The organism is Allorhizobium sp. nf9_anc, assembly GCF_056323085.1.
In genome coordinates, this window is sequence record NZ_CM150481.1 from 1,148,348 (window position 1) to 1,206,018 (window position 57,671).

The following is a 57,671-nucleotide window of genomic DNA, read 5'->3' on the forward strand; positions in this document are numbered from 1 at the left end:
ATCCGGTCGGCTCGCAATGTTGTGGTCGTCTGCGCCCCGATTAGGGATTGGTACAGTACCACCTATAAGCTCAGGAACCTCCACGTTGTCCGCAATGTTCCGGAAAGGGAAGCGGTAGCGAGCCGTCCAATCCCCAATGGCGGCTTTAGGCAGCGATTCGAGATACCCGATAGCGCCAGGATTTTTATCTACCAAGGCTTGTTCAGTGCTGGGCGGGGTGTCGAGATTTTGCTTGAGGTCTTTGCAACCCTTAATCCGGAGCGTTGTCATCTGGTGTTGATGGGGTACGGCGAAGATGGCTATGAATCACTGATTCAGCAGGCGACGATACGCCATACGAATATTCACCATCAACCTGCAGTCCCGCGTGAATGGATCGTATCCTATTCAGCGAGTGCTGATGTTGGTGTGTTTGTTTCGGAAAGCGCTTCGGTGAGCTACCGCTACTCACTGCCGAACAAGTTTTTTGAGTGGGCTCATGCGGGTCTACCTATTATCGTTAGCGACAATCTCGGGTATCAGGCCCAGCTGTTGCATGACGGTGGCTTTGGTTGGGCTGTACCGCTTAGCGATTTAACTGCGGCAATAGAACGGATTTCGGAGGCCGACTTGGCCCCCGCTGTGGCAAATGCCCGGAGATACGCCCTTGACGCCGTTTGGGACGAAGAAGCAAAAATATTCGCGAAAATTTACCGGCCGCGGACGGCAAAAGGTAGCACCGTATGAACAACGCAGAAATTATGCCTACGAAGGAGGCGTGTTCGTCGGGTCGCAACGTACGTATGTGCTCAATTACACTTTACGACGAGACGATCCCAGGGCTGACCTTCGACGAGGAGGGTGTCTCAAGTTTAGCACGTGATGGACTTTGGCGTCTTGATAATGAGGTGTACCGCGGCGGCGATGGTCGCTGTCGGCTCAACGCTTGGGCTGAACGAATTAAGGCTGATGGAAAGGGCCGAGACTATGACTGCGTCATAGGCGTTTCGGGTGGCGTCGATAGCTCCATTGTAGCGGTCCGAGTCAAGGAATTGGGCCTTAGGCCACTAGCCCTTCATCTCGACAACGGGTGGAACATCGATTTGGCTGTGTCCAATATCGAGCGCCTAATTAAGACGCTAAACATTGATCTTATCACTCATGTTGTCGATTGGCGCGAAATTCAAGACTTGCAGCGCGCATACATCAAAGCGTCGGTAATGGACTTGGAGTGCGTGAGTGATCATGCGATCAACACACTGCTCTATCGAACTGCACACAAAATGGGCATTAAGTATGTGATTCACGGGGGCAACGTCGCGACCGAGTCTACGATGCCCACGAGTTGGGGCTACGATAAAAGGGATGGCAAAAACCTTCTTGCAATCCACAAGGCCTACGGTGAAATTCCGCTGAGGACATACCCATTTATGAAGCCGTACCAGCTTTTCTGGTATCTTTTTGTCGGTAGGATTAAATCGTTCCCCATTCTCAATTATGTCGATTACGATAAAAAGGCGGCCATAGCGGAGCTTCAGGAGCGGTTTGGTTATCGCCCTTATGCGCGCAAGCATGGTGAAAACCGGTTTACGCGGTTCTACCAAGAGATCTACCTTCCGCAAAAATTCGGGATCGATAAGCGTGTAAACCACCTTTCCAGCTTGATCCTCGCTGGTGAAATCACGCGGGACGAGGCGCTTCTTGAGATTCGGGAGCCACTTTACGAACCGGACGAGGAGCTCCAAGAACTGGAGTTCATTGGCAAAAAACTCGGTTTTACGATGGATGAACTCCGCGCGTACATTGCAGCACCCCCACGACAACATACTGACTTCGCGAACGCGAGCGGCTTGTTCGACCATAACCGTCCGATCGTCCAGATTGCTCGCCGTGTCGCCAAGGGAGAGTTCAGCTTTTCGGACATCCGACTATTGCGCGAAAGATCAGCCCATTGACTCGGCATCTGCACTATTACTTCAGCGCGTGGACGAATGAATCGCGTGCTTGGCGTTCCGGCTCATTGGCCCTTGATAACGGATATGCGACCGACATTGATTATATAGGATACAAGAGCTCGGGGCTGCCGGCCACTGAAACTCATGCTGCGCGGCAGCAGATCTATAGGCTAGGACCAGAACCAGCAGCGCCAGGAAGTTCGCGCCTTGTGCGCGCCTCGTCGCTCCCGCGTTGGTCGCTGGCTTGCCTCCGCCAGTCTCGCTTAGGAGATGCTTCACTCATCATAGCGCATAGCCTTGCAGCACTGCCTGTCTCAGTTCGCTTGGCTCGCCAACACCGATTGCCATTGCTGTATGACGCGCACGAGCTTGAGACGGAACGCGCAGGGTGGTCAAGACCTATCTGCAAGATGGCCAAAATGATCGAATCACATCTGATCCGAAAAGCTGATCACGTGACATTGGTAAACGAGTCTATCCGCGACTGGTATCTTGCCGCGTATCCGGGTATTGACACCAGCGTCGTCCGAAATGTGCCATTGCTTCCCGCCACAATAGGGAAGAGCGCGTTACGTAAAACGTTGAATCTGCAATCTGATGCCTTAATTTATGTATATTGTGGTGCCCTTGCTGCCGACAGGGGTTTGTCCGAGTTGATCGAGGTTTTTCGTGACCTGGGACGGGACCGGCATCTGGTCCTGATCGGATACGGCCACGCCAGAGAAGCTCTGGCTCACCAGGCGCGGGGACTATGCAATGTTCATTTCCACGACGCTGTGCCACAGTCGGAGTTGATTACTTTGTTGGAGGGTGCAGATGTTGGTATAATCGTTCCCAAGGCAGTTTCTTTGAGTTATGAATTTAGCCTTCCAAATAAACTATTTGAATATGCGGCCGCCGGGCTCGCTGTGATCACGGGAGGTGGGCCGGAGCTTGAGCGCTTCGCTAGAGAATATCCAGCTGCCAAGCGCGCTATCCTTTCCATGGACAGTCTGCGCGGCGCAATAATCGCTTGGTCACGTGAAGAGTTGGACCGTGTGAAGCCTGCAATCAAAGCGTATCAGATCCCGTCCTGGCAAACCGAACAACAGAAGTTAATCACTGCATTCGACAAGGCCATTGAGAGTGGGCGGCGGCGCTGGGCGTGAATCCACTTTGCACTTTGATCGGGTAGAGAGTATCGCTTCGATGAAGATCTGGATCATAAATCAGTACGCGACACTGCCTTCAAGCGGCCTTGGCGTGAGGCATCGTCATCTAGCACGTGAGCTTGCGGCGCTTGGGCATGACACATCGGTAATTGCTGCGCGCTGGTCCCATCTTACGCTGGATGAAGCGGCGGCTGATGCTGCGCCACAGGTGGACCATTTCGAAGGATTTCGATTTCTCAGTCTGGATCTGCTCCGCTATAGGGATGCGCACGACAAGAAGCGCGCCCTCAATTGGTTCCTCTTCGCCTACAAATTGCTGCGCGCGCAGCGCGTTTTGGGCGAGAAGCCTGACGCTGTTGTTTATTCTTCGCCCTCCCTCGTTGGGTATCTGGCCGCAGAGTGGATCGCTAGACGGTGTCGCGCGCGGCTGATATTCGAGGTTCGCGACATTTGGCCGTTAAGCTTGACGCACATTGGCGGCTACTCGAAACATCACCCCTTTATACGCTTGTTCCAATGGATTGAAGATCGCGCTTATCGTAATTCCGATCTAGTAGTCTCTAACTTGCGCGGTGCGGTGGATCATATGGAGCAGCGAGGTCTGCCGGGGGATCGCTTCGTATGGTTACCCAATGGTGTTTCGTTAAGCAAACTAGACCAAAAAGAATCGGCCCCTGCGGAGTTACACGCGAAGATCCCCAGTGGTAAGTTCGTGGTTGGGTACGCGGGCACTTTGGGAAGTGCCAATTCTATTAACACCCTGATCGACGCTGCGCGGATTTTGCGCCATGATCCTGAGATCCTCTTTGTATTGCTCGGTGGAGGGAGGGAGAAATCTGCCTTAGAAGAACGTGTGCGCAGCGAAGAACTTAGTAATGTTATCTTTATTGAATCTGTTCCAAAAGCGCAGGTGCAAGATATTCTAAAACGTTTTGATGCCTGCTGGATCGGCTGGAAATCGAGCCCCCTTTACAATTACGGCATCGCGGCGAATAAAATCTTCGATTACCTGTATTCCGCGCGCCCAATCATACATTCTTACAGTGGCAGACATGATCCGGTGATGGACTACAATGCTGGCTTATCTGTTCCTGCTGAAGACCCCGCGGCGCTGGCAGCTGCCATTGCCACGATGCGATCACTTCCGAACAAGCGGCGGCGACAACTTGGGAAAAATGGTCGCGTTGCAGTGTTAGAACGGCATGACTATCAAAATCTAGCTCGACAACTTGAAAAGTCTATCACCGAAATCCGTTGCATCCAATGCTGACTCTTGGCGCACTGACCCTGCGTGGTTCAATAAGCCACCGTTATGCATGCGGGACCAGTGAATGCATACCCCTAATTTGATATGCTTCGTGCCAGAGCGCTCTAGCCCGCGCCGGATCCACTCGAACACTCTCTGCAAAACATGGTCGAATGAAGAGATTTCTTGATATCGTTATAGCAGCGTCGGGGCTTATCGTATTCTCCCCCCTAATGCTCGCTTTGGTGCTTTTGATTTGGCTGCGATTGGGCGCGCCGGCTTTCTTTCGCCAAACTCGTCCGGGGCGTCACGGCAAACCTTTTGAGATGATCAAGTTTCGCACTATGCGTAATGCGCTTGACGAAGACGGAAACCAGCTTCCCGACGCAGAGCGGCTGCCTCCATTTGGGCGCTATCTCCGTTCAACGTCGCTTGATGAACTCCCCGAACTATGGAATGTCCTGAAGGGCGATATGAGCCTCGTCGGCCCTCGCCCGCTACTCATGGAGTATCTGCCCCTTTATTCTCATCAGCAGAGCCGCCGCCACGATGTGCGCCCCGGCGTTACCGGCTGGGCGCAGGTTAACGGGCGAAACGCAATTTCTTGGGAGACTAAACTCGAGTTGGATGTCTGGTATGTCGACAACTTAAGCCTGTGGCTTGATCTTAAGATTATCTGTTTGACTTTCCTCAAGGTTGTCAAACGCGAGGGGATTTCGGCCGCTGGCAATGCTACCGCCACAAAGTTTACGGGGAGCGGTTCGTGAGAAAGCTGATTGGCGTGTACGGCGCATCGGGGTGTGGGCGAGGTATCATGCCTCTATTGCGTGAACAATACGGGCAAGCGGATCTCGTATTCGTCGACGATGCGCAAGCGCCTGGACGTGTTAACGGACATGACATCTTGAATTGGCAAGATTTTGTTAGGTGCGATGTAAAAGAAAAGTCTGTCAGTATCGCTATTGCAGCGTCGCAAACCCGCCAAGTCTTGGCTCGAAGGTGTGCCGCCGCACAAATTCCGCTAGTCGAGGCGCGCGCTGCTTCTGTCGTGCAGATGGATGATGTCATCATAGGGTATGGCGCCTGCCTGTCTCCCTTTGTGACTTTGACATCCAATATACGTATTGGATGTTGTTTCCACGCCAATATATATTCGTACGTGGAGCATGATTGTATTATCGGAGATTTCGTCACTTTCGCTCCGGGAGCGAAGGTCAATGGAAATGTTGTTATTGGTGACCATGTCTACATCGGTTCAGGTGCAATACTCCGCCAAGGCATTGAAATCGGTATGGGCGCGACCGTTGGTATGGGCGCAGTAGTAACCCGGAATGTGCCGCCGAATGTAACGGTTGTCGGAAATCCCGCGAAGCCCTTGGTTTAGGACTTACATATGCGCATCTACCTTTCCCGCCCCCATATGTGCGGCCGCGAGATGGACTACGTTAGTGAGGCTTTTGCCTCGAACTTTGTAGCTCCGCTAGGCCCACAGCTCAACGCTTTTGAAGTATCGGTTCGGGAGTACCTCAAAGCAGATGTACACTGCGTCGGCCTATCTTCCGGCTCCGCGGCCCTCCATCTCGCCCTTCGCATCGCGGGTGTTCAGTCCGGTGATGAGGTATGGATCTCCTCGATGACTTTCGCCGGTGGTATCTTCCCGGTAAACTACCTCGGCGGCTATCCAAGATTCTTCGACGTTTCGCCCGAAAGTTGGACCATTGACGCAGGGCTGCTTGCTGAAGAGTTGGCCAGAGCGGCGCGCGAAAACCGCCTACCTAAGGCAATCGTGCCCACTGAACTTTATGGTCAACCCGCCGATCTTCAGGCTTTGGAGGCTCTTGCGGCTCATTATGGCGTCCGCATAATCGTCGACAGCGCTGAAAGCTTCGGCGCGGCATATACTAATGGGCGGAAAGCCGGAACAGGTGGTGACGCCGCTATCCTCTCGTTCAACGGCAACAAGATTATCACCACCTCCGGCGGTGGTATGTTAGTGACGCGTCACAAGAGCTGGGCTGATGAGGCGCGCTTCCTTGCGACTCAGGCACGCGACCCGGCACCACATTATGAGCACTCGACATATGGCTACAACTACCGTCTATCAAACATTTGCGCCGCCATAGGGCTAGGCCAAATGGAGGTACTCGACTCTCGGGTTGTGCGTCGTCGCGCGATTTTCGCACGTTACGAGGCGGCATTAACCCGGCCAGGCATAGACTTCATGCCGCAGCCGGAATGGTCCCATTCTACCCGCTGGCTCACGGCCTTGACCATTGATCCAAAGATAACGGGCGTAACGCGTGAAGACATTCGCCTAATGCTGCTAGAATATCAGATTGAGTCGCGTCCACTCTGGAAGCCTATGCACCTACAGCCGCTCTACAAGGGTGCGCCCTACCACGGAAGCGCTTTCGACGAGCGCTTGTTCCGCAACGGCCTCTGCCTACCTTCCGGAAGTGACTTGAGTGACTATCAGCTGGACGAAGTGATAGGAAGGATCATCGCTCGTCTTGAGGTCAAACGCTAAAGCAAGTCCAGTAAGGGGAAATCTTGATCCAGGTTCCGATATAGTTCAACGTGTAGGCGACAATCCGACATTACAAGATGGATGCGGGGGTGTAGGGACGCAACCAGCGAAGGAAGCACGGATTTTGTGAAGACTAGTTGAGTGGATGGGACGCAGCGTCGTCGAGATTGCAATGCGCCATTTGATTTCATAGAGGACGTGATCCTCCGCCAGTACCTTTCGCCACTGGAAACCGCGTCACACGCGTCAAGCATAAGGCCGAGTTATCGCGTAAATATTGGATAACGCCATCCTAGTTGGTATTCCAATTTTAGCCGTTGGGGGACTTCTTGACATCTTGATGATGTCAAGAGCGGTGAGGGCAACCATGCCAATCTTCATTCTAATTTCATTACTGCTCTGGAGCTTGCCGAGCGATGGGCTGAAGGCGATGCCTTTTTCTGATCAGCCTTGGGATCAGCGGGAGCTTGATCGGCGTCTAAATGAGAACCTTGTACTGAATGGTGATCTTTCCCAGTCTTTCTCTCACACAGCGCGGCGCCTCCCGGAGGATGTGGCCCCTTGTTGGTATCATTATCATATTCCCGAAACGTATCGCGTCGGTGAAGATAATCTCCTCATCAATCATAGAGCGCCAGCCTTAATCAGTGTGCGGGCAATCCAGTACTATTTTCGAGGAGACGAGCCTTCATACAATGTATCACTGCGCGGAGACTTTACGCCTTCGGCGCAAGTGAGCATATCAGCGGAGCTTTGTGGGGCCAATTGCAGGCTCCAATCCATTCAGATGAACAAGGTGGGCCCCAATCTGTTTGAGGGCCGGATGCTGCCCGGTAGAGAAGGCGAGTATGTCGAAAGGTTCCACTTGGCCGCAAGCGTGGGCTCCATCTCGATAGACAGCTTTGTTGTATCGAACGCTGACGAACCAAATGCAGCTTCTATACAAGAGCGCGACGCTTCTATCATGGGGATGTGCTATGAGGAGGTGTCGCCAATGATAGGTGATGTCCGCGCAATTCATCTCGCGGGGATTGCATTGGCAAACATAACAGCGTTCGGCGTCATTTTCTGGCTGCTCCGGAGGAAAAGTTTCTTTCCCGCATTTCTTGTGTGTTCCTTCTTCCTAACAAATGTGTTGGGGCTTCTTCCTTTGTACTTCGGTTGGAGCGAGGTCCGGGTCACTCAGCATGTCTTGGATAGAGCCATCGTGGCGACGCTGGCGTGGGCAGGATTAGCTATGCTATGCTTGGCTGTTTGCGGATACTGCGCCGCCAGTTGGATTTGGTCCAAATTTTGGTGTGATAGGTGCTGCCGAATTGAGGTCAACTTCTGGACCGTTCTTAGTATCTTCGTAATGATCGCGTGCGTCGTTTTGGCTTCGTCTCTCCCTAAGGCGATTGAGTATTATCAAGCAGCAGGCGGCGGAGGTATCGGAGCATCTGCTAGAGCGGCGTTTCTGCGTTCCTTGATAAATCAAGAGACGTTCGGTCTCAAATCGCACTACTTCAGGTTATTTTTCTTACTACTTCCTTTGGTGCTCAATTTCATCATTTTGTCCAAGGCGATTGACCGGAATGTCTTTTTGATTGTTCCCATATTGATTGGAATTCAGGTAGCGATATTGTTATACAATGGAGAAAAAGCACCCGTGGCTTGGTATCTATTCGCGCTGGGGTATCTTGCGCTTGCAAAGGGCTTATTTAGGAAGGAATTTATTTGGCCCGCATTCGGAGTAGGTGCAGCGCTGCTAATTGTTGTGTTGGCCGGGCCACAGTCGATGCGTCTGATGGCCGATCGTATGATTCTTGGCGGCCTGACGGTTGGATACTATGTGATTAAGATCTTTCCTGAGGAGAGCCCTTTTTTGGCTGGTTCAAGCCTGAGACTACTGGGTATGGGCTCCGACGTCAGGTTTAACTTGGACCTGTTCATGTGGAGGAACATCTTTTCTGACAGCTATTTCTCTCACCTTTCTGGCACGGCTACTGGCGCCGTTTGGGTGCAAGGATACGCCAATTTCGGTTGGATTGGAGCCGGGGTATTCGCAGCGGCGTTTGGGGCAATTGTGGCGAGCGCTCAAGCGCTTGTGACACGGCTTTTCGTGCCGAGCGTTGCTGCTGGAGTGGGTTCTTTGTTGATTTTTCACTACTCGAGTTTGGGAGAGAGCAATCTCGATCGGTTCTTGACCGATTTCTATCTAGTTGGGGTGGTGACAATAGTTCTGTTGATTGCGGTCGCTTCTTATGTGCTGGAAAGTGTTTCCAGACACGTCTACGTCAGCCGCTAATATGAATCGATTTTTTATCAGTGAATCGCCGGACATCTATTAACGCCTGGTTTCCTGATATTGAAAATCTTAAACTGGATATCGCTATGGTGGTAAGGAGAATCCGGTTTGACGGCTGGTTCAATCAAAAAACGGAGGAGTGCCTGAATTTATAGGTAAAAGGTTGCTTTTGCCCGCGTTGGTGCTGATAGGGTGACAGGTTTCGATGCGCTATTCGGCAGGTTCGTTTCAGATAGGTAGAACTGCTCGATCTAGCTAGGAAATTTGAGCTGTGATAGACGCAGCAGATGCAGAATCGAATTAGTCCGCGGTCCCAGTTTCGTCTGGATCATAGCACTGAGTTGCAGGGCGTGCGAGCAGTCGCTGTCTCCTCAGTCCTCCTGTATCACGTCAATCACTCAGCTCTTCCGGGTGGGTTCCTGGGCGTTGATGTATTTTTCGTTGTGTCTGGCTTCTTGATCGGCCGAAAGCTACTCGCAGAAATGGAGGAAACTGGCTCGATTAACGTTTTAGAGTTCGCTGTCGGAAGGGCTAAGCGACTTCTTCCGAATGCTATTCTTACTCTCTTCCTGACTGCGATTGCTAGCTTTATCTTCCTGCCGTCTTACCGTCTGCCCCAGATCGCCGCAGACATCTGGGCTGCAGTTTTGATTTACTCAAACTTCCACTTCGCTCAAAACGCAGTCGATTACCTTCGGATAGGGGAGCCGCCAAGTCCAGTACTACACTTCTGGTCGTTATCGATAGAAGAGCAGTTCTATCTGGGTTTGCCAGCGCTAATGTTCCTAGTTGCAGCATTCGGTCGTAAACATCGGATGGTGATCTCGCTGTATCTGATCGCCGCGCTCACCATACTCTCTTTTGTGCTGGGCCTAGTGGCGTTGCAGTCGTCACAGCCAGACGCATTTTTTCTTACCTATAATAGAATTTGGCAGCTCGCAGGTGGAATTTTAGCTGGTTGGCTTGCCGCAACATTCCAACATCGATTGTGTGAGACGTTTTCGCGAGCAGTCCTTTTTGTCTCTTTAGCCACGCTATTAGCTTGCTTCTTTTTCATAACGCATAAAGACAGTTATCCGGGCTATCTGGGGCTCGTCCCGACTGCCGCTACAGCTGCGTTTCTCGTCGTGTTGCGACCGGCAAAGGAGACTTTTGTCCATCGTGCTCTATCGTTAAGATTATGCCAATGGATAGGGGATCGCTCTTACAGCATATATCTTTGGCACTGGCCCTTCATCGCAATAGTCGCTGAACGGTCATCAAGTGACGCTAATGCAAAATGGCTCGCTGCTTCTATCTCTGTAGCCGTCGCTTCGATTGCCTACGCCTATGTCGAAGCACCCCTTCGCCGCCTCCGCTTGCAGCGCCCCTGGAGAGTTGTCCCTATGGTGGCGTGTGCTGTGGTCCCTGTGCTTGCAGCATCTCTTGTGTTGACGGATTTGCCGCAGCCAGCCGATGCCGCAGCTCGGGCAAAACGGATCAGCGCCGCTAGAAGCGACCTCGGCGGTGCTTATGGTAGCGGGTGTCACCGTGATTTCGTCGATATAGTCTCGGCTGGATGTGAGTTTGGCGACGTAGATAGCGAAAAGAGCATTATGCTCTTCGGTGATAGTCACGCTGCGCAATGGTTTAATCCGATCCACGACGCCGCGGTTGATATGGGCATAAAGTTCATCGCTCGGACTAAAACGTCATGTCCGTCACTGCCTGTTTCAATCTGGTACCCTCCCACCGCTTCGATCTATGAGGAATGTACTGTTTGGCGCACCAGTGTTATGGACGAAATCAAGATGAAACCACCGTCCGTCGTCGTACTTGCGAATTTCGCTGACTATAGAGGATGGATCGCTGAACAAGGAAAGCCACTTTCTGAGACCCGATCTGCTCAGGTGTGGCAGTCCGCTTTTGCGCAACTGATGGAAGAACTGCCCGACGAAACTGAAGTGTGGTTAATTCGAGATAATCCGAGGATGTTTAGCAACTTTCTTAATTGTCTAAGCTATTCAGATGACTGCAGCCGGCCTAGAAAGGAAGCACTAGTAGCCATGGTCGATGAGGCAGCGCTTGTTGGTGCCTCTGGACGAACCGTCAACGTTCTCGACTTCACCGATCAGTTCTGTAATGATATTTTTTGTCCGGCAGTAATTGCCGGGGAAATAGTTTACAGAGATTACCACCACATTACCGGGAGCTTTGCAAAACGGTTTGGAGAAGCCTTCGTGAAACGACTTTCCGAGTGACCCTCTTAACCTGGGGATCGCGATCAGGGGCCGGGGAACCCGATCATTCAAGCTCACGGTTCAACATAAGCCGACTACGCTCCCAATGCATTCCCAGCGGTCTAGAGTTTGGTCCCAGAGCAAAACCCCGGGAAATTCTAGCTCGCGCTGGCCCAAGAATATTGAGCACCTCAAAAAAGCACCGGAGCGAACTGAACGCTGGATAGAACTTGGAGGCAAGGTCATGTGCCTTATGGCAACCACGTTCGGCTAATCAGTCTTGGGTTGCGAGTGGCAACTACGAACAGCCTGCATTCACTCCTAAGCGCTTCAGCCGCGAAGCCGCTCGATGGGTAATCCTCCCCGGGAATAAGGGGCTTCAAAAGTAGAATTTTCTCGGCAAGATGCTCGAGGAGATTTTGATGAAGAAGAGCCGATTTACCGAAGCCCAGATCATGGCTGTTTTGCGCCAAGCCGAAGGCGGTGTCCCCGTCCCTGAGCTTTGCCGGGAGCACGGCATCAGCAGCGCCAGTTTCTACAAATGGCGAGCAAAATATGGGGGCATGGATGCCTCAATGATGAGCCAGATGAAGGCTCTTGAGGACGAGAACCGCCGATTGAAGCGGATGTATGCCGATTTGAGCATGCAGGCCGATCTGCTGAAGGAGGCTCTCGGAAAAAAATGAGGCGGCCATCTCAGCGCCGAGAGCTGGCCGAGAAAGCAGTGGCGCAACACGGTGTGAGCATCGCGCTGGCATGCAGAACATTTGGCGTCAGTGAGACCTGTTTTCGGTATAGCCCAAAGCGCAATGCCGATAACGATGAGATCGCCGATCTGCTGCTTGGGCTCGTGAAGATGAAGAAGACCTGGGGCTTCGGTCTATGCTTCCTGCATATGCGCAACGTCCAAGGCTATCGCTGGAACCACAAACGAGTCTACCGTATCTACCGGGAGCTTGAGCTGAACCTGAGGATCAAGCCTCGGCGGCGGCTGAAGCGCGAGAAGCCCGAGGAACTGGCGGTGCCCGATGCGCCGAACGTGGTCTGGTCGATGGACTTCATGGCGGATCGCCTGGCGGACGGTCGCCAGTTCAGGCTTCTGAACGTTTTGGACGACTTCAACCGAGAGGGACTGGGGATCGAGGTTGACTTCTCACTGCCTGCCGAACGGGTCGTGCGCAGCCTCAACCAGATCATCGAATGGCGGGGCAAGCCGCTGGCGATCAGGGTCGATAACGGCCCCGAATACGTCAGTTCGAAGCTGGTCGAGTGGGCAGAGAAGCAAGGGATCGCATTGAACTACATCCAGCCCGGCAAGCCTCAGCAGAACGCCTATGTCGAGCGCTACAACCGAACTGTTCGGCATGAATGGCTCGATCTGTATATTTTTGACAGCATAACGGAGGTGCAAGAGATCGCCACGGAATGGCTTTGGACATATAACCACGAACGGCCCAACATGGGCATTGGCGGCATCACACCCGCTCAGAAAATGAAAATGGCTGCGTGAATTCTACCGCTGAACCCCGTTAAAACGGGGAGGATTACCGATGCAGTTTTTCAGAATAGTGGTAGGAGGCTATTGGAGGTAACGGTCCGCTTCCTGGCGAGAACACCTGATGATGCCAAAGCACGATAAATTTTTTGGTTGCTCGAGGCAGGCTGCTTCTTATCCTGATGGAGCTGAATATCGCTCCTACCTTCATCGGAACAGAGGTTGGTACAGCCGAGATTGAGTGTGCGACTGGCTCCGTCGCCAGATATGATAATTTCTAACATGGATAAAGCTGGTGGCAATTTTTCGAGTAGGCGTAGCCATTTATCTGTCTGCAATGCTAGTTATTGCCACGAGGGTGAGCGTTAATGGTGACAACAGCTTCCTCTGGATCGCCCACTCGTGGCTGGTCATTGTTCTGGCTATTTCAGCGTACCAGCTATTAGCAACGGGAGAGGTCCTTCGAACGCTGCGTGACCCGGCTGCCTGGCTCATTTTGCTTTTCTTCGGCTATTTCATATTGATGGCGGCGACCTACCCAGACCCTGAGATAGCAAGGCAATACCTGAAGGATGCAGTCCGCAACTGCTTGGTTTCCTTTCTGTGCGGGTATCTGTTCGCGGTCGCCCCGCGAGCCAGCGCGGAGAAGGACTGGGCTATTCTCATTGGTATGGGCGCTTGCGTGATCGCCGTATTCTTTCTTGCTGCTCCGCAAATGAGAGGGGATATCTTTCTCGTTTTACAGCCTGGCTGGACGCCTCAATACCAATATTTCGGAGACCAACTTACGGTCGTCCTAATAGGCGGGGTAATGCTGTTATCGGCTCACTCTGGACCGTGGGCCAGCGGTGACTACCTCCCTTGGTCGATTGTGCCCTTCGTTTTTGTAGCGGGGTTCTTTGCCGCTCAATTGGTAGGGTCGAACAATGCAACAGTTCTCATGGGGATGCTCGCTGTTGCGCTCGGCGCAGCGACCGTCATGACCTACTGGCAAAAGGGTATGACAGCTGCCGCATGTCATTTTTTCTTGGCCGTGGGAATAGCCACAGCCATTTGGGTCGCTGTAATAGCCGCAATGCCCCCAATGAGAATTTTCAACTTTGGTGATGGCGAGTTCGCCGCGAAGGTTCCAGGATACGCCTCAATAGTATCCCGCGCTGATCTTAGTGGCGATAGTCTTGCTCAGTTCAAACTTGCCCCCCTGCTTGGGGACTTGGCGGCGGACAAGATAGTGGGAAACCCTGGTGGGTACCTCCACTCCATCCTTGCCGTCCAATCCCATTTAGGTCTGGTAGGCAGCGCTTTGCTGTTCTTGTTTTTAGCGGTCAAACTGCGATGTCTCTATTCTTCAGGGCCAGACATCAGGAAATGGATCACTCCTCCGATATTAACCGTCGCATTTTTGGCCACATTTTTCACTTGGCAACCGCTATGGTTTCTGATTGGCATGCTGATGCCCATCAGAAACCGTAAATCGAAAAAGAATCCATAAGGCACTACAGTAGGCGCTGCACCCATTAGCATTGAGACGCGGGTCTGAACTGCCGCCCATTTCGACCGGATAGCCGGCATAAATCTCGATGAGGAACTCGCGGCTAACGCTGTCCCATCTCCTGATGTCGGCGAGTAGACTTTGAAGTTCTTCGACGCCATTCTGGGTCAGACCCTTCGGGCCATCTTCACTCCATCACTTACGTAAACCAGTTCGCCTTCGGAGATGTTGACCTGAGCTGTGAACTTCCTCCAGAAATCGGGGATCAGAGCAATCAGAGCACTTGCATGATAGCCAGTGTCTCGCGGGCAACGGCATTCCATGTTCTCAGTTTCGGCCTCGCCTCGTTGATGCGCTTCCGAAGCTCATGCTGGAATTCGATATTGGTCTCTAGCTTCTCTATGATCTGCGCAAGACGAGATGCATCGTCAGGCTCAAAGCAAAGCGCCAGGTTCCCGCAGACCTCTTGTAACGCTTTCGCTGTTGAGCATATCACCGGAGTGCCGCACCAGAGGGCCTCGCCCGCCGGCAGGCCCCAGCCTTCCAGCTTGCTCGGCATCACCAGAGCGAGAGCACCCTTGTAGAGCTTTACAAGATCGGTCTGATTGGGATTGTCGATGAAGATCAGCTTGTCCTGAATGCCCCGAAAGACAGGCTTCGATGCATAGCGACGCAGGCGCTTTCTGTGCGAGCCGGCTATCACGAGCTGCGGTACGGGCTTGCCGTCAGCATGCATCTGCCTGAGGGCGTCCAGGACGACCTCGATGTTCTTGCGGCCCAGATTGAGGGCGACTGTAAGCAGGTATGGCTCCGATGGCACCGAAATTTCCGATTCTTCAGTGCCTTCAGGACAATGGTGGACGAGTTGCACCACATTGACCGGCCCGTGCGGTTCGGGAAGCATGCCATTTTCAACAAAGCTCCCAAGCTCTTTCGCGGTGAAGTTCGAATTCGTGAGAATTCGGTCAGCATTCTCGATCAGATACTGGTTGTCGGCAAGAAAGTTGCGGTCGAATTTGCGGAATCGCTTCGTCGCTCGGTCATGCAGGGGCATGAAATCGTGGAGCAAGGGCACGATGGCCGCCTTCGATCCTCTCTCATGGAGTACCCTCACCATGTCGACGATCAGTTTCGGCCGTGCTGCGGAGAAGAAGGTGCCGCTTTCGATTGTGACGGGCTTCAGATGTCTGGCGTGTTTTAGCCAGTTATCCCTGTTTTTCTTTGGCGTCGTTCGGTTCAAAAGCCGGAAGATTAGCGGCAGGATGGGGTTCTTGCCGAAATACGACCTGACCCATTTCTGGCCCACGTCCTTTGGCAGATCGAACTCCGCGCTCCCGTCCTCTCGCTTCTGCCAAGTGACTTCATAGAATTCCTGCATGCCAAAGGAAAAGACAACGAAGCGGATATCGTCGTTGAGCAACGCAGCTGCTCGGCCGATTTCGTGGACCGTGCGGGCGATCCCGTAGTACTGCGTGCGCTTTCCCGATGTCGAGAGCAGCGCCTCGGTGAGATCAAAATAGAGAGGTCCGCTCATGTGGACGCCTCATCCTGCATACTGTTTGACAGGGCATAGAGTACACCGCAGAGCAGGCAGAAATAGTGCGTGTAGAATTTCAGGTTCAGGAATGAATCGAACATCATCGCTATACCCCAGAAGAGCGATACTCCTATTGTCAGGAGTAGTCTGTCAGCAGTCGACAGACCCTTTGATACAAACCAAGGGATCGCAAGGAAGATCAGACCGAGTGTAAGCTGCAGCACTCCGCCGGTTACGAGCCAGGTGAGATACTGATTGTGATTGTGCTCGAAGCCATAGGTCGCGTGTATCAGCTTCTGTAGATAGAGGGAGCCATGACCGAAGACGGGGCTCTCCTTGATCGCCGCGATCGAAGTTTCCCACATGGCGAGCCGAAGTCCGATCGATTCATCCTTGGTGATTTCTGTCGGTTGGTTTGGCTTGGACGGCGTTGCTGCTGCTGACTCGGAGTTATCCGGAAGCTGCACCGCTTCTGGTGTCGGAGCCACCTGTCTTGGGGAGGTGGCTTCCTCATTAGCTGCGATGAGCTGCGAGGTCATCCTCCCCAGTGTCTCAACAGTCGAAGAGAAGCGGCTGGCTGGGCCGCAGTCCGTTGCTAGGCCGATTAGGACGGAAACCACCGCCCCGGCGATTGCCGCTGTGGCCAGATGAAAGAAGCGTGGTGTGCTCTCCCTCAAGGAAGGCAGGAGGCTCAGGAGCATAAGTACGCCAAAAATGCCAACCTGCGCCACGGCCACGCCGCGGGAGCCTGTATAGGTCGTGGAGACGATGATACTGAGTGCGAGCAGGCCGACCCGAAGCCAGCGCTCGCGATTGCCAAGCTTTTCCCACCCGACCAGACAGATAAACGTCAGTGTCGAGAACAGGAGAGCAGGTATGAAAGGCCAGGGCGCCAGTCCTCTTACACGACAGGCGTCCCTGATACCGGCAAACATCATATAGGACAAAACGGCGAAGCAGGCGACGAGCAGCCAAGGCATCAGTCTGCGAAACTTTAAGGCCAGGTCTTTGATCTGCAGGCTCCGCACCAAGCCGACGGCCAGCATGGCGATCGCGATGGAATAGGATTCAAGGCTGGGATTGACTGGGCGGGGATCCGAAGCCTCGAGCCCTGTGAAGAAGAAGAGTGCGATAAGACTGTAGGCGAAGTAGACGCCGAACGAGGCCAGCAGCGTCCAGATCGATACGTGATAGTACCTGTTCTTGAGCGCGTGCAACAAGAAAGGGATGGGTAAGACGCCGGCGACGACGAGAAGAGGCGTCACCTTGCTGCCGAGAAACAATGCGACGGCAAGCCCAGTGAGAAACAGGAAGTCTGAGGCTTGCCACAAGCGGTCGATATGGGTCTTCATGTTTCCGTTCCAGGTTTCTAAAGGCTCTAGGACGAGAAGATCAGCTGTTGTGCCGGCTCGAAACGTCCTGTCACGCTTGCTCAAGCGCGAAGTGCATAGGCCAGTCTTACAAAATCATCCCGTAGCCTGCGGACATAGGTCCCGAGTCGTTTCCACTTCGGGAATTTGACGGAGCGGTAGATGTCGCGTGTAGCAATCGTTGTGCCTCCACGCGCTATGTTCGCCACGTTCTTTCGCGTCGTGTAAACATTGCCACCATGGTCCCAGCCCCGTTCGAGGGCCGCATCCCAAGGGTAGCGCATGACCGTCAGGTGTTCGATCAAGAGCGCTGCGCCCCGCCGAGAAACGGCATAACAGGCCGATGAACCGAGGGGGCCGTGAATGGCGCGACCGATCTCGTCACCTCGGCTTGATGTGTTGGTCTTTCGGAAGCCGACGACACGGTGATTGAAGAACTTGATCACGTCGGCGTCCGGAACCGCTTCGAACGCGGCTTGTACGTGATCCTTGAGGTCGGCACTCAGTTCGACGTCGTCTTCGATGATAAGGGCGATATCGTTGGTCGTTGTGAGGAATGCGTTGAGCGCCTTGATATGGCTCCTATAGCAGCCATACTCGCCGGCGAGCATCAGGCGACCCGTGTTGCGGCGGAATGCGGCATCGTCCACTGCCTCTCGCTTTGCTTCGGGCGTCAACTTGCCGTCGACTGCCGAAACACGGGTGAGGGACAAGCCTAGTGCGCTGGCGCGATCTGCCAGGATTTCCCAGCGGTCGGTTGATCGATCCAGATTGATCGCAAAGATTTCGAGCTTCATCCGATTTCGTTCCGCTGGCGGTTAACCCGCTCACTTAAGGGTGCAGGTTTGTCGCTCGGTAGCATCTGAGCGCCGATGCAGCAACAGGCTGCGTTGACCAAGATCGGGCCTCATTTGATCAACGAGTCGGCGAACGGAAAATACGTCAAATCCAGGCGAGTGCCGCCAGTGTTTCGCCGGCCGCTATCGAGGCAGAGGCTGCGTTTGCTCGACCCCCAATTTGCGCATTTCCACCTGGCGGAGAGTGGGTCGGTATCGCGCGCGGTACACCTTCGTGTACACCTCGGTGTAGCGCTACTCTCCCTTTTGATATAAGAACTTAGCCAAGCGCCTGAAAACGCTGGTAGCGCTTGGTCACCTGGCGGAGAGTCCCACCCTCATTTCAATCGCGATGCTTCGTCGCGAAGCGCTACGAGTGCGGCACCAAGATAAGATGTCAATGGTTGGGACTCCTTATTTCTCAGCAAATGGATGTGTTCGATTCCAATGTATTGCCACGTGGCCTTGCTCAGTGGGCGCTGATAGGCGCAGTGCAGATAACTCTTCAAGCTCTCCAGGCAGGAGTTTGGCGTGAGACATCTCAAGTCCAGCCGCTGATGCAATCATTGGATCTGGTCTAGTGTAATCGCACTGCTTGTTATGCGAGCGGTTTGCTGCAGAGGTGTTAGAACGATGTGGTATGCAGGCGGTCTTAATCGCGACGGGCAGGCCGAATGGGTCGGCAGCCATGGCTGATTTGGCGGGACGCCCAACTGATTTTTGAGTGTTATGCCCACATGGGGGTTCGAAGGCACAGTTTCGCTTGCACCCTTGATAGCGCGCGCTAGTGAGACTGGCCCCAGTCTTCAGTGCTCTCTTTGCCAGCTCCTTGGGGCCATCTTCAGATCCCGCCAGTTCAGCCGCCTTCGTGATCCTTTCAGCTTTACCCATTCATCGCTTGCTGCTTTATGGACAGGGGCATGGAACTGTTATGCTCGGGACATAGCGAATCATCAGCATGGGTGCCGTGGCGGACAGATCGAACTTCGAAACGCTCAACCTCTATGTCATCGCGGTCGCCGTTGCGTCCGTGCTCTACAACAGCGTGCTCGCGATCATCAACGCGCATGTGGTACCCCTGGGCTTCTCGCATGTTGTGGTTGCAGAAATCCTGATCCTACTTTTCGCCTTGGTCTTCATCCTGCGCAAAGGGCTCGGTGAAAACGACCTTGGAGCGCTTTTCTTGCTGGTCTTCACGCTTGCGATGGCGGTCTATATGTCCGCGATCAACCGGATGGTCTTTGTCGACTATCTCAGGAACATCCTGATCATCTTCTGCTTCGCGACATTGGGCAGTTGGGCCGATCGCAAGACGGTTGAAGCCGCTTTCATGGTGTCGCTGGCAGTGGTGATGCTGGTGCTATTCTGCGAGATATTTGCGCTCAAACTTTATGCCGACATTTTCGAGCCAGGCTATTACTTTCTTACCACACGTGGGCTGCAGCCGCCGGAATGGGATACCACCGGCCTGTTCGGAAATGCGCTGGGTTTCGAAGGGCGCCTCAGCTTCGGGTTGATTGACCACCGCGCGTCCTCGCTTTTTCTGGAGCAGGTCTCCCTGTCGAACTTTGCCGGCGTGATGATGATGTACGCGCTTTACTTCTGGGATGAGATGAAGCGGGGGAGGCGGGTGCTACTCGTTGCCTGCATCGCCTTGATTCTACTGACGACAGCGTCCCGTACGATGTTGACGTTTTCCACGATCTGTTTTGTGGGCTATTTTGTCTTTCCACTTCTGCCAAAACTCGTCAGTCTGATGACGATGCCGCTGATCCTGTTTGCCGGGACAATGATGTATGTGTTGAACCCGGATGCGCGAGGGGATAATCTCAGCGGACGCATCGTGCTCACTATGCGACACATCTCGGACATGGATATTTATGGATTTCTCGGCTTCTACGCCGATGCAGCGGCATCTTTTGCCGATAGTGGTTATGTCTATATCGTCTATGCCGGGACAGTCTTCGGAATGCTGGCCTTCTGGTTGTTCGTGTCGCTCTATCCGGCAGGGAAGACGCCAGCGCAGCGGCGATTGGCGCAGGCGCTACCAATCTTCATGTTCTTCAATCTGATGATCGGTGCAACGCCCGTCTTCACTGCTAAGATCGCCGGCTTATTGTGGTTGCTACTCGGACATGCACGTCACGAGATTTCCCCAAGATTACCGGCGGAGCGGCTTCCGGTTCCGTCCGCTGTGTCACCGCAGGCCTGACGAGTCGGCTACTTGATCTGTGCCTCGTGATCTTTTCGTTGCGAAATCCGCGCGCGCCGAGGTTAACCCTTCTTTCATAATTCCCTGCAAACGGCTCGACGCTTCAATAGTCTGCTTTCGATGACGATTATCAACTGAAAGCAGATCCTGGATATGTTTTGTTTCTTCACACGGGGCTCCGTGGTTTTGGCGCTGTCCGCCCTTGGGGTTAGCCTGTTAGTCGTGCTGGAGCGTGACTATGCGAGTGTCCCGTTTGCTCTAGCTGTCGTGGCCGCACTGACCGTTCTGCTATTCAGTTTCACCCGTCGTGTTCATGCGTCTCTACTGATGTCTTGGGGCATTGTCTTCCTCGTGGCTGGCATCTCGCTGACAAAGCAGCGGTTGATGGGGTTCAATGCGCATGTTTTCGATCTGCTGACATTCGCGGCTGACAGAGAAAGCCTGCTTTTCGTATTGTCGAATTATTGGAAAACGCTTCTCCCGCTGCCCATCGTGCTCCTGGTGGTCGCGTGGTTGGTTCGTGGCCTCTTCAGCGCTGAAAGACCCCAGCTAATTTCCCCCCGTTGGCGCTTCGCCGCGTTCGTCCCTGCTTTAGCCCTGCTTCTGGCTACATACCCCAGGGACCCCGGTGACCACGGCTATTACATGGGTGGACATTTCGCCTCCGCGTTCTTTGTGTCTCTTGCAGATGCTTCGTTTCTCTTCGAGGGTATCGACCTAGCGGGGGAGGTTGCGGCCCGTGAGATGCCTTCCCATTTCGACGATGTCCAGACCTGCGGGGACATGTCATCGGCCCCTGATGTCTATGTCGTCCATATGGAATCGATGTTTCCCCCATCGCTCTATACCGACTGGAAATATGGAGGATCTGATGGCTATCTGGCGCACGAAACGGCGGATTGGAAGCCTTTGCGAGTGGAGACTTTTGCCGGTGCCTCGTGGACAACGACGTTTGCACTGATGACGGGACTGCCCGCGATCGATTTTGGCTGGATGCGGCCCTATCTTCCCATCTTCATGGCGGGGAAGGTGAAGAATTCACTGCCATTGATTATGACGGCATGCGGCTACCGGACCCTGGCTGTCATGCCCACACGCTATGAAATGGTCAATGAAGGGCCATTTCTCAAATCCATCGGCTTCCAAGAGGTGTATGACCGCGACGATGTCGGGGCAAATTCATCGCATGCGCGCGACAAGATTTTTTACGACTTCACAACGAAGCTTATCTCCGAGCATCGCGCGGCCAACGACCCTCGTCCCCTTTTCGTTTTCCTGCAAACCATGACCACCCACGGCCCCTACGATGAAACGCTCGAGCCTGGCGAAGAGGTCGCGGGCATGCCATTCGGAAACGCCCCCGATGTTGACGAGTTTCTGAGGCGGATGACACTTGCACGGCAGGACTATGCACCCTTTCTGGCATCCGTGGATGAAAACAAGGGGAAGGGCGGCGCAGTGGTTCTCGAGTATGGAGATCACCAGCCGAGCGTTTCGCAAGCTTCAGCAGACCTCGCAACTGACAGCCCTGCCGCGGCTGACTGGAACTCCGTTTTGTATGAGACGTATTACGACGTTCACACGTTCGGCAGGAAAATCAAAACCCTACCAAGCATGACGATGGATATCGGGTTTCTGGGGGCTACGCTGGCGGAGGCTGCCGGATTGCCGAATAATGACGCTCAGCGTGCTCTTTTGATGCTGCGGGACCAGTGTACCGGATCTTACCATTCCTGTCCCTACAAGAAGCTGGTCTGGAATCACCTAAGCAGGCTTGTGGCGTCCGACCTATTGACACTCCCTTGACCTTGGTTCTCGCCCGCTGGTGTCAGATGGCTCTCGTGCCGGTCTTTCCGCGCCGGCGACATCACCACAGTCGCCCAAACTAGGTTCATTCTGTGAGGACAAACAAACCATGAATGCCAAACCCCAGGTTCTCAGCTGCAAACGGGCGGTACTCTTGGGGCTTGCGTTGTCCCTAGCGGTCAACTCTGCCGATGCAGGCCCCGCTGATCTCTGTTTTCGCGGGCTGAACATTTCCGGTGCCGAGTATGGTGAGGCTGATGGTGTTGAAGGTGTGGATTACACCTACCCTTCTACTGCAACCGTCTCCTATTTCTCTGCAAAGGGGTTCGATACCGTGCGTCTGCCGTTCCGATGGGAGCGGCTCCAGCCAATACTCGGGGAGCGGTTGGAGCCGAACGAACTGGAGCGGCTGAAGGTGAGCGTTGCTGGCTTGCGAGCCAAGGGGCTTATGGTCATTCTTGACCCGCACAATTATGGCTATCATTCCGGCCTCCAGATTGGATCTTCTGAAGTTTCCTCGCGACAGTTCGCGCAGTTCTGGATCCGGCTCGCTGCCGAATTCGCAAATCAAGATGGCATCGCCTTTGGCCTGATGAATGAACCCCACGATATCGCTCCCTCAGTCTGGCTTGATGCTGCCAATCAGTCGATTGCTGGAATTCGGGCTGTCGGCGCCCGCAATCTTATACTTGTGCCAGGCACTCATTGGACAGGCGTCGTGAGTTGGCCCGAAGATTTCGGCCAAGGTTCCAATGCCGATGTGATGATCAACGTCGTCGATCCCGTCGACAATTTCGCCTTCGAAGTACATCAGTACATGGACGAGGATTTCTCTGGCACAAACGAGGCTTGCGTCAAGGCGGATGTGGCCGTGGACGGTTTGCGCAAGCTCTCGGAATGGCTGCGGACACACGGCAAGCGCGCCTTTCTCGGCGAGTTCGGTGGATCGAAGGAGCCGGAATGCCTGGCCGGGCTGACGCGCATGTTGGATCAGATGGCGAAAGAGCCCGATGTCTGGCTCGGCTGGACCTATTGGGCCGGTGGGGACTGGTGGTCGCCTGAAGAGGGCAACAACATCCAGCCGGATGCTCAAGGGGACCGCGCCCAGCTCTCCGTCCTTCTTCCGGCGCTCAAGCCTGCTGCCGCAGATCCGGGTTCCTGCGTGCGTATTCCGCCCGCGGGATAAGACTTAATTAACCGTAAATACTCATAGTTCGGCAAGAATCGGGCGTCTCGCAGACGCCTGCTGGACCTCTACATGCATGGGCAAGCCAATCGTGAAAGATCTAACCCGAGGGATGGGCGAATTTCATTCTCGCGGCCGTGACGCTGACGCTCAATCGACGTCGCCGGCGGGTGGTGCGAATGTCAGCTTGCGCCGCTATCTCGGCGCGTCGGTCGACGAACGCGACGTCCAGAAGCCGCGGTCCGGTCGGCCGCTGACGATGGATGACATCGAGCAGCGGGCCCGGGAGCGATTCGGCTGGGATCTTTCCGGTGGTAATGACGCGTCCGAGGAAGGGCAGGGTGGTGCAGTGCACGAGCCCATGCCGGAGGAGCGCTCGGCCCCAATGCAGCCAGCCCCCGCGGTCGCTGCACCATCGGTCATCGACCTGAAGTTTGTCGCACTTGCTGCCTGGCGGTATCGGACGGCAGTGCTGGCCGGTGCCATCGTCTGCGCGCTCGTGGGTGGTGCCATGACCACGCTGCTTGCGAAGAAGTACAGCGCCACCGCGACGCTCTATTTCGATCCGCAGAAGCTCGCGGTGGAACTCGTTGAAAACGACCGGGCGACGTCGCCGGAAGTGTTGAACGCAACCATCGACAGTCAGACGCAGATCATCACATCCCGCACCGTGCTCGAGACCGTCGCCAGCAATCTGAAGCTGACGACGGATCCCGAATTTCTGGGTCGCCCCTCGGACAATGCGGCGTCTGACTTGAACCGCGTAATCTCCGCCTTGCAGAAGCAGATCCTGGTGTCGCGCCAGGAAGGCACGTTCATCTTCCAGGTGAAGGTGACGACCGGAGAGGCCGAAAAGTCGGCCGCGATCGCCAATTCTCTGGTCGCAGCCTATCTCAAGGACAGCCGCGTCAATGCCGAAGACAGTTTTGGCAGCGTCAATACGAGCCTGGTCAACCAGTTGACGGCACTCAGCAAGGCGGTGATTGCGGCGGAAGCCGAGGTGCGCGCGTTTACCGCGCAGAATGATCTTTTCGCCGTGGGCGGTGACCAGATTGCCGACAAGCGGCTGCAGTCTCTCGACGACCTGCTGGTTGCCGCACAGCAGAAGATCATCGAGGCCAAGGCGCAGCTCGATACCGTGTCGAGGCTCGACATCAACGACGTTCTCGTCGGCGATGCGGCGGCCTCGCGGACGCTCGGTGATCTCCGCAACCAGTATGCAAGCCTTTCGGCCAATGTGAGCAGCCTGACCGAGCGTCTTGGCCCGCGCCACCCGCAATTGCAGTCGGCCAAAGCGTCGCTCGGCGACATCGAACGGCAGATCCGTCTCGAACTCGAACGCATGGTGGTTGCGGCCCGCAGCGCCTACGAATCGGCGCAGAAGGAAGAAGCTGACCTGCTCAAGGAACTGAACGTTCAAAAGGCATCCCAGACCACCAATTCGACGGCGCTGATCGAACTCAGCGAGCTGGAGCGTAAGGCAAAGGCTGCACGCGACGTTTACGAGGCGGTACTCAAGCGCAGCGAAGAAACGGCAGCCGAGATGAGCCTCTATTCGAGCAATGTCCGCGTTGTCGCCGAAGCCTTCCCGGCCCACGCACCCGATGGTCCGGGCCGCAAGGTGCTGCTGATCGCCGGCATCTTCGGCGGCGGCCTTTTCGGCCTCGGTTTGGGAATCGTTCTTGCTGCCGGCTTTGCCCTGTATCGGCAGATGACAAGATCAAATGGTAGGCCCGGAGGGACTCGAACCCCCAACCAAGCGGTTATGAGCCGCCGGCTCTAACCATTGAGCTACGGGCCCAGCCCGGCGGATCGCCGACGGGCGGGTTATGGTCACCCCGCACCGTGCAGCGGCTCTAACGCAATTTCAGGTATGCGACAAGTCTCTGCCGCAATGGCTTCACAATCACGCGTCATCACAGATGCCGGAAGGGCATGGTGCCGGGTGAGACGAAGAGGTCCGCCGGCACTGCGGGACACAAGGAAAGATTTCATGCTGAAAATCACACGGGCTCTCGTCATGGCGACGGCACTCTCCGGTTCGGTTCTCTCGGTCGGATTTGTCGCGCCGGTGTTTGCTGCCGAGACGGAGCGTCGCGAGGCGACGATCATGGTGTCGGGCGAGGGGGAGGCTGCGATCGCGCCTGACATGGCGGTCATTTCGCTGGCGGTCATGCGCGATGCAGAGACGGCAGGCGAGGCGCTTTCGGCCAATAGTGCCGCCATGGCCGAGGTGCTGGCCGACCTCAAGGCTCAGGGTATTGCGGACAAGGACCTTCAGACCACGGATTTTTCGATCCAGCCAAAATACAAGCAGGAAACCCGCACTGACGGCACCTATGAGGCGCCTGTAATCGTCGGTTATACGGTCAGCAACGGCTTGACCGTTCGGGTGCGTGACCTTGCCAAGCTTGGAGAGATCATCGATCGGTCGGTGAAACTGGGCGTCAACCAAGGTGGCGGTATCTCGTTCACCAATGACGATCCGGAAGCAGCTGTCGAAGCGGCCCGCAAGCAGGCGGTCGAAAAGGCTGCCGCCAAGGCGAAGACGCTGACGGAAGCCGCAGGCGTCAAGCTCGGCCGCGTCGTCGAGATTTCCGAGAATTTCGCCCGGCCGATGCCGCAGGTCTATGCGGCAGCACCCATGGCGAAGATGGCGGATGAATCCGTGCCGATCGCGTCCGGTGAGAACCTCTATACGGTGACCGTCAACATCACCTATGCGATCGAGCAGTAAGCTTCGAATGGAGTGCTAGAATGAAGAAAGGGCCGGTTTTCCGGCCCTTTTGCATGTCTAGCTTGTGCTTACATCAAACATCGAGCGGATGCTCTGCTATCATGCTGGTCAGGCTTCCCTCTGCGGGGAAGAGCGGAATGAGGCAGGCCTGGAGGGCGTGGTAGATATCGCCCTTGCCGGGGAAAAGGCCGTTTGAAGGCTTGCCGTCCTCGGTCAGTTCCTCGTGCCAGCCGCCGTGCTCCCGGTCGAGATTGTTGGCCGCGATGTAGTTCCAGATCTTTCGGTAGCTCTCCTCGTGGAAGTCGCTTTCCTGGTGCTGATTGAGGAAGTGCGCTGCGGCCGCGCCTTCGCAGAGCGGCCACCAGAGTTTGGCGCGCTTGTCGGGGGCGTTTTCCCAGTCGAGCGTGTAGAAGAAGCCGCCTTTGTCCTTGTCCCAGCCGAGCGCCATGGACTGGAAGAAGAGGCCGCGGGCGGCTTCCGGCATCCAGTCGTGGCTCTTGCCGCCGAGAACCCAGAGCTGGAGGATCAGGCGGGCCCATTCGAGCCAATGGCCGGGCGTGGTGCCGGCCGGGCGGAACATCTCGTTCGAATGGTAGTAGTTGCGGTCGACCACCCAGTTTTCATCGAAATGCTCGGCGACGCGGAAGGCTTCCTCGCGGGCGCGGCGGTTGATGATGAGGTCGGCGATCTTCTCCGCCTTGGTGAGGTAGTGCCGCTCGCCGGTGGCCTCAAAGGCGGCCATCAGGCTTTCGGTCAGATGCATATTGGAGTTCTGGCCGCGATAGCCGGGCACCGGCTGCCAGTCGTCAGAGAATTCCTCCGCGATCGCGCCGTGGCTCTCTTCCCAGAATTTCTCGTCGATCACTTCAGTAATGTCGGCGAGCATGGCGTCCGCAAGCGGATGGCCGATGCATTTGGCTGAGGAGGCTGCCAGCAGGACGAAGGCGTGGCCGTAGCCCTGTTTGCTGTCGTCGGCGGCACCGGTGTCGTTTGCCTGCCAGAAGTATCCGCCGTTCTTCTGGTCACGGTGGCGGTCCCAGAGGTAACGCATGCCGTGGTCGACGATGTCGGCCGAGCCCGGGCGGCCAAGCAGGTGGCCGATCGCAAAGCAATGGACCATGCGGGCGCTGGCATGAATGCCGCGGGCGGGATTGTCGGTCGCTAGCGGCTTGCCATCGCGCGCCAGGTCGTAGAAGCCGCCCTTCGGGTTGATGGCCGAACTTGAGAAGAAATCGAAGAGGTCGTCGGCGCGGTTCAGCAGCCATTTGCGGTGGTAGGGCCGGGCGCTCCAGGGGGTGGATGGCGATGGCTGCGACTGATTTTCCGACATTTCTTCCTCCCGGGCTACATCGTTGCAGGTTCTATAGCCGATCACCGGTGCGCCTGCCACCGGTTGACCAAGGTCACGCACAGCAGGATCGCATGTTGACATAAAGATGTCTTTATGTGATTTGGCTCGTGTCGCATACGCAATAGGAGAGTTCGCAGATGCTCGATCAACTGTTCGGCCGCGAGGGCGCAAACCGTGACGGCGCGGAGATCCTGAAGGCGCTGCAACAGGCGGCCCGCGAACGCATCCTGATCCTTGACGGGGCGATGGGCACCGAGATTCAGGGCCTGGGTCTCACGGAGGACGACTTCCGGGGTGAACGCTTCCTCGGCTGCGCCTGTCATCAGCAGGGCAACAATGACTTGCTGATCCTGACGCAGCCGAACGCGATCGAAGACATCCATTTCCGTTATGCGATGGCCGGTGCCGACATTCTTGAGACCAATACCTTCTCTTCGACCCGCATTGCCCAGGCGGATTACGAGATGGAGGGGGCGGTCTATGACCTCAACCGCTATGGCGCCGAACTCGTCCGCCGGGCGGCTTGGCGCGCCGAGCGCGAGGACGGCAAGCGCCGCTTCGTGGCCGGCGCCATCGGCCCGACCAACCGCACGGCGTCGATTTCGCCCGACGTCAACAATCCCGGCTACCGCGCCGTCTCCTTCGATGACCTGCGCGCTGCCTATGGCGAGCAGATCGACGGGCTGATCGATGGTGGCGCCGATCTCATCCTGATCGAGACGATCTTCGATACGCTGAATGCCAAGGCGGCGATCTTTGCTTGCGAGGAGCGTTTCCTCGCCAAGGGCATTCGCCTGCCGGTGATGATCTCGGGCACGATTACCGATCTCTCTGGCCGCACGCTGTCGGGCCAGACACCGACGGCCTTCTGGAACTCGGTGCGCCATGCCCGGCCTTTCGCGGTTGGTCTCAACTGCGCACTCGGGGCGGATGCCATGCGGCCGCATCTGCAGGAACTGTCAGGCGTGGCCGATACGCTGATTTCTGCCTATCCGAATGCCGGCCTGCCGAATGAATTCGGCCAGTATGATCAGAGCCCGGAGGAGATGGCGGATCTCGTTTCCGGCTTTGCCGAAGAGGGCATCGTCAATGTCGTCGGCGGTTGCTGCGGCTCGACGCCCGCGCATATCGCGGCCATTGCCGAGGCCGTGAAGGGCAGGGTGCCGCGCGCGCCGGCCGAACATCGGCCCTTCATGTCGCTGTCGGGCCTTGAGCCCTTCGAGCTCACCAAGGATATTCCTTTCGTCAATGTCGGCGAGCGCACCAATGTCACGGGCTCGGCCAAGTTCCGCAAGCTGATCACCGCTGGCGACTATTCCGCAGCACTCGTGGTGGCGCGTGATCAGGTGGAGAACGGCGCGCAGATCATCGACATCAACATGGACGAGGGCCTGATCGATTCGCAGCAGGCGATGGTCGAGTTCCTCAACCTGATCGCCGCCGAGCCTGATATCGCCCGCGTGCCCGTGATGATCGATAGCTCCAAGTTCCCGATCATCGAAGCCGGTCTCAAATGCGTGCAGGGCAAGGCGGTGGTGAATTCCATCTCGCTCAAGGAAGGCGAGGAGAATTTTGTCGCGCAGGCAAACCTCATCCGCAATTATGGCGCGGCCGTCGTCGTCATGGCCTTCGACGAGAAGGGCCAGGCCGACACCTATGAGCGCAAGGTGGAGATCTGCCGGCGCGCCTACAAGATCCTGACGGAAGAGGCGGGCTTTGCGCCCGAGGACATCATCTTCGATCCCAACGTCTTTGCGGTCGCGACGGGCATCGAGGAGCACGACAATTACGGTGTCGACTTCATCGAGGCGACGCGGACGATCCGGCAGGAAATGCCTCTGGTGCATATCTCCGGCGGTGTCTCAAACCTCTCCTTCTCGTTCCGCGGCAACGAGCCAGTGCGCGAGGCGATGCATGCGGTCTTCCTCTACCACGCCATTCAGGCGGGCATGGACATGGGCATCGTCAATGCGGGGCAGCTGGCGGTCTATGAGAGCATCGACAAGGATCTGCGTGAGGCCTGCGAAGACGTGGTGCTCAACCGTCGCAAGGACGGGACCGAGCGGCTGCTGGAGATTGCCGAGCGTTATCGCGGCACGGGCGAGGCCAAGGCCCGCACGCAGGACATGAGCTGGCGTGAATGGCCGGTCGAGAAGCGGTTGGAGCATGCGCTGTTCAACGGCATCACCGAATTCATCGACATCGACACGGAAGAAGCGCGGCTAAAGGCCGAGCGTCCTCTGCATGTCATCGAGGGCCCCCTGATGGCCGGCATGAATGTCGTCGGCGACCTCTTCGGCGCTGGCAAGATGTTCCTGCCGCAGGTGGTGAAATCGGCGCGTGTGATGAAGCAGGCGGTGGCCGTGCTGCTGCCTTACATGGAAGAAGAGAAGCGGCTGAACGGCGGGACCGGCGAGCGTCAGGCCGCCGGCAAGGTGCTGATGGCGACCGTGAAGGGCGATGTGCACGACATCGGCAAGAACATCGTCGGTGTCGTTCTCGCCTGCAACAACTACGAGATCATCGATCTCGGCGTCATGGTGCCGGCGACCAAGATCCTCGAAGTGGCGAAAGCGGAAAATGTCGATGTCATCGGCTTGTCCGGCCTGATCACGCCCTCGCTTGACGAGATGGTGCATGTGGCCGCTGAGATGCAGCGGCAGGGGTTCACCGTTCCGCTTTTGATCGGCGGCGCGACGACGAGCCGGGTGCATACGGCGGTGAAGATCCATCCGCAATATAAGGCGGGGCAGGCGATCTATGTCACCGATGCCAGCCGCGCCGTCGGCGTGGTCTCGGCACTGCTCGCCGAGGACGGCAACGAGACCTATGTCGACGGCATCAAGGGTGAATATGCAAAGGTGGCCGAGGCTCATGCGCGGGCGGAAGCCGAAAAGCAGCGCCAGCCGCTGGCGTCGGCGCGGGAGAATGCCATCAAGCTCGACTGGAGCAGCTACAAGCCGACGAAGCCGAGTTTCACCGGCACCAAGGTGTTCGAGACCTATGACCTTGCGGAACTCGCCCGCTATATCGACTGGACGCCCTTCTTCCAGACCTGGGAGCTGAAGGGGCGCTATCCGGCGATCCTGGAGGATGAAAAGCAGGGCGAGGCGGCGCGCCAGTTGTTTGCCGATGCCCAGGCGATGCTCGACAAGATCATCGAAGAGAACTGGTTCCGGCCGCGGGCCGTCATCGGCTTCTGGCCAGCCAACGCCGTGGGCGACGATATCCGGCTGTTCAAGGATGACAGCCGCACCGAGGAGCTCGCAACCTTCTTCACGCTGCGTCAGCAGATCGCCAAGCGCGAGGGGCGGGCGAATGTGGCGCTCAGCGATTTCGTCGCGCCGCTCGAGACGGGCGTTCCGGATTATGTCGGCGGCTTCGTGGTGACGGCTGGCATCGAGGAAGTCGCGATCGCAGAACGCTTCGAGCGGGCGAATGACGATTACTCCTCGATCCTGGTCAAGGCTTTGGCCGACCGCTTCGCCGAGGCCTTTGCCGAGCGCATGCATGAACAAGTGCGCCGCGAATTCTGGGGCTATGCAGCGGACGAGGCCTTCACGCCCGAGGAACTGATCTCGGAGACCTATGGCGGCATCCGACCGGCGCCCGGCTATCCGGCCCAGCCCGACCACACGGAAAAGGTCACGCTGTTCTCGCTGCTCGACGCGACCAAGGCGACCGGCGTGACGCTGACGGAAAGTTATGCCATGTGGCCGGGCTCGTCCGTGTCAGGTCTCTATATCGGTCATCCCGACAGCTATTATTTCGGTGTCGCCAAGGTCGAGCGAGACCAGGTCGAGGACTATGCCTCCCGCAAGGGCATGGATGTGCGCGAGGTCGAGCGCTGGTTGGGGCCGGTGTTGAATTATGTGCCGAAGGCTGACGTCTGAGGATTGATTGGCGCTACGGCCCCTCATCCCCCTGCCGGGACCTTCTCCCCGTGAACGGGGAGAAGAGCGAATGCGGCCGGCGGCGTCACCTTCTCCCCGCCTGCGGGGAGAAGGTGCCCCGAAGGGGCGGATGAGGGGCAGGCGCTGAGGCGGCGAGCGGTGACCTCTCATCGGAAGCTCACCCTTCGCACAAACTCCCTCACAAACAGAATCCAAATTCGGCGATAAGTTATTGAGGCAGATTCCTAATTGCCTTCATGCCTCCAGCCTCAGCAGGATTGCCGTGGTGTCATCGCTCTGCTTGTAGCGCGGGTATTTCAGCCCATCCGGATCGATTTTGCGCTCCAGGTGGCGGAGCTCTGAGACCAGCGACTTGAGCCCCGCCGTTGCGGCGCGTTGGATCAGCGTGACCGGATCGTAAAGCTTGTAGAGGGCCACAAGATCGGCAAGACCATCTGAGCAGAGGAGGGCGGTGGCTCCACCGCCATGGACGGGCACGTCGACCATTGCCAGGTGATCGGCAGCTTCCGGCACGACACCGAACGTCCAGGTGCTGCCACCTTCGGTGTTCTGCAGCGCGCGACCGCGGCGGAGGTCTTCGAGCGTCTGCGGATCGTCATTGGCGACGCCGGCAGCCCCAATGCCGCCGACACGGGCGATGTGCTGGGCAGCTCGGTGCTGCTCCCATTCATAGGCGCCGGGGATCGGGATGACGAAATCGGACTGGCCGTCGTCGTGCAGGATATACATGCAGCTATCGCCAAGGCCGAACCAGCGGAAGCCGGTGTCGGTTGTCTGAAGAGCCGTCAGGCTGCAGAGCGGCCAGGCATAACGCGGCTGGTCGCCGGCCGTCGCGAGGAAGGCGTCGCGGGCTTCTTCGGAGACCTGCCGTAGCACGGTCTTCGGATCGGCGCTGCGGCTGAGCTCCCGCTCGAAACGGATGGCTGAGAATTCGGCGATCCAGGCTGCATCCGAGCCGAAGCCCTCCATGAACTGGCGGTCGCCAAGGCCTGTCGCGCCGTCGATGACAAAGGCTGCATCTCTGTTGTAGCCGAGCCTATCCTCGTTTGCGCGACCCTGCTTGCCGGGGTCGGAAATCGTGTCGATAATCGAAATCTGTGGCATTATGACCTCGTGCTGAAACGTCGTGCCGGACACCTCCGGCACGTACCGTGACTAGCATGGCAGGAGGTTCGCGTCAGCCGCGGGCGGCGCGAAAGCGGTTCATGATATCGGCGCGGTTCGGGTCGGTCATGGCGACCGCCAGTCCAAATTCCAGCGATGTCAGTATCGCCTCGTCGGGATAGACGATCTCATCGGAGAGGATCTCTGGCGGGAGCAGGGCGCGGATGCGGCTGTCGGTTGCCGTGCCGCCATGGACGATGTGCTCGCGGGCGGCAATGTCAGGGTCAATCAGGTGGTTGATCAGGGCATGGGCCGCGGGCTTGTTATGTGCCTTGGCGGGGATGGCATAATAGTCCGTCCAGATCTCTCCCCCATCGCTTGCGATCTCGAAGGCAATCTCCGGCACGTCGCGATGCATCTGGGCTGCATCGTTGCTCCAGCACATCGTCATCCAGGCTTCGCCGGTGCGCATGGCAGGCTGATAATCGCTCTCAACGGCCAGAAGATGCGGCCTCACCTGCATCAGCAGGTCTTCGGCCCGGGCAAGTTCCGCCGGATCCAGCGAGTTGAAGCCGTGGCCCAGCGCCACCAGCGCGCCGCCGATTGCGGTCAGCTGGTAGTCATGGACGATGGTCTTGCCGGAGGCCTCTGTCATCGCGCGGTCGAAGAACTCACGCCAGCTGCCGACCGGGTCGAGCTGTGCGGTGTTATAGGCAATGCCGGTGGTGCCGGCATTTTTCGGCACGGCATAGAAGGCGCCGGCCAGAACGCCGGGTTTGAGAAAGCGGTCGGAATGCGCGCCGATATCCAGATTGGGCAGCAGACGCAGGTCCAGCGGGGTCAGCATGTCGCGATGGAAATACGGCGAGATCGCGTATTGGGTCGGCACGATGATGTCCCAGGTTCGCCCGCTTTCGAGCGCTTTCATCATGCCCTCGTTGGAGCCGATGATCGAGATGTCGACTTCAACGCCGTACTTTGCGGTGAAATCCTCGAAGGTCTGGGGATCGTGGTAATTCGGCCAGGTGGCGAGGCTCACCTTCTTGCCGAGCGGCGAGCCTTCGGACGTCGCGATACTCGTGCGTCCGGTGCCGCCAAACAGAAGGGCCGCTGCGCCAAGCCCGGTCACGGCGAGGAAATGCCGACGCGTCACGGAGCCGCGCTTCAGGCGCATGAACTCTGCCATGAAGCCTTCGGCCTTCATCTCCGGTGATGTCTTCTGCTTGACCACGACTGCTCTCGATCCGTTGCCGGTTTCGTGCAGCCGAATTTCACCACAAACGAGTTAACGCTATCACACCTTAAGCTGGATCTTGCGTGCGGCGAGCGCCTTCAAACCATCCGATCGATGATGCTAATGCCGTTTTCGCGGAAGCTGTCCATGGTGGCGAGTGCTGGTGCCGCCTCAGACAGCGTGATGCGGCGGCCGATCAGGCGGTCCGGCGAGAGCTTGCCGGAGAGGATCATGCGCAGCATGGCGTCGTAGCGCCAGGACTGCATGCCGTGGCTGCCATAGATCTCTAGTTCGTGGGCAATAACGCGCGCCATCGGGATCGCCGGTGTTGCATGGTCCGCCAGCATCAGGCCCACCTGCACGTGGCGGCCGCGGCGTCTGAGGTTGAGGATCGAGTTGCAGCAGGTCTGCGGATGGCCGAGCGCATCGACGGAGACATGGGCGCCGCCACCGGTCACTTCGCGGACGGCTTCCGAGACGTTGGCGACCGCGCGGCTGTCGATGGTGACGGATGCGCCGAGCGCCTTGGCGAGCGCCAGCTTGTCGTCAGCAATGTCGATCGCCACGACATTGGCGCCAAGCGCCGCGCCGATCATGATGGCCGAGAGGCCGACGCCGCCGCAGCCGTGCACCGCCAGCCATTCGCCACCCTGAAGACGGCCCTGATCGACGACGGCGCGGAAGGAGGTGGCGAAGCGGCAGCCGAGGCTTGCTGCCGTCTCATAGCTGATCTCTTCCGGGAGATGCACGAGGTTCTGGTCGGCATAGTCGATCGCCACATATTCGGCGAACGAGCCCCAATGGGTGAAGCCGGGCTGGAACTGCTCCTCGCAGACCTGCTGATTGCCGGAGCGGCATTCCATGCAGTGGCCGCAGCCGGAGACGAAGGGGACGGTGACGCGCTCTCCAACCTTGAAGCGGCGGACATCGCGACCGACGGCCGAGATCGTGCCGGCCAGTTCGTGACCGGGAACATGGGGTAGCTTGATGTAGGGATCGTGGCCCATCCAGCCGTGCCAGTCGCTGCGGCACAGGCCCGTAGCCTTGACGGAGATCACCACGCCCGCATTGCTCGGCGTCGGATCGGGCAGGGTCCGGATTTCCGGCGCTGCTCCGAAGGCTTCGTAATACATCGCGCGCATGGGCTTCCCTCCAAATACGAGAATGCCGCCTGGGCGGGCGGCATTCAGACCGTTCTTCCGTCGTTTCGGTTTGCCTCAGTCGGCGAGCAGGATCAAGGCAGTCGGATCGATCTTCACGCCGACGGTGTCGCCGACAACAGGGGGCTTGATGCCCGGGTCATTGAAGGTGTCGAAGGAGAGCGTCTTGCCGCCGACATTGATGCGGGTCCGGATGACCGATCCGAGGAACTGGCTGGACGCCACTTCGCCATGAACCGTTGCCACGTCGGCGCTGGCGAGCGTGCCGGCTTCCGGGCGCATCGCGAGCTGAATGGTCGAGCCGTTCTTGGCCGGGATGGCTTCCTTGATCGCCAGCGTCTTGTCCCCGATCTGAACAATGCCCGCGCTCTGGTCGGTCACAACAGCATCGAGCACGTTGAGCGTGCCGACGAAGGAGGCGACGAAGCGGGTGGTCGGGCGGTTGTAGATCTCGAAGGGCGTGCCGATCTGGTCGGCCTTGCCGGCATTCATGACGACGATGCGGTCGGAGATCGACAGCGCTTCTTCCTGGTCATGGGTGACGAAAACGGTGGTGATGCCCAGCTGCTGCTGGATATGGCGGATTTCCTCGCGCAGCGAAACGCGGATCTTGGCATCGAGCGCCGAGAGCGGTTCGTCAAGCAGAAGCACCTGCGGCTTGGGTGCCAACGCGCGGGCGAGCGCCACGCGCTGCTGCTGGCCGCCCGAGAGCTGGTAAGGGTAGCGCTCGGCGAGGTGATCGAGATGGATCAGCGCCAGCATTTCCTTCACGCGCTTGTCGATATCGGCTTTCGGCATGCCCGAGATCTTCAGGCCGAAGGCGACATTGTCGGCGACGTTCATGTTCGGAAAGAGGGCATAGGCCTGGAAGACCATGCCGATATTGCGCTGGTTCGGTTTCAGGTAGGTCTGATCCTTGCCGGCGATTTCGATCGTGCCACCCGAGGGCGTCTCGAAGCCGGCAATCATGCGCAGAACGGTGGTCTTGCCGCAGCCCGATGGACCGAGGAAGGAGATGAATTCGCCCTTCTCGATCGCCATGTTGAAGTCGTGCACGACCTGGGTGGCGCCGAAGGATTTCTTGAGGTGGGAAAGTGTCAGGAAGGTCATGAAAAGAATTCCTCAGGCCTGGCGCGGGGCTGTTTTCTGGAGGCGGGACACGAGCTGGATCAGACCGAGGCAGCCCCAGGTGATGCCGAAGGCGATAACGGCGAGTGCAGCCGGCTCATAGGCGCGGTTGGCGCCGAGAAGCTGCATGAAGGGTCCGAAGGCCGGCTTGTTCAGGAGCGCTGCCATGGTGAATTCGCCAATCACGATGGCGAAGGTGAGGAAGGCGCCCGAGAGCACGGCGACGAGCACGTTCGGCAGGATGATCTTCGAGATGATCGTGAACCAGCCAGCGCCGAGGCTTTGTGCGGCCTCCGTCAGCGTGCCGATGTCGATGGTCCGAAGGCCCGTGTCGACAGCGCGGTACATGTAGGGGAGGGCGAGCGTCGCATAGCCGAACATCAGCAGCACGTCCGTGCCGAAGGCAGAGCCCGTCAGCGGCAGCCAGCTGGAGGTGTTGTAGAGGCGGATATAGCCAAAGACGATGACGATCGCCGGAATGACCAGCGGCAGCAAAGTCACGAACTCGATATAGGGACGGAGGCGCGGCAGCTTGAGGCGCACCCAATAGGCTGTGGGTACCACCAGGAAGACGCCGAAGAGGATGGTGACCAGCGCCATGGTGACAGAATAGGTGAATGTCTCCTGGAAGCGCGGATCCGTCAGAACCTTGACGTAGGCGTCGAAGGAATATTCTCCGCGCCGCATCTTGAGCGAGAAGTTGGTCATGCCGATCAGCGGCAGGAAGAAGTAGAGGAGGCCGAAGATCAGGGCCCCCCAGGCCCAAAAGCGCTTCATTTCAGCCACCTTTCGCTGCGGGCGCGCAGCCAGATATACAGAGCATTGGCGACACCGGTGACCGCGATCATGCCGAAGGCGAGCGCGTAGCCGAGATGGGGGTCGCCCAGCACGTCGCCGCGGATCTGGGCGAAGAGCAGGATTGGCACGATATTCAGCGAAGAGCCGGTCAATGCGATCGCGGTTGCGACAGCGCCGAATGCGTTTGCGAAAAGCAGTGCCATCGTGCCCAGGATCGAGGGCAGCAGGATCGGGAAGGCCACGAGGCGCCAGTACTGCGCATTGGTCGCGCCGAGGATCGAGGCTGCCTCGCGCCATTCGCGCTTCAGACCGTCAAGAGCCGGGGTGATGATCAGGATCATCAGCGGGATCTGGAAGAACAGATAGGTGACTGTCAGCCCCCAGAAGGAGAGGAGATTGAAGCCGAGCAGGCGAAGATCGATTCCGAGCTGGGTTTTCAGGAAGACGGTGAGCAGGCCGACCGGGCCGAGGGTCGCCAGAAAGGCGAAGGCGAGCGGAACGCCGGCGAAGTTGGAGGCGACGCCCGAGAAGGTCAGGAGCGGGCCGCGGATCCACTGCGGCAGACCGCCAAGTACGACGGCTGCGGCAACGCCGAAGCCGATGAGGCAGCCGAGGATGGCGGAGGCGAGGCTGATCTTGATGGAGATCCAGTAGGCCGCCATGATCGAAGGCGTGAAGAGCCCACCGATGTTATCGAGCGTGAACGAACCATCAGGACGCTGGAATGCGCCGATGACGATCTTCATGGTCGGCATGATCAGGAAGAGTATCACGAAGGCTGCGAAAGGCAGGACGCCCAGCCAGTGAAGTGGAAGTTTCGTTCGTGGCCGTGCCTGATGGCCCGGGCCCACTGACTCTGTCGACATTCGATCTGCCCCTCTTGTCCGCCTCTGGGCGGATCTTCTTAAAATGCAAGCGCCGCCCCGACCTTAGACAAGACCGGGGCGGCACATCAAGGTCTCGACTTACTGGACGTTGGCGCCGACGACGCTGTCCCAGCCGCCGACAACGGCAGCCTTGTTGGCGTCGACTTCTTCGAGCGTCGGGAAGTACGCCTTCTCGTAGGATTCAGCCGGCGGCAGAGCGTCGAGCAGGTCCTGCGGAACCTTGCCAGCCTTGACCATGGCGTTGAAGCGGGCCGGGTGGCAGTAACCCTTCAGCCAGCCGAGCTGACCTTCGTCGGAGTACAGGTGTTCCATCCACAGCTTGGCAGCGTTCGGGTGCGGCGCGTAAGCAGAGATGCCCTGAACGTAGACGCCGGCCAGAACGCCGGATGCCGGAACGACGACTTCGACCGGCGGGTTGCCGGCGAGCGTGTCACGAGCCGAAAGGGCGTTGTAGTCCCACATGACGACGATCGGGGTCGCGCCCTGTGCGAGCGTGCCGGACTTGCCGATGACGGGTACGAAGTTGCCGGCCTTGTTCAGTTCGCCGAAGTACTTCAGACCAGCTTCGCCAGCGTCCTTGCCAGCAGCTGCGCCCGATGCCATGCCGGCTGCGAGAACGCCGAGGATGGCCTGGTTGGAAGCGCGCGGGTCACCTGCGAGAGCAACCTGACCGGCATATTCCGGCTTCGTGAGGTCGGCCCAGTCCTTCGGGGTGTTGGCGACGAGGTCCTTGTTCACCAGGAAGGACATGACCCCGTAGTAGTCGCCGTACCAGTAGCCTTCAGCGTCCTTGATGTTGTCAGGGATTTCGTCCCAGGTGGAGACCTTGTAAGGCTGCAGCAGGCCTTCGGCCTTCATCTGCGGACCGAAAGCCAGACCAACGTCGACGACGTCAGGAGCCTGCGGGCCCTTGTTGTCCTTGTTGGCCTTGATGGCTTCGACTTCGTCAGCCGAACCAGCGTCTGGGTTCAGTTCGTTGACGGTGATTTCCGGGTACTTCTTCTTGAAGGCGGCGATGACTTCGCCGTAGCCGCACCAGTCGTGGGGCAGGGCGATAGTGGTCAGCATGCCTTCCTTCTTGGCGGCTTCGATCAGCTCGGCGCTCGGTTCTGCGACGGCGACAGCCGAGCTTGCCATGACCAGCGCCGTGGTCATCGAAAGGATCTTGCGGAATTGGGTCACTGTAGTTCTCCTCTAGGTGTTGGAAGCGATGCGGTTCACTTATGTGGCCTTTGTTATGGTTATGTGACGGATACCGGCCTTGCGTGGTCTGTCTATATTTGCCCGTATCCTGAATTATCCTCCGTTTCGGTCTGTCCAGCTCATCGGGGCTTTCGAAACAGGCGAGCCTGCTCGAAAAGTCCTTCAAGCGTATTCATGCGTTCACGCGTCTCGTCCCAGGACGAGCTCTGAACGGCTTCGATCAGGGCTTCGACAACAAACAGCGTCACGACGCAGCTGTCCCATGCCGACGGGGCCTCGATATGTAGTTTGAAACAGTGGCGGGCATGCTGTGCCACCGGCGACATCCACTGGTCCGTGAAGACGATGATCTGCACGCCGTTGGCGCGCGCGACCTCGGCCAGGGTGGTGAGATCCGCCTCGTATCTCCTGATGTCGAAGATCACGAGAACGTCGCCGTCCTGCATGTTCAGGACGTGCTGCGGCCATGAACTGGCGTTCGACGACATCAGCGTCGTGCGCGGTCGGATGACCTGCATATGGGTGAAGAAGTATTCGGCAAGCGCCCCGGTGATGCGTCCACCGACGAAATAGACGCTGCGATTGCGGTCGCCGATGAGGCGGGCTGCTTCATCGAAAGTGGCCGTGCGCAGTTCTCCGAGCGAGTTGCGCAGATTGGCCATGACGGCTTCGGCAAAGCGGTTGAGAATATGTCGGTTGGGGGCATTGGCCGCCCAGCGATCGTGCTTGGCGATCGGATTGGAGATCGTTGCCTCGAGTTCCTGATGCAGATGGGCCTGGAATTCGGGATAGCCCTTGTAGCCGAGCTTCTGAACCATGCGGGCGACGGTCGGCGTCGATACACCGGCGTTCTCGGCAACGGTCGTAATGCTACCCAGCCCGGAGACGGGGTAGTTCTGCAGCAGGCTTTCTGCCAGCTGTCGTTCGGCACGCGTCAGCCCATCGAAATGGGCATGGATCACGTCCGACACCGTCGTCGACGCATTCATCAAGGACCGATTGACTCCCCTCAAGCCGATCTATCGCCAGCTTTTTCAGGATTAAGCCTCGCTGTCACAATTGAGTCAACCGCCCCTTGAAGAGAATTTTTCAGTAGCGGATTGACAGACGCTTAACCGTGAAGAATTCTCTTCGAAAATAAATTGGGCCAACGAGCCCGGGGGACTGCCAGCATGCTCTTGAGGTCGGGGATCCTGACATCGTCAGAAGGTGAGGTCGTTGCATTGGAAAATGCGATGGGCGCCAGTGGTGTTGTCATCGTCTGCGAACACGCGTCTTCCGTGCTGCCAAAATCTGCGGGCGACCTTGGTCTGTCACCGGAGGCCTTGTCCAGCCATATCGCCTGGGATCCGGGCGCTCTTGCGATTGCGCGGAAGGTCTCGGAGGCTCTCGATGCGGTGCTGGTGCATCAGCGCTTCTCGCGGCTGATCTACGACTGCAACCGTCCGCCGGAATCGCCGGCGGCCATGCCGGAAAAGAGCGAGATTTTCGAGATCCCCGGCAATCGGGCGCTGAGTGTGGCGGAGCGTTATGCCCGCACGGCTGCCCTCTACATTCCCTTCCACGACCGCATCTCTGCCGAGATCTCGCGCCTTGAGGCAGAGGGACGGAAGCCTGTTGTCGTGACCATGCACACCTTTACGCCCGTCTATTTCGGCAAGCCTCGGGAGGTCGAGATCGGCATCCTGCATGATACGGATAGCCGATTGGCGGATGCGATGCTGGAGTCGGCACAAGGCGGCCCCTACAGGGTCGAGCGCAACTCTCCCTATGGCCCGGAAGACGGCGTCACCCATACGCTTCGTCTGCACGCCATTCCGCAAGGATTTGCCAATGTCATGATCGAGGTTCGCAACGACATCGTGCGCGACGCTGCGGGTGTGGAGGCAATCTCCTCCTATCTCGCGGACTTGATTTCAGGAGCCCTCGAAAGGGTCGCATAAATACTTCCAGCCGCTGGGCAAACCAGACATCAAAGAGGGAACGGATGCCGGCATATCATTGGATGAGACAAGGACTGCGGAAGCGGTCCGGGGCGGCGGTGGACTGATGCCGCAAGCGCTGCAGACCTATGTGCGCGTCGTCGACGCCTTCAATCGCCGCGTCGGTCGGATCGTCATGTATGGCATCTTCGTCATGATGGGCATCCTGCTCTACTCGTCGATCTCCAAAACCATGTTCCTGCCCGCCAGCTGGACGCTTGAAATGGCGCAGTTCGTCATGGCGGGCTACTACCTGCTGGGTGGCGCCTATTCGTTGCAGCTCGACAGCCATGTGCGCATGGATCTGCTCTACGGCCGCTGGTCGCCGAAGACGAAAGCCATCGTGGATGTGATCACCATCATGATGCTCTTCGTCTACCTCTTCTTCCTGCTGTGGGGTGGCGTGTCGAGCACGACCTATGCACTGCAGTATGGTGAAACCAGCTACTCCTCCTGGTCGCCCTACATGGCGCCCATCAAGATTGTCATGGTGATCGGTATCTTCCTCACCTTCCTGCAGGCCACCTCGATCTTCATCAAGGACCTTGCCACCGCGATGGGGAGGCCGTTCGCATGAGCGAATACCTTGGCTATGAAATGATCGCGCTCCTGATGTTCTCATCGATGATGATGTCGATGCTGACAGGGCAGCGCGTGTTTGCGACCATCGGTTTCGTCGGTGTGGTCGCGGCTGCCGTGCTCTGGGGCAATGGTGGCTTCGAGATGGGCTTCTCGGCCGGCATGAAGCTGATGAAGTGGTACCCGCTGCTGACGCTGCCGCTCTTCATCTACATGGGCTACATGCTGTCGGAATCGGGCATTGCGGAAGACCTCTACAAGGCCTTCCATGTCTGGTTCGGCGGCATGCCGGGAGGTCTGGCGATCGGCACGATCGGACTGATGGTCGTGATCTCGGCGATGAACGGGCTCTCGGTTGCGGGCATGGCGATCGGCGCGTCAATCGCACTGCCTGAACTGCTGCGCCGCGGCTACGACAAGATCATGGTCTCCGGTGTCATTCAGGCGGGCAGTTCGCTCGGCATCCTGATCCCGCCGAGCGTGGTGCTTGTGCTTTACGGCATGATCGCGCGCCAGCCGGTTAGCCAGCTGTGGCTTGCGGGTGTCTTCCCGGGCCTGCTGCTCGCGACCCTGTTCTGCATCTACATCTATATCCGTTGCCGCCTCAATCCGGCGCTCGGCCCCGCCCTTCCCAAGGAAGAGCGCGACATGCCGATGCGCGAGAAGCTGAAACTGCTGCAGGCTGGTATCCTGCCGTTCCTCATCTTCTTCTTGATGATGGGGCTCTTCCTGATGGGCATTACCAGCCTAGTGGAAAGCTCGGCCGTCGGTGCGCTGGGTGCGCTCTTCGCCGCCTGGTACAAGGGGCGCCTGACCAAGGCGGTCTGGAACCGGGTCCTCGAGCAGACGCTCGGCATCTCCTGCATGTTCATGTGGATCATCCTCGCGGCTCTTTGTTTTGGCGCCGTCTTCGATGGCCTGGGGGCTGTGAAGGCGATCGAGAACCTGCTGGTCAACGATATCGGTCTGACACCCTGGCAGATCCTGATCATGATGCAGCTGTCGTTCCTGGTGATGGGGGCCTTCCTCGACGACACGGCCATGCTGGTCATCGTCGCGCCGCTCTACATCCCGCTGGTCGGCAAGCTCGATCTGGGCGTCGACAACGCGCTGATCTGGTACGGCGTGCTCTACACGATCACCTGCCAGATCGCCTACATGACGCCGCCCTTCGGCTACAATCTCTTCCTCATGAAGGCGATGGCGCCGCCCGATTTCCGGCTGATCGACATCTACCGGTCGGTCGTGCCCTTCGTGCTGATCATGCTGCTCGGCATGGTGATCATCATGATCTTCCCGCAGATCGCGACCTGGCTGCCAAGCCAGATCTATCTCAGAGGCTAGCGTTCGAATGACAAGAGGCCCGGCAAACGGGCCCGGCACCAGGACTACCCGTCGGACCTTAAGGGATGGCGGGCATCAAGAGAACCAAAGAACAGAGGGAAACGAAATGACCAACAGCAGACGTTCATTCCTGAAGACGGCCGCCATGGCGACACCCGCCGTTCTGGCAGCACCTTATGTCAAAGCCCAGAATGCCAAGATCACCTGGCGCCTGCAGACCTATGCCGGTGCGGCACTTGCCGAATTCGTCATCCGCCCGGCCGTCGACGCTTTCAACAAGGCGGCCAATGGCGAGATGGAAATCCAGCTCTACACCGCCGACCAGCTCGTCCCGACAGGCGAACTGTTCCGCGCCATGCAGGCCGGCACGATCGACGCCGTCCAGTCGGACGACGATTCCATGAACTCGCCGGTCGATATCAAGGTGTTCGGCGGCTACTTCCCGTTTGCCTCGCGCTACAGCCTCGACGTGCCGACGCTGTTTTACGAGTACGGTCTCGCCGAGATCTGGGACGAAGCCTATACGGAAGTCGGCGTTAAGTGGCTGTCGGCCGGTGCCTGGGATCCGTGCAACTTCGCCACCAACAAGCCGATCACCAAGCTCGATGATCTCAAGGGCCTGCGCGTCTTCACCTTCCCGACGGCCGGTCAGTTCCTGTCGCAGTTCGGCGTCGTTCCGGTCACCATTCCGTTCGAAGATGTGCCGGTTGCCATGCAGACCGGTGAAATCGACGCGATTGCTTGGTCTGGCATCACCGAGGTCTTCACCTCGGGCTGGGTGGATGTCACCAAGTACTTCCTCACCAACAACGTCTCCGGCGGCTGGGCGGGTTCGTTCTTTGCCAATGCCGACCGCTGGAAGGAAGTGCCGCCGCATCTGCAGACCCTGTGGCAGATGTGCATGGATAGTTCCCACTACAAGCGTCTGCACTGGTACTGGGGTGGCGAAGCCCGCCTGCGCGCCGAAGGTGGCCGTCTCGAACTCACCAGCATCCCGGATGCCGAATGGAAGACGGTCGAAGATGCGGCGCATGTCTTCTGGGAAGAGGTCGCCAAGCAGACGCCGCGCACCGGCAAGGTCGTGGAAATCCTGAAGAAGTACAATGCCGACATGGAAAAGGCAGGCAAGCCTTACCGCTACGGCTGATAACACGACATGGCGATCCGGCTCCGGCCGGGTCGCCTTCATAAAACAAGACGGCATGAGCCGAGCGCTGCCCTGGGAACACCGAGATGACCACTTACACATTCGAAGAGTTGAAAAAAGACGTCGCAGAAGGGCGCATCGACACGGTTCTGGCGTGTCAGGTGGACATGCAGGGCCGTTTGATGGGCAAGCGCTTTCAGGCCGAATTCTTCGTCGAGAGCGCCTACAAGGAAACCCATAGCTGCAATTATCTGCTCGCCACCGACATGGAGATGGAAACCGTCTCCGGCTACAAGGCGACAAGCTGGGAGAAGGGCTACGGCGACTATACGATGAAGCCCGATCTTTCGACGCTTCGCCGGATCCCCTGGCTCGAAGGCACGGCGCTGGTTCTCTGCGACATGCTCGACCACGCGACCCATGCCGAAGTGCCGCATTCGCCGCGCGCCATCCTGAAGAAGCAGGTTGCCCGGCTTGAGGCCATGGGCATGAAGGCCTTCATGGCGACCGAGCTCGAATTCTTCCTCTTCGACCAGACCTATGACGAGGCGCGGCTTTCGGGCTATCGCGACCTGAAGCCGGTTTCTGGATACAACGAGGACTACCACATCTTCCAGACGACCAAGGAAGAAGATGTGATGCGCGCGATCCGCAAAGGCTTGCAGGGGGCCGGTATTCCGGTCGAGAATTCCAAAGGCGAGGCTTCTGCCGGGCAGGAAGAAATCAATGTCCGCTATGCCGATGTGCTCACCATGGCGGACCGCCACGTGATCATCAAGAACGGCTGCAAGGAGATCGCCTGGTCGAAGGGCAAGGCCATCACCTTCCTTGCCAAGTGGCATTACAACGCCGCCGGCTCCTCGTCGCATATCCACCAGTCGCTGTGGTCTGCCGATGGCAAGACGCCGCTGTTCTTCGACAAGGACGGGCAGTACGGCATGTCCGAAACCATGAAGCATTACATGGCCGGGCTGCTCGCCCATGCCAGCGACTTCACCTATTTCCTGGCACCCTACATCAATTCCTACAAGCGCTTCGTCGCCGGCACCTTCGCGCCGACTAAGGCGATCTGGTCGAAGGACAACCGCACCGCCGGCTATCGCTTGTGCGGCGAGGCGAGCAAGGGCATCCGCGTCGAATGCCGCGTCGGCGGCTCCGACCTCAACCCCTATCTTGCCATGGCTGCCCTGCTGGCCGCCGGTATTGACGGGATCGAGAAGAAGATGGCGCTGGAGCCGGAATTCTCAGGCGATGCCTATGGTGCGCAGGGCGCCCGCGAAATTCCAAGGACGCTGCGGGCGGCTGCAGAGACGCTTCGTGGCTCGGCCATGCTGCGGGCCGCTTTCGGCGATGACGTGGTGGACCACTACGTTCGTGCTGCGGAGTGGGAGCAGGAAGAGTATGATCGCCGGATCACGGACTGGGAGGTTGCGCGCGGCTTCGAGCGCGCGTGACCAAAGGCGGCCTTGAGCCCGCCACGATCCCCGGCGTAAGGGTGGAAACAAGGACAGCGGCTGCGGCCGCTGTCATTTCGTTCTAGAACAACAGGAAGACGATCATGACGATGATCCAATGCATTTCGCCGATCGATGGATCGGTTTACGCGGAACGTCCGGCCATGTCGCTGGAAGCGGCGACCGAGGCCGTGGCTCGTGCCCGCAAGGCGCAGAAGGCCTGGGCGCGCCGGCCTCTGGAAGACCGCGTGCAGCTCGTGCTGAAGGGTGTTGCCCGCCTCAACGAGATGTCCGACGAAGTCGTGCCGGAACTCGCCCACATGATGGGCCGTCCGGTGCGTTACGGCGGCGAATACAAGGGCTTCAACGAGCGGTCCAACTATGTCGCGGCAATTGCCGCCGACGCACTTGCGCCGCTGGTCGTCGAAGCCAGCAACAATTTCGAGCGCCGAATCGAGCGCGAGCCGCATGGCGTCGTCTTCGTCATCGCGCCGTGGAATTACCCTTACATGACCGCGATCAACACGATCGCGCCGGCACTGATGGCCGGCAACACCGTCGTCATCAAGCATGCGACGCAGACGCTTCTCGTTGGCGAGCGCATGGTGCGGGCTTTTGTCGAGGCTGGCGTGCCGGATGATGTCTTCGTCAACCTCTTCCTCGACCACGCCACGACATCTGCGCTGATTGCGGCTGGCAATTTCAACTTCATCAACTTCACCGGTTCTGTCGAAGGTGGTCGTTCGATCGAGCGGGCGGCTGCCGGCACCTTTGCCGGTCTCGGCCTCGAGCTCGGCGGCAAGGACCCGGGTTACGTCATGGAAGACGCCGACCTGGATGCCGCCGTCGATACGCTGATGGATGGCGCGACCTACAATTCCGGCCAGTGCTGCTGCGGCATCGAGCGCATCTATGTGCATGAGAGCCTCTACGACGCCTTCGTCGAGAAGTCGGTCGCCTGGGTGTCGAACTACAAGCTCGGCAATCCGCTCGATCCGGAAACGACGCTTGGCCCGATGGCCAACAAGCGCTTCGCCAAGGTGGTGCGCGAGCAGATCGCCGACGCGGTTTCGAAGGGTGCCAAGGCGCAGATCGATCCGAAGCTCTTCCCGGCCGATGATGGCGGCGCCTACATCATGCCGCAGGTCCTCACGAACGTTGATCACTCCATGGCCTTCATGAAGGACGAAACCTTTGGTCCTGCTGTCGGCATCATGAAGGTGAAGAGCGACGAACAGGCGCTCGAACTCATGAATGACAGCCCCTATGGCCTGACCGCCTCGCTCTGGACGCAGGATCCGGAGCGCGCCGCCCGCATCGGTCGCGACATCGAAACGGGCACCGTCTTCATGAACCGTGCCGACTATCTCGACCCGGCGCTCTGCTGGACCGGCGTCAAGGAAACCGGCAAGGGCGGTTCGCTCTCCGTGCTCGGCTTCCAGAACCTCACCCGTCCGAAATCCTATCACCTGAAGAAAGTCACGAAATGAACATCGTCGCCAACTGGAGCTACCCCACCGCCGTCAAGATGGGACGTGGCCGCATCAAGGAACTGGCGGACGCATGCAAGTCGCTCGGCATGAAGAAGCCGCTGTTGATCACCGATCGGGGCCTCGCACCGATGGCGATCACGCAGACGGCGCTCGACGTCCTGGAAGAGGCGGGTCTCGGCCGCGCGCTGTTTGCCGATGTCGATCCGAACCCGAATGAGAAGAACCTTGAGGCCGGCATCAAGGCCTACAAGGATGGCGGCCATGACGGCGTGGTTGCCTTCGGCGGCGGCTCGGGCCTCGATCTTGGCAAGTGCGTTGCCTTCATGGCTGGCCAGACGCGGCCGGTCTGGGACTTCGAAGATATCGGTGACTGGTGGACCCGTGCCAATTCCGACGCCATCGCTCCGATCGTCGCCGTGCCGACCACGGCTGGCACCGGTTCGGAAGTCGGTCGCGCCTCGGTCATCACCAACTCCGTCACGCATGTGAAGAAGATCATCTTCCATCCGAAGTTCCTGCCCGGCGTCGTCATCTGCGACCCGGAACTGACGGTCGGCATGCCGAAGATGATCACGGCCGGTACGGGCATGGACGCGTTCGCCCATTGCCTCGAAGCCTATTCCTCGCCCTTCTATCACCCGATGAGCCAGGGCATCGCACTTGAGGGCATGCGTCTGGTCAAGGAGTTCCTGCCGCGCGCCTATCACGACGGCACGGATATCGAGGCCCGCACCAACATGATGTCGGCAGCCGCCATGGGCGCTACCGCCTTCCAGAAGGGGCTTGGTGCGATCCACGCGCTGTCGCATCCGATCGGCGCCGTCTACAACACCCACCACGGCATGACCAATGCGGTCGTGATGCCGCCAGTGCTGAAGTTCAACCGGCATGTGATCGAGGAGCGCATCGAGCGTGCGGCTGCCTATCTCGGTATCGCCGGCGGCTTCGACGGCTTCTACGACTACGTGCTGGCTCTCCGGGCCGAACTGCATGTGCCGGCGAACCTGACCGCCATGGGCATTGCCAATGATCGGATCGACGAGCTCTCGGCGATGGCGATCGAGGATCCGAGCGCTGGTGGCAATCCTGTCAAGATGACACTCGAAAACACCAAGAAGCTGTTCGCCGACTGCTTCTAATAGGGCGTGCTGATCGCATTGAGGACCCCGTCACAATGTGTGGCGGGGTCTTTTTCGTGTCTTGCTCATGCGTTGGTGATCGGTCCAGCCCTTGCTGGCAGATGTTAGGGCAGGGCGAGTCGCGCCGTCGCATGTCGGCAGATGCCTAGCTGTGCGCGGCTCAGTAGCGACTGACCTGCGCATTCTTATTCGCGAATATACTTTGTTTTTCCGTTGCTTCTCCCCAATATGGGGGAGGGCGTCAGGTGTCCCGTTTCCACTTTGTTAACCATGTTTGCCCCATGATCACTGCATGGGGCGCCGATGATGCTGGCTGCTCAAGAGCGATGAGCCGCTCGGATCCGACCTCCCAAGGAAGCAGCATGCCAGTCATTTCTTTTGCCAATGCCAAGGGCGGTGCCGGCAAAACCACCGCAGCCCTTCTTCTCGCCACTGAACTGGCACATCAAGGATATCGCGTCGCCATTCTGGATGCCGATCCGCAACGCTGGATCACCCAGTGGCACGAGATCTCCGGTCCGCAGCGCAATATCGAAGTGATCTCCGAAGTGACTGTTGCTTCGGTTCAGGGGCATATCCGCGAGCTGTCGCGCACAAACGACTACATCATCATGGATCTTGCCGGTGCGCGCGATGCCATGGTCACAACGGCAATCGGCCTCTCCGACCATGTGATGATCCCGGTTCAGGGCTGTGCCATGGATGCCAAGGGCGGCGCCCAGATCCTCGACCTGATCAAGCTGATGGAAGATGCCGGCAACCTGGTCATTCCGCATTCGGTCGTCCTCACCCGTGTCACCTCGATGGTGACAACGCGCGCCCTGTTGACCATCAAGGGTCTGCTCGCCGCGCGTGGCGTCAATGTCGTCAATACCCCGATTGCCGAGCGCAGCGCCTATCGCGAAATCTTTGACTGTGGTGGCACGCTGTATTCGATGGATGCAGCGAAGATCAGCAATCTCGACAAGGCCCAGGAAAACGCCAAGTCGTTTGCCTCGGAAGTCATGCGCCTGCTGCCGGTAAAGGTTATCCGCTCCAGCGAGCCGCGTCGTCTGTTCCGGCTGGTGCGTTCAGCCGCCTGAAGCCATAGCTAACTTCCGCTATCATCACCCGCGTCTGGCCAGCCAGGCGCGGGTTAATTCTATGTCGCGAGCCTCCATGGCATGCCCGCAGGGCAAAGCATGCAGCTCGACCTCTGCGTCTGCAGACTTCATCAGTTCAGCCAGGTTCGTAGCATCGGATGGCCGCCGTCGCGGATCTTGTTTTCCGGCTATCAGCAGCACCGGACGTCTCCCCAGCGGTTCGACGGCGCGGGTTCCATAGGGCGGCTCCGGGCGAAGCAGGACTGCGCCTGCAACCAAATGCGGGTGGTCGACCAAGAGAGCTGCCGCTGTGACCGCGCCGCTGGAATACCCGATCAGAAGTGGTGCGGTTTCATGCCTTTCGGTGATGGACATCAGAAGCGAGGCCAGTTCCTGGCTTCGCGACGCCAGATTGGACGTGTCGACCGACCGGTCGGCGCGTCGGCGGAAGAAGGTGAACGCCTCGTCGTCCTTCTCCTGGCCTCTCGGAAAATAGCAGGGATGGGCTGGTGCGACTTGCCCAGCCAAGCCAGTGAGCGAGGTTTCGTCGCTTGAGCTTCCGTGAAGGAAGATCACCGGCTGGAAAGAAGCCTGTCCCCGCCGGCAGATCGTGAGATAGCCGCTGATCGAGACCGTTTCGGTGTCGTCACTCGACAAATTCCACCGTCACGCCGGCCTTCACCATCTTGGCCAGTTCAGTCGCGTCCCAGTTTGTCAGTCGGATACAGCCGTGGCTCTGGGTGCGGCCGATCTTGGAAGGTTCGGGCGTGCCGTGGATGCCGTAGGTCGGCTTGGAGAGTGCAAGCCAGACCGTGCCCACTGGGCCGTTCGGGCCGGGGGGGATCGACAGGACCTTGGTGTTGTTGCCCTGCTGGAAATTGACCTTCGGATTGTAGGTGTAGCCCGGATCGAGCGCGATGCGCTCGATCGTGACCGTGCCCGATGGCGAGGGGGTGTCGGCCGAGCCGATGCTTGCCGGATAGGCGGCAATCAGGCTGCCGTCTTCACCATAGGCAAAGACCTGTTTCAGACCCTTGTTCGCGACGATGCGTGCGACATTGCCCTTCTTGACGGGACCCGGCTCCACCACCTTGATGGTCGTGCCAGGGATCGAGAAGTCGACGCCGGGGTTCAGCTCGCGCAGATAGCCTTCGTCCATGTGGAAGCGCTCGGCGAGCATTTCGACGGTCGAGGTGTAGGACAGGGCGGGCAGCTGTGCCTTGTGGGCGTAGTCGTCCGGGATCGAGGCGACGAACGGGCCGGCTGCGTCGCCCGCCGTGATCGTGTAGCTCTTGATTGCGAGGCCGCCGGAGAGGCGCAGGCGTTCGAGGATATCGTCTGCATTGTTCGGGTCGAGCGTTTCGCCGGTCATCTCTTCCCAGGCGACGATCGCCTTGTTGACGTTCTGGCCCATCTTGCCGTCGATGACGCCGGGCGAGACGCCTTCGCGATCAAGGAAGACCTGCAGAGCGGTGATCTCAAGGCGCGACAGATTGCTCTTCACCGGGATTTCCGGGGTGACGATCCGGGCCGGCGCGTTGTCGGCTGGGGCGGGCAGATCAGGGCCGCCATAGGGCATGTCCTGAGGCATCTGATCGAGAGGAACCTGGTCGCCCGGCATCGCATCGGGGATCGACGCTGTGGTCACGTCATCGTCCCAGCCGCGCGGTTCCGGCTGCTGGGGCTGGCCGTAAGGGTCATAGACGCCCGGCAGGCCGCGATCGCCGCCCCGGTTTTGCGGCGGGTAGTAGCTCTCGGCGGGAATTTCGGTCGCGACGAGATTGCCCATGCGGTCGATGAGAACGGTGCGGCCCATGCGGTCGCGGCTGATCACGACTTCGCCCACTTCCGGCACGAAATCGAGAATATCGCCCTCGGGCGAGATCAGAAGCGTGTGCGAATTGCGGTCGTCGTAGACGGATTGCGCCGAGGCGGTAAGCGCCGCCGTCAGCGATATGGCGGTCAAGGCAGCCAATCCCAGGCCAGTATTCTTGATATCGAACACGATTCGTTTTTCCTCGTCTGAACCAGCGACAAACGCGTGAAATTTGACACTAATGTGGAAAAGGTGAATTCATAGTGAATATAGGGTTAACTTACTGTGGGGGCAGTAGAGCCGAGACGCTTTAAAACAGAGCTTTGTGGTTCGGCTGTAAGGGGGGAAGATGCAGGATCGACTGAGATTGGAAGACTTTTTACCCTTCCGGCTGATCCGGGTCGCGGAGACTGTCGATAACGGCTTTGCGCACTTCTGTGGTCCGGAGGATGAACTGTCCTGGTCGGAGTGGCAGGTGCTCTGGTCTCTGGGCGAGCGTTCGCCGACCACTGCCAAGGCGATTTCCGGCTATGCGGGTCTGAGCAAAACCAAGATCAGTCGCGCCGTGAAGGTTCTCGAGGACAAGGGCTATCTGCTTCGCAAGCGAGACAGGTCCGACCGTCGCTTCGAGCTTTTGTCCCTGACGCAGAGGGGAAAGGAGCGTTTCGAGCGACTGGCTGGCGAAGCAAGCGGCTTCCAGCGCTGGCTTGAGCGCAGTGTCAACATCGCCTATCTCTCCTCGCTCGACAGCGGGCTCGTCGGACTGGAGGATCTGATTTCCACCGGTCACCTTAGAGCGCCGCAGCAGCAGGCCGAGGAACCGCTCGCATGATCATGTTTTCCGGTCCCAAGGGACCGCGTCTGGCTCTCGACGAAGGCTCCGTCTTCGATGTCGGCGCCTGCATTGTCGACGGCGTTGATCTGGCGCCCGGTCGGGCCATTCCCGATGACGGCGACCCCCGCATCGATCATTCGCTTGAAGGCTTCCTCTTCACCTGCGGTCCGGACCACATCCGCCACCGGGAGCCGATATCCGGCAAGGATGCAAACTATCCGCTGCATGGCTCCTTTTCCGCCAATCCGGCGCATTCGATCGAATTGACGGTCGAGGACGAGGATCTCGTGGCGCGGGCCATCGTCGACGTTGCGCTTGCGGCGGGCGGACATGCCCAGTTGCGCCGTCAGTGGCGCCTCAAGGGTGAGAGCGGCGAGGTGCAGCTTGCCGACACGGTGGTCAATGTGGGCGATTCCGCCTTTCCGACCTTCCTGATGTATCACATCAATCTCGGCGCCAAGCATTTCGATCCCGGCACGCGGCTCGAAGGGGCCATGCTTGAGGGCGGTGGTCTGCCCTGGGCCTTCGGCGACGGAGACGGCGGGATCTTCTGCGTGCCCGCCGGGCATGGTGGTTGGGCGGAGCTCCGGCTCGGGCCGCTGGAGGGGATCGGTGGCAAGCGGCTGAAGGTGCGCTTCCGCACGGACACGCTGCCGCATCTGCAGGTCTGGCGGAACCAGAGGCTCCCAGCCCATATCCTCGGCATCGAACCCGTCTCGCATCGCTGGGTCTCGCGAAACGAGCTCGAAGCCGCGGGTGAGTTCGACATTCTCGAACCCGGCGAGAGCCGTGAATACGGGCTCGCGTTTTCCTTCGTCTGAGGCGGGACGGCGAGGCTGTCGAGATTGACGCCTACGGATGCCCGTCGTAGATGTTTGGCCCCAAGAAATTGACGAGGTGCCCCGATGAACATCCGCCAGATCAACGAGGAATATTCGGTCAGCGGCCAGATCACGGTCGATGAGGTCGACGAGGTCAAGGCGCTCGGCTTCAAGTCGATCGTTTGCCATCGCCCCGACGGCGAAGAATTCGGGCAGCCGGAATTCGCAGCCGTTGCCAAGCGCGCGGAAGAGTTAGGTCTCAAGATCAAACACGTGCCCGTCGGACCCATGGGCGTGACACCCGATGCCGTTGCCGACATGGTTGATGCACTCGAAGAATTCGAGCGTCCTATGTTCGGCTATTGCCGTTCCGGCGCCCGTTCGGCGGCAACCTACGAACACGCGCAGCGCCAGCGCGGCTGACGCGTCTGTTCCATGATCCTTGGCCGGACCTGCGTGTCCGGCCTGTCTGTTTTCTAAACCAGCCTCAAGCAGGAGATTCCCCATGAGCATCAAGCGTATCGAGCCCGGCAAGCGCATGAGCGGCGCCGTCGTCCACGGCAACACCGTTTACCTGGCCGGCCAGGTCGGCGAAGGTTCGACCGTGACCGAGCAGTCGAAGTCGGCGCTCGCCGAAGTCGACCGCCTGCTGGCTGCTGCCGGTTCGGACAAGTCGAAGATCCTGCAGACGATCATCTACCTCTCCGACATGTCCACCTTCGGCGAAATGAACGCTGTCTGGGAAGCCTGGATCGACCCGGCCAACCCGCCGGCCCGCGCCACCAGCGGCGCCCCGCTCGCGACCCCGGACTACAAGGTCGAGTTCATCGTCACCGCTGCCATCTGATCTTTCAGGGCAACGTACAGAATGCAAAAGGCCGGGAGCGATCCCGGCCTTTTGTTGTTTCTCCGGCGGTTGCTCAGGGCTCATGGGCTGGCGGACTTGTGTCTCCGGCCAACGAGCCAGCGATACAGGCGCCCGTCGATGGAGAGCAGTCCGAGCGCGATCAGGCCCATGCCGGCGAAATGGTTGGAGGCCAATCTTTCGCCGAGGAACAGATAGCCGAGCAGGATGGCGCTGACCGGAATGAGCAGGGTGACCAGGGAGCTGTTGATTGCGCCGCCGACCGCGAGGATGCGGAAGAAGAGGATATAGGCGAGCGCCGTCGACAGCAGCCCGAGACCCAGAAGCGCAGCGACGGTCGTCATGCCCGGCATCTGCAGATGCCATGGGGTATCGATCAGCGCGACCACGGGTATCATCATCAGCGTCGTCGCCGATACCTGGCCGAATGCACTGGTTGCCGGCGAGATGCCCATCCGCCGGAAGCGCCGGCCGAAGACGCCAGCAAAGCCATAGGACAGGGCTGCGCCAAGGCAGGCGAGGAGGGGCAGGAGCGGTATGGCCTCTGTCTCCACTTGGTTTCCGGCCATCAGCACTGCGACACCCAAGAACCCAAGGGCGATGCCGACGAGTTTGTTGCGCGTGATGCCTTCGTCCGATGTCAGAACATGCGCGACGAGGATTGAGAAGATCGGTGTGGTCGCGTTGAGGATCGAGGCAAGGCCGCTGGCAATCTGGGTCTGCCCCCAGAAGAGAAGCGTGAAGGGGATGAGATTGTTGAGGAGACCCATGCCCAGGAAAGCGGTCCAGGTGGTGACGTCTGCGGGGATGGGCTGGCGGCGGATGCGCAAATAGACGAAGAGAGCCATTGCCGCGATCGCAACGCGGGCCAGGACCACCGTGAGCGGCGGCAGTTCGGAGAGGGCGACTTTGGAAAAGAAGAATGAACCGCCCCACAGAACGGACAGTGCCAGGAGAAGAGCCCAGTCGACAAGGCCCATGGATTGGTTTTGCTGCATGCGATGGTTCCAGGGTTGATCTGTTCGACATGAGTGGCCCGCCGAACCGCGATTTGCTCGCCGGATTCGGACTCTGTCCTTTTGGGGCTCTAAAAGCTGATGTAATCTCCGATCATGAGCCTCGATATCCCCCAATGTGAGCAGGCATGGCTTGCGCGTGATCCCCAGTTTGACGGCCGGTTCTTCATCGGCGTTCGAACGACCGGGATCTATTGCCGTTGTGTCTGTCCGGTGCGCCAGCCTTATCGCTGCAATATCGAATTCCTGCCGAGTGCGGCGGCAGCCGAACTTGCGGGCTATCGCCCCTGCCTGCGCTGCCGCCCGGAAACGGCGCCGTTCAGCCCGGCCTGGAAGGGCAGTGCTGCTATCGTCGAAAGGGCAGCAAGACTGATCCGCGACGACGGCGCACTCGACGCGCCCGGCGCGACCGTCGAGGCACTTGCTTCCCGGGTTGGCGTGGGCGGACGGCATCTGACGCGGCTGTTTCAAAAGCATCTCGGCGCAAGCCCGCTGCAGGTGGCGAAAACGGCGCGGGTTCAGCGCGCCAAGCGCTTGCTGACCGGCAGTGACATGACGATCACCGAGATTGCGCTACAGGCAGGCTTCGGAAGCGTCAGGCGGTTCAATGCCGTCTTTCAGGAGGTGTACAAACGGCCGCCGACGGCGATCAAACGGAGTTCGTCGCCACGTCCCTCATGATTGCCCTGTCGGGCGTGACCTCTGACCGAACAGAAAAATGGCCGGGGATCAGCCGGCCATTCTGTTTTGATTCAACTGCCTGTCAGGTTTTGTTGCGAATTTGAGTCAAGGTCCGGGTCGGCGTGATCGCTTCCGGGTCGAGCTTGATTTCGATGATCGCGGGCTTGCCGGAGGCGCGGGCGCGCAGGAAGGCAGGGGCGAAATCCTCCGTCTTTTCGACGGTTTCGCCGTGGCCGCCATAGGCCTTGGCCAGCGCTGCGAAGTCGGGGTTGGTCAGGTCGGTGGCGCTGACGCGGCCCGGATATTCGCGCTCCTGATGCATGCGGATCGTGCCATACATGCCGTTGTTGATCACGAGCGTGATGATCGGCAGGTTGTAGCGGATGGCCGTCGCGAATTCCTGGCCGTGCATCATGAAGCAGCCGTCACCGGCAAAGCAGATGACCTCACGTTGCGGGAACAGTTGCTTGGCGGCGACGGCTGCAGGAAGGCCATAGCCCATGGAACCGGAGGTCGGGGCTGCCTGGGTGTTGAAGGCCTGGAAGCGGTGGAAGCGATGCAGCCAGGTGGCATAGTTGCCGGCGCCATTGGTGAAGATCGCATCCTTCGGCGTATTGGCTTCGATCCACTCCATGATCGGCCCCATCTGCACAGCACCCGGGCCTGCCTTGGGCGGCGTCGACCAGGCGAGATAGGCTGCATGCATGGTCTCGGTGCGCTCGGCCCATGCGGGCGCGGCGGGTGCATCGAGCGATGCGAGTGCTGCGACGAATTCCTCAGGGGCGGCACAGATCGCGAGATCGGCACGGTAGACGCGGCCGAGTTCGGACGGGTCTGGATGCACGTGCACGAGCGTCTGCGCTGGGTAGGGGATGTCCATCAGCGTGTAGGAGGAGGAGGGCATTTCAGAGAAACGGCTGCCGAGCAGGATCAGCAGATCGGCCTCCTTCACCTCTTTCGCCAGCGCCGGGTTTATGCCGATGCCGACATCGCCGGCATAGGACGGATGCAGGTGATCGAAGAGCATCTGGCGGCGGAAGGAGCAGCCGACCGGCAGCCTGAACTTTTCGGCGAAGGCCTGGATGCCGGCGACCGAGGTCTCGCTCCAGCGCGTGCCGCCGAGGACGATCATCGGGCGTTTGGCGGTCTTCAGCATGTCGCCGAGGGCGGCGATCTGGCTTGGGCCGGGATGGGCCTCTACGGGTGTGTAGCGCTTGGCTTCCGGGGCTTCGACCTCGTCGAGCAGCATGTCCTCGGGCAGCGTCAGCACGACCGGGCCTGGGCGGCCGGAGGTGGCGACCGCGAAGGCGCGGGTGACGAATTCCGGGATGCGGCGGGCATCATCGATCTCGCCGACCCATTTGGCGAATTCGGTGAAGGCACGGCGGTATTCGACTTCCTGGAAGGCTTCGCGCTCCTTCATGTCACGGCCGATCTGACCGATGAACAGGATCATCGGGATCGAATCCTGCTTCGCGACATGCAGGCCGGCAGATGCGTTGGTGGCGCCCGGACCACGCGTGACCATGCAGATGCCGGGCTTGCCGGTGAGGCGGCCCCAGGTGTCTGCCATCATCGCGGCGCCGCCTTCCTGGCGGCAGACCAGCGTCTCGATGCCGCTGTCCTTCAGCGCGTCGAGCACGGCCAGATAGCTTTCGCCGGGAACGCAGGACACACGTTCGACGCCATTGGCCTTCAGCGCCTCGACGATCAGTTCACCGCCGGTTCTCTTCATCGCGTCTTCCTTTCCAGCTCGGCCAGTTCGGCCAGAATTTCGTTTCCGTGCTCGCCGATACGCGGGCTCGGGCGCTCGTAGCGCAGGGGTGTCTCGGAGAGCACGATCGGCGTGCGCACGCCTGGGATCACGGTGCCCTTGTCGTCGGTCAACTGGATCTTGAGGCCACGCGCCTGAACTTGCGGGTCGGCGAACATTTCCTCGATCGAGTTGATCGGCCCAGCCGGCACGGCATTCGCCTCGCAGGCAGACAGCAGATCGCGCTTCTGCCACTTCTCGGTCTCTGCCGTGACGATCTGGCGGACTTCAACCTTGTTGGCAACACGGGCCTTGTTGGTGGCGAAACGCTCGTCCTCAGCGACTGAGGCTATTCCGAGGATGGTGCAAAGGCGTTTGAACTGCCCGTCATTGCCGACCGCAAGGATCAGATGGCCGTCTGATGTCGGCACCACTTCATAGGGGCTGATGTTTGGATGGGCATTGCCGAGCCGTGTCGGCGCCTTGCCCGAGATCAGGTAGTTCATGTTCTGGTTGGCGAGCACCGCCGACATGACGTCGAGCAGCGCCATATCGACGAACTGGCCCTGGCCTGTTTTCATTACATGGATGAGGGCGGCCTGAATGGCGGTCACGGCATAGATGCCGGTGAAGATGTCGGCGATCGCCACACCGGCCTTCATCGGTTCGCCGTCCTTCTCGCCCGTAATCGACATGAAGCCGGACATGCCCTGGACGATGTAGTCGTAGCCGGCGAAATCGGCATAGGGGCCGTTCTGACCAAAACCGGTGATCGAGCAGTAGACGAGCTTGGGATTGATTGCCTTCAGGCTCTCGTAATCCAGCCCGTATTTCTCAAGGCCGCCGCGCT

The 57,671-nt window shown here is 58.6% G+C and carries 46 protein-coding genes, 1 tRNA gene and 1 pseudogene (2 of these 48 running past the window's edge); 30 read left to right on the forward strand and 18 right to left on the reverse strand.

What is annotated here, in order from left to right:
• The 11 genes from AC02Y0_RS05335 to AC02Y0_RS05385 form a co-directional block, all read left to right on the forward strand.
• Positions 1–726 carry the 3' portion of a glycosyltransferase gene (locus tag AC02Y0_RS05335; RefSeq protein WP_476382881.1) on the forward strand. It extends 474 nt beyond the left edge of the window, so only the last 726 of its 1,200 coding nucleotides appear in the window; its start codon lies off the left edge, out of view; its stop codon occupies positions 724–726.
• Positions 723–1,934, forward strand: coding sequence for an N-acetyl sugar amidotransferase (locus AC02Y0_RS05340; protein ID WP_476382882.1), 1,212 nt, complete (start codon positions 723–725; stop codon positions 1,932–1,934). Before AC02Y0_RS05335 ends, AC02Y0_RS05340 begins: the two co-directional genes overlap by 4 nt.
• A gap of 65 nt (positions 1,935–1,999) precedes the next feature.
• Positions 2,000–3,082 (forward strand): glycosyltransferase, encoded by a 1,083-nt coding sequence (locus AC02Y0_RS05345; RefSeq protein ID WP_476383962.1) that lies wholly within the window; start codon positions 2,000–2,002, stop codon positions 3,080–3,082.
• A 40-nt stretch (positions 3,083–3,122) separates the two neighbouring features.
• The gene (locus tag AC02Y0_RS05350; RefSeq protein ID WP_476382883.1) at positions 3,123–4,355 is read left to right on the forward strand and encodes a glycosyltransferase family 4 protein; all 1,233 of its coding nucleotides are present in this window, start codon (positions 3,123–3,125) and stop codon (positions 4,353–4,355) included.
• A gap of 149 nt (positions 4,356–4,504) precedes the next feature.
• The gene (locus AC02Y0_RS05355) at positions 4,505–5,098 is read left to right on the forward strand and encodes a sugar transferase (RefSeq protein ID WP_476382884.1); all 594 of its coding nucleotides are present in this window, start codon (positions 4,505–4,507) and stop codon (positions 5,096–5,098) included.
• Positions 5,095–5,715 (forward strand): acetyltransferase, encoded by a 621-nt coding sequence (locus AC02Y0_RS05360; RefSeq protein WP_476382885.1) that lies wholly within the window; start codon positions 5,095–5,097, stop codon positions 5,713–5,715. The genes AC02Y0_RS05355 and AC02Y0_RS05360 overlap by 4 nt, the downstream gene beginning before the upstream one ends.
• Before the next feature lie 9 nt (positions 5,716–5,724).
• Positions 5,725–6,858 (forward strand): DegT/DnrJ/EryC1/StrS family aminotransferase, encoded by a 1,134-nt coding sequence (locus tag AC02Y0_RS05365; RefSeq protein ID WP_476382886.1) that lies wholly within the window; start codon positions 5,725–5,727, stop codon positions 6,856–6,858.
• A 367-nt stretch (positions 6,859–7,225) separates the two neighbouring features.
• Positions 7,226–9,145, forward strand: coding sequence for a hypothetical protein (locus AC02Y0_RS05370; RefSeq protein WP_476382887.1), 1,920 nt, complete (start codon positions 7,226–7,228; stop codon positions 9,143–9,145).
• Between the two features lie 287 nt (positions 9,146–9,432).
• Positions 9,433–11,385: an acyltransferase family protein gene (locus AC02Y0_RS05375; protein WP_476382889.1), complete on the forward strand. Its 1,953-nt coding sequence runs from the start codon at positions 9,433–9,435 to the stop codon at positions 11,383–11,385.
• A gap of 401 nt (positions 11,386–11,786) precedes the next feature.
• A protein-coding gene (locus AC02Y0_RS05380) for an IS3 family transposase (RefSeq protein ID WP_476382890.1) occupies positions 11,787–12,874 on the forward strand; the annotation gives its coding sequence in 2 pieces (ribosomal slippage) (positions 11,787–12,048 and positions 12,048–12,874; 1,089 coding nt in all).
• A gap of 280 nt (positions 12,875–13,154) precedes the next feature.
• On the forward strand, positions 13,155–14,351 hold the full coding sequence (locus tag AC02Y0_RS05385) for a hypothetical protein (RefSeq protein WP_476382891.1): 1,197 nt from the start codon (positions 13,155–13,157) through the stop codon (positions 14,349–14,351).
• Between the two features lie 274 nt (positions 14,352–14,625).
• Here the strand turns inward: AC02Y0_RS05385 and AC02Y0_RS05390 are convergent, their stop codons facing one another.
• The 3 genes from AC02Y0_RS05390 to AC02Y0_RS05400 form a co-directional block, all read right to left on the reverse strand.
• Complete coding sequence (locus AC02Y0_RS05390) at positions 14,626–15,771, reverse strand: glycosyltransferase family 4 protein (protein WP_476382893.1); 1,146 nt, start codon at positions 15,769–15,771, stop codon at positions 14,626–14,628.
• Between the two features lie 110 nt (positions 15,772–15,881).
• Complete coding sequence (locus tag AC02Y0_RS05395; protein ID WP_476382894.1) at positions 15,882–17,240, reverse strand: O-antigen ligase family protein; 1,359 nt, start codon at positions 17,238–17,240, stop codon at positions 15,882–15,884.
• An 80-nt stretch (positions 17,241–17,320) separates the two neighbouring features.
• Positions 17,321–18,055, reverse strand: coding sequence for a glycosyltransferase family 25 protein (locus AC02Y0_RS05400; RefSeq protein ID WP_476382895.1), 735 nt, complete (start codon positions 18,053–18,055; stop codon positions 17,321–17,323).
• Between the two features lie 997 nt (positions 18,056–19,052).
• Between AC02Y0_RS05400 and AC02Y0_RS05405 the strand changes: the two genes are divergently transcribed.
• The 4 genes and pseudogenes from AC02Y0_RS05405 to AC02Y0_RS05420 all read left to right on the forward strand — a co-directional run.
• On the forward strand, positions 19,053–20,306 hold the full coding sequence (locus AC02Y0_RS05405; protein ID WP_476382896.1) for a hypothetical protein: 1,254 nt from the start codon (positions 19,053–19,055) through the stop codon (positions 20,304–20,306).
• Between the two features lie 153 nt (positions 20,307–20,459).
• Positions 20,460–22,112, forward strand: coding sequence for a sulfatase-like hydrolase/transferase (locus AC02Y0_RS05410; protein ID WP_476382898.1), 1,653 nt, complete (start codon positions 20,460–20,462; stop codon positions 22,110–22,112).
• Between the two features lie 109 nt (positions 22,113–22,221).
• A complete protein-coding gene (locus AC02Y0_RS05415; RefSeq protein WP_476382899.1) occupies positions 22,222–23,298 on the forward strand; it encodes a glycoside hydrolase family 5 protein in 1,077 nt (358 codons plus the stop codon).
• Positions 23,299–23,683: 385 nt separating this feature from the next.
• Positions 23,684–23,935: pseudogene (locus AC02Y0_RS05420) on the forward strand (hypothetical protein); the annotation flags it as partial.
• Between the two features lie 1,088 nt (positions 23,936–25,023).
• Here AC02Y0_RS05420 and AC02Y0_RS05425 read toward each other — a convergent pair.
• Positions 25,024–25,099, reverse strand: a tRNA-Ile gene (locus AC02Y0_RS05425).
• Between the two features lie 192 nt (positions 25,100–25,291).
• Between AC02Y0_RS05425 and AC02Y0_RS05430 the strand changes: the two genes are divergently transcribed.
• On the forward strand, positions 25,292–26,035 hold the full coding sequence (locus AC02Y0_RS05430) for an SIMPL domain-containing protein (RefSeq protein ID WP_102022023.1): 744 nt from the start codon (positions 25,292–25,294) through the stop codon (positions 26,033–26,035).
• A 73-nt stretch (positions 26,036–26,108) separates the two neighbouring features.
• Here AC02Y0_RS05430 and AC02Y0_RS05435 read toward each other — a convergent pair whose 3' ends face one another.
• Entirely contained in the window at positions 26,109–27,365 is a 1,257-nt protein-coding gene (locus AC02Y0_RS05435) for an AGE family epimerase/isomerase (RefSeq protein WP_476382900.1), read from the reverse strand.
• A 158-nt stretch (positions 27,366–27,523) separates the two neighbouring features.
• Here AC02Y0_RS05435 and metH point away from each other — a divergent pair, with 158 nt between their 5' ends.
• On the forward strand, positions 27,524–31,279 hold the full coding sequence (gene metH, locus AC02Y0_RS05440; protein ID WP_476382901.1) for a methionine synthase: 3,756 nt from the start codon (positions 27,524–27,526) through the stop codon (positions 31,277–31,279).
• Between the two features lie 255 nt (positions 31,280–31,534).
• Here the strand turns inward: metH and AC02Y0_RS05445 are convergent, their stop codons facing one another.
• The 8 genes from AC02Y0_RS05445 to AC02Y0_RS05480 form a co-directional block, all read right to left on the reverse strand.
• Positions 31,535–32,404, reverse strand: a complete 870-nt coding sequence (locus AC02Y0_RS05445) for a hypothetical protein (protein WP_476382902.1) — start codon at positions 32,402–32,404, stop codon at positions 31,535–31,537.
• A gap of 73 nt (positions 32,405–32,477) precedes the next feature.
• Positions 32,478–33,608, reverse strand: a complete 1,131-nt coding sequence (locus AC02Y0_RS05450) for an ABC transporter substrate-binding protein (RefSeq protein ID WP_476383963.1) — start codon at positions 33,606–33,608, stop codon at positions 32,478–32,480.
• Between the two features lie 128 nt (positions 33,609–33,736).
• Positions 33,737–34,780 (reverse strand): zinc-dependent alcohol dehydrogenase family protein, encoded by a 1,044-nt coding sequence (locus tag AC02Y0_RS05455; protein ID WP_476382903.1) that lies wholly within the window; start codon positions 34,778–34,780, stop codon positions 33,737–33,739.
• 75 nt (positions 34,781–34,855) lie between these two features.
• Complete coding sequence (locus AC02Y0_RS05460; RefSeq protein ID WP_444559141.1) at positions 34,856–35,908, reverse strand: ABC transporter ATP-binding protein; 1,053 nt, start codon at positions 35,906–35,908, stop codon at positions 34,856–34,858.
• Positions 35,909–35,920: 12 nt separating this feature from the next.
• Positions 35,921–36,703 (reverse strand): ABC transporter permease, encoded by a 783-nt coding sequence (locus AC02Y0_RS05465; protein ID WP_102022030.1) that lies wholly within the window; start codon positions 36,701–36,703, stop codon positions 35,921–35,923.
• On the reverse strand, positions 36,700–37,590 hold the full coding sequence (locus tag AC02Y0_RS05470) for an ABC transporter permease (protein WP_476382904.1): 891 nt from the start codon (positions 37,588–37,590) through the stop codon (positions 36,700–36,702). The genes AC02Y0_RS05465 and AC02Y0_RS05470 overlap by 4 nt, the downstream gene beginning before the upstream one ends.
• A gap of 99 nt (positions 37,591–37,689) precedes the next feature.
• Entirely contained in the window at positions 37,690–38,766 is a 1,077-nt protein-coding gene (locus AC02Y0_RS05475) for an ABC transporter substrate-binding protein (RefSeq protein ID WP_476383964.1), read from the reverse strand.
• A gap of 167 nt (positions 38,767–38,933) precedes the next feature.
• Complete coding sequence (locus AC02Y0_RS05480; protein WP_476382905.1) at positions 38,934–39,803, reverse strand: MurR/RpiR family transcriptional regulator; 870 nt, start codon at positions 39,801–39,803, stop codon at positions 38,934–38,936.
• 183 nt (positions 39,804–39,986) lie between these two features.
• Here AC02Y0_RS05480 and AC02Y0_RS05485 point away from each other — a divergent pair, with 183 nt between their 5' ends.
• The 8 genes from AC02Y0_RS05485 (at position 39,987) to AC02Y0_RS05520 (ending at position 49,034) form a co-directional block, all read left to right on the forward strand.
• The gene (locus AC02Y0_RS05485) at positions 39,987–40,757 is read left to right on the forward strand and encodes an N-formylglutamate amidohydrolase (RefSeq protein WP_476382906.1); all 771 of its coding nucleotides are present in this window, start codon (positions 39,987–39,989) and stop codon (positions 40,755–40,757) included.
• 106 nt (positions 40,758–40,863) lie between these two features.
• A complete protein-coding gene (locus AC02Y0_RS05490; protein WP_444559137.1) occupies positions 40,864–41,373 on the forward strand; it encodes a TRAP transporter small permease subunit in 510 nt (169 codons plus the stop codon).
• Positions 41,370–42,719: a TRAP transporter large permease gene (locus AC02Y0_RS05495; RefSeq protein WP_476382907.1), complete on the forward strand. Its 1,350-nt coding sequence runs from the start codon at positions 41,370–41,372 to the stop codon at positions 42,717–42,719. Before AC02Y0_RS05490 ends, AC02Y0_RS05495 begins: the two co-directional genes overlap by 4 nt.
• Positions 42,720–42,825: 106 nt before the next feature.
• Positions 42,826–43,866: a TRAP transporter substrate-binding protein gene (locus AC02Y0_RS05500; RefSeq protein ID WP_444559135.1), complete on the forward strand. Its 1,041-nt coding sequence runs from the start codon at positions 42,826–42,828 to the stop codon at positions 43,864–43,866.
• 86 nt (positions 43,867–43,952) lie between these two features.
• A complete protein-coding gene (locus AC02Y0_RS05505; protein WP_476382908.1) occupies positions 43,953–45,320 on the forward strand; it encodes a glutamine synthetase family protein in 1,368 nt (455 codons plus the stop codon).
• A 104-nt stretch (positions 45,321–45,424) separates the two neighbouring features.
• Positions 45,425–46,810: an aldehyde dehydrogenase family protein gene (locus AC02Y0_RS05510; protein ID WP_476382909.1), complete on the forward strand. Its 1,386-nt coding sequence runs from the start codon at positions 45,425–45,427 to the stop codon at positions 46,808–46,810.
• Complete coding sequence (locus AC02Y0_RS05515) at positions 46,807–47,952, forward strand: iron-containing alcohol dehydrogenase (RefSeq protein ID WP_476382910.1); 1,146 nt, start codon at positions 46,807–46,809, stop codon at positions 47,950–47,952. The genes AC02Y0_RS05510 and AC02Y0_RS05515 overlap by 4 nt, the downstream gene beginning before the upstream one ends.
• Positions 47,953–48,314: 362 nt before the next feature.
• Complete coding sequence (locus AC02Y0_RS05520) at positions 48,315–49,034, forward strand: AAA family ATPase (protein WP_444559131.1); 720 nt, start codon at positions 48,315–48,317, stop codon at positions 49,032–49,034.
• Positions 49,035–49,058: 24 nt separating this feature from the next.
• On the opposite strand, the gene AC02Y0_RS05525 is transcribed toward AC02Y0_RS05520, so the two are convergent.
• Both AC02Y0_RS05525 and AC02Y0_RS05530 read right to left on the reverse strand, forming a co-directional pair.
• On the reverse strand, positions 49,059–49,691 hold the full coding sequence (locus tag AC02Y0_RS05525; protein WP_476382911.1) for an alpha/beta hydrolase: 633 nt from the start codon (positions 49,689–49,691) through the stop codon (positions 49,059–49,061).
• Positions 49,681–51,039, reverse strand: a complete 1,359-nt coding sequence (locus tag AC02Y0_RS05530) for a L,D-transpeptidase (protein WP_476382912.1) — start codon at positions 51,037–51,039, stop codon at positions 49,681–49,683. The genes AC02Y0_RS05525 and AC02Y0_RS05530 overlap by 11 nt, the downstream gene beginning before the upstream one ends.
• 160 nt (positions 51,040–51,199) lie before the next feature.
• On the opposite strand from AC02Y0_RS05530, the gene AC02Y0_RS05535 reads away from it, so the two are divergent.
• From AC02Y0_RS05535 to AC02Y0_RS05550, 4 genes are all read left to right on the forward strand, one after another.
• Positions 51,200–51,682 (forward strand): MarR family winged helix-turn-helix transcriptional regulator, encoded by a 483-nt coding sequence (locus tag AC02Y0_RS05535; protein WP_476382913.1) that lies wholly within the window; start codon positions 51,200–51,202, stop codon positions 51,680–51,682.
• Positions 51,679–52,506, forward strand: a complete 828-nt coding sequence (locus AC02Y0_RS05540) for a DUF4432 family protein (protein WP_476382914.1) — start codon at positions 51,679–51,681, stop codon at positions 52,504–52,506. The genes AC02Y0_RS05535 and AC02Y0_RS05540 overlap by 4 nt, the downstream gene beginning before the upstream one ends.
• A gap of 84 nt (positions 52,507–52,590) precedes the next feature.
• Positions 52,591–52,929 carry a protein tyrosine phosphatase family protein gene (locus tag AC02Y0_RS05545; protein WP_476382915.1) on the forward strand — a complete coding sequence of 113 codons (339 nt, stop codon included), beginning with the start codon at positions 52,591–52,593 and terminating at the stop codon, positions 52,927–52,929.
• A gap of 82 nt (positions 52,930–53,011) precedes the next feature.
• Positions 53,012–53,353: a RidA family protein gene (locus tag AC02Y0_RS05550; RefSeq protein WP_102022044.1), complete on the forward strand. Its 342-nt coding sequence runs from the start codon at positions 53,012–53,014 to the stop codon at positions 53,351–53,353.
• A gap of 80 nt (positions 53,354–53,433) precedes the next feature.
• Here AC02Y0_RS05550 and AC02Y0_RS05555 read toward each other — a convergent pair whose 3' ends face one another.
• A complete protein-coding gene (locus AC02Y0_RS05555; RefSeq protein WP_476382916.1) occupies positions 53,434–54,369 on the reverse strand; it encodes a DMT family transporter in 936 nt (311 codons plus the stop codon).
• Positions 54,370–54,483: 114 nt separating this feature from the next.
• On the opposite strand from AC02Y0_RS05555, the gene AC02Y0_RS05560 reads away from it, so the two are divergent.
• Positions 54,484–55,068 (forward strand): bifunctional transcriptional activator/DNA repair enzyme AdaA, encoded by a 585-nt coding sequence (locus AC02Y0_RS05560; RefSeq protein WP_476382917.1) that lies wholly within the window; start codon positions 54,484–54,486, stop codon positions 55,066–55,068.
• A gap of 82 nt (positions 55,069–55,150) precedes the next feature.
• Here the strand turns inward: AC02Y0_RS05560 and AC02Y0_RS05565 are convergent, their stop codons facing one another.
• Together AC02Y0_RS05565 and caiB are read right to left on the reverse strand one after the other, a co-directional pair.
• On the reverse strand, positions 55,151–56,803 hold the full coding sequence (locus AC02Y0_RS05565) for a thiamine pyrophosphate-binding protein (protein WP_476382918.1): 1,653 nt from the start codon (positions 56,801–56,803) through the stop codon (positions 55,151–55,153).
• Positions 56,800–57,671: the 3' portion of a succinate--glutarate CoA-transferase gene (caiB, locus tag AC02Y0_RS05570; protein ID WP_476382919.1), read on the reverse strand. The gene runs 328 nt beyond the window's last position; only the last 872 of its 1,200 coding nucleotides appear in the window; the start codon falls outside the window, past its right edge — the gene reads right to left on this strand; its stop codon occupies positions 56,800–56,802. Before caiB ends, AC02Y0_RS05565 begins: the two co-directional genes overlap by 4 nt.

Coding starts and splice junctions, on each gene's coding strand:
- AC02Y0_RS05395 (WP_476382894.1), bottom strand. CDS start 17,240: ATGAAGACCCATATCGACCGCTTGTGGCAAGCCTCAGACTTCCTGTTT.
- AC02Y0_RS05455 (WP_476382903.1), bottom strand. CDS start 34,780: ATGCGCGCGATGTATTACGAAGCCTTCGGAGCAGCGCCGGAAATCCGG.
- AC02Y0_RS05400 (WP_476382895.1), bottom strand. CDS start 18,055: ATGAAGCTCGAAATCTTTGCGATCAATCTGGATCGATCAACCGACCGC.
- AC02Y0_RS05565 (WP_476382918.1), bottom strand. CDS start 56,803: ATGAAGAGAACCGGCGGTGAACTGATCGTCGAGGCGCTGAAGGCCAAT.
- AC02Y0_RS05340 (WP_476382882.1), top strand. CDS start 723: ATGAACAACGCAGAAATTATGCCTACGAAGGAGGCGTGTTCGTCGGGT.
- AC02Y0_RS05365 (WP_476382886.1), top strand. CDS start 5,725: ATGCGCATCTACCTTTCCCGCCCCCATATGTGCGGCCGCGAGATGGAC.
- AC02Y0_RS05540 (WP_476382914.1), top strand. CDS start 51,679: ATGATCATGTTTTCCGGTCCCAAGGGACCGCGTCTGGCTCTCGACGAA.
- AC02Y0_RS05445 (WP_476382902.1), bottom strand. CDS start 32,404: ATGCCACAGATTTCGATTATCGACACGATTTCCGACCCCGGCAAGCAG.
- AC02Y0_RS05355 (WP_476382884.1), top strand. CDS start 4,505: ATGAAGAGATTTCTTGATATCGTTATAGCAGCGTCGGGGCTTATCGTA.
- AC02Y0_RS05350 (WP_476382883.1), top strand. CDS start 3,123: ATGAAGATCTGGATCATAAATCAGTACGCGACACTGCCTTCAAGCGGC.
- AC02Y0_RS05495 (WP_476382907.1), top strand. CDS start 41,370: ATGAGCGAATACCTTGGCTATGAAATGATCGCGCTCCTGATGTTCTCA.
- AC02Y0_RS05560 (WP_476382917.1), top strand. CDS start 54,484: ATGAGCCTCGATATCCCCCAATGTGAGCAGGCATGGCTTGCGCGTGAT.
- AC02Y0_RS05545 (WP_476382915.1), top strand. CDS start 52,591: ATGAACATCCGCCAGATCAACGAGGAATATTCGGTCAGCGGCCAGATC.
- AC02Y0_RS05435 (WP_476382900.1), bottom strand. CDS start 27,365: ATGTCGGAAAATCAGTCGCAGCCATCGCCATCCACCCCCTGGAGCGCC.
- AC02Y0_RS05535 (WP_476382913.1), top strand. CDS start 51,200: ATGCAGGATCGACTGAGATTGGAAGACTTTTTACCCTTCCGGCTGATC.
- AC02Y0_RS05470 (WP_476382904.1), bottom strand. CDS start 37,590: ATGTCGACAGAGTCAGTGGGCCCGGGCCATCAGGCACGGCCACGAACG.
- AC02Y0_RS05480 (WP_476382905.1), bottom strand. CDS start 39,803: ATGAATGCGTCGACGACGGTGTCGGACGTGATCCATGCCCATTTCGAT.
- AC02Y0_RS05555 (WP_476382916.1), bottom strand. CDS start 54,369: ATGCAGCAAAACCAATCCATGGGCCTTGTCGACTGGGCTCTTCTCCTG.
- AC02Y0_RS05460 (WP_444559141.1), bottom strand. CDS start 35,908: ATGACCTTCCTGACACTTTCCCACCTCAAGAAATCCTTCGGCGCCACC.
- AC02Y0_RS05405 (WP_476382896.1), top strand. CDS start 19,053: ATGGGTGCCGTGGCGGACAGATCGAACTTCGAAACGCTCAACCTCTAT.
- AC02Y0_RS05375 (WP_476382889.1), top strand. CDS start 9,433: ATGCAGAATCGAATTAGTCCGCGGTCCCAGTTTCGTCTGGATCATAGC.
- AC02Y0_RS05475 (WP_476383964.1), bottom strand. CDS start 38,766: ATGACCACGGCGCTGGTCATGGCAAGCTCGGCTGTCGCCGTCGCAGAA.
- AC02Y0_RS05505 (WP_476382908.1), top strand. CDS start 43,953: ATGACCACTTACACATTCGAAGAGTTGAAAAAAGACGTCGCAGAAGGG.
- AC02Y0_RS05370 (WP_476382887.1), top strand. CDS start 7,226: ATGCCAATCTTCATTCTAATTTCATTACTGCTCTGGAGCTTGCCGAGC.
- AC02Y0_RS05550 (WP_102022044.1), top strand. CDS start 53,012: ATGAGCATCAAGCGTATCGAGCCCGGCAAGCGCATGAGCGGCGCCGTC.
- AC02Y0_RS05450 (WP_476383963.1), bottom strand. CDS start 33,608: ATGAAGGCCGAAGGCTTCATGGCAGAGTTCATGCGCCTGAAGCGCGGC.
- AC02Y0_RS05500 (WP_444559135.1), top strand. CDS start 42,826: ATGACCAACAGCAGACGTTCATTCCTGAAGACGGCCGCCATGGCGACA.
- AC02Y0_RS05485 (WP_476382906.1), top strand. CDS start 39,987: ATGCTCTTGAGGTCGGGGATCCTGACATCGTCAGAAGGTGAGGTCGTT.
- AC02Y0_RS05520 (WP_444559131.1), top strand. CDS start 48,315: ATGCCAGTCATTTCTTTTGCCAATGCCAAGGGCGGTGCCGGCAAAACC.
- AC02Y0_RS05410 (WP_476382898.1), top strand. CDS start 20,460: ATGTTTTGTTTCTTCACACGGGGCTCCGTGGTTTTGGCGCTGTCCGCC.
- AC02Y0_RS05415 (WP_476382899.1), top strand. CDS start 22,222: ATGAATGCCAAACCCCAGGTTCTCAGCTGCAAACGGGCGGTACTCTTG.
- AC02Y0_RS05465 (WP_102022030.1), bottom strand. CDS start 36,703: ATGAAGCGCTTTTGGGCCTGGGGGGCCCTGATCTTCGGCCTCCTCTAC.
- AC02Y0_RS05510 (WP_476382909.1), top strand. CDS start 45,425: ATGACGATGATCCAATGCATTTCGCCGATCGATGGATCGGTTTACGCG.
- metH (WP_476382901.1), top strand. CDS start 27,524: ATGCTCGATCAACTGTTCGGCCGCGAGGGCGCAAACCGTGACGGCGCG.
- AC02Y0_RS05490 (WP_444559137.1), top strand. CDS start 40,864: ATGCCGCAAGCGCTGCAGACCTATGTGCGCGTCGTCGACGCCTTCAAT.
- AC02Y0_RS05430 (WP_102022023.1), top strand. CDS start 25,292: ATGCTGAAAATCACACGGGCTCTCGTCATGGCGACGGCACTCTCCGGT.
- AC02Y0_RS05515 (WP_476382910.1), top strand. CDS start 46,807: ATGAACATCGTCGCCAACTGGAGCTACCCCACCGCCGTCAAGATGGGA.